Genomic DNA, 55,581 nt, shown 5'->3' on the forward strand with positions numbered 1-55,581 from the left:
CGGATATAAGACCGCAGCCGATACCTAACACGCCAAAACGCTTAAACCAAACCTTGGCATCCGGGGCGGTGTTCATATAAGGGGAGCAAACCGCCAGCGGGAGGACGTCTGCCGGCAAGCGCTAGCCGCGCCGCTCCGCCCCCACCCGCAGCCCGTTGAACACCACCAGCAGGCTCGCGCCCATATCGGCGAACACCGCCATCCACATCGTCCCCATCCCCAGCACCGTCAGTACCAGGAACACGGCCTTGATGCCGAGCGCCAGCGCGATGTTCTGCGTGAGGATGCTTGAGGTGCGGCGCGACAGGCGCACAAAGGCCGGGATCTTGCGCAGGTCATCGTCCATCAGCGCCACGTCGGCCGTCTCGATGGCGGTGTCGGTGCCGGCTGCGCCCATGGCGAAGCCGATATCGGCACGCGCCAGCGCCGGTGCGTCGTTGATGCCGTCGCCCACCATGCCGATGCGGCCGCCGCGCGCGTGGGTGGCGCCGGCAAGCGCCGCAATGCCATCGGCCTTGTCCTGCGGCAACTGGTTGCCGCGCGCCTCATCGATGCCGACCTGCGCGGCAATGGCTTGCGCCGTGTGCGGATTGTCGCCCGACAGCATCAGCGTCCTGACGCCCAGTTCATGCAGCTCTGCAATCGCCTGCCGGCTGGTGTCGCGCACGGTATCCGCCACCGCGAACAGCGCCAGGGCCGTGGCGGCGCCGTTGCCGTCGACGCGCGCCAGCAGCACCACGGTCTTGCCCTCGCGCTCCAGCGCTTCGAGCCGCGCCTCCAGCGCCGGCGAGCAGGCACCCATCTCATGCACCAGGCGGTGGTTGCCCAGGCAGTACGCCACGCCCTGTACCTTGCCGCGCGTGCCGCGCCCCGCCAGCGCCTCGAAGTCGTCCACCGGCAGCGTGCCGATCCCGTCGGCCGCGGCCGCCGTGGCCACCGCGCGCGAAACCGGATGGTCCGAGCGCGCCGCCAGGCTGGCAGCAATGGCGCGTGCCTGCGGCGCGTCCTCGGCCAGCAGCGCATGGTTGGTCTGCGCGGGCTTGCCGTGCGTGATCGTGCCGGTCTTGTCCAGCGCCACCCAGGCCAGGTGCCGGCCCTGCTCCAGGTACACCCCGCCCTTGACCAGGATGCCGCGGCGCGCGGCCGCGGCCAGCCCGCTGACGATGGTCACCGGCGTGGAAATCACCAGCGCGCAGGGGCAGGCGATCACCAGCAGCACCAGCGCCTTGTAGATCCAGTCGACCCAGGCGCCGCCGATGGCCAGCGGCGGCACCACCGCGACCGCCAGCGCAATCGCGAACACCGTGGGCGTGTAGATGCGCGCGAACTGGTCGACAAAGCGCTGCGTGGGCGCACGGCTGCCCTGCGCGGCCTCCACCGCGTGGATGATGCGGGCCAGCGTGGAATCGCTGGCGGGCGCCGTCACGCTGTACTCCAGCTCGCCGGACTGGTTGATCGAGCCGGCGAACAGCGCATCGCCCTCAGCCTTGTCGACCGGCACGCTTTCGCCGGTGATGGGCGCCTGGTCCAGCGCCGACTGGCCGCGCACGACCTTGCCGTCAAGCGCGACGCGCTCGCCCGGCCGCAGCCGCACCAGCGCGCCCACGGCAACGCCAGCGGCGGGCACGGTGTCCCAGCTGCCATCGGCGCGCCGCACCGTGGCCTGTTCCGGCGCCATCGCCATCAAGCCGCGGATCGCATTGCGCGCCCGGTCCAGCGAGGCCGCCTCGATGCGCTCGGCCAGCGCGAACAGCACCATCACCATGGCCGCTTCCGGCCACTGGCGCAGCAGCAGTGCGCCGGTGACGGCAATGCTCATCAGGGCATTGATGTTCAGGTTGCCATTGCGCAGCGCGATCCAGCCCTTGCGGTAGGTGGTCAGCCCGCCCAGCGCCACTGCCGCCAGTGCCAGCACGGCAGGCAGCCACGGCAACCCCAGGCCCAGCCACTCCGCCGCTTCGGCACCCAAAGCGGCCACGCCGGCCAGCGCCAGCGGCCACCAGGGCTTGCTTGCCGTGGATTGCGGCAAGACTTGCTGCGCGGCCTCGGTGCTCAGCGGCACCGGCTGCATGCCCAGGCTCTCGATCGCCCTGGCCACCGGCTCCGGCGACGGCAAGGTGTGATGCACCGTCAGCACCCGCTGGATCAGGTTGAACTCCAGCGCCGCCACGCCCGCCATGCCGCCCAGCTTGCTGCGGATCAGCGTTTCCTCGGTCGGGCAGTCCATCGCGTCGATGCGCCATGCAGCGGTCTGCGCGCCGGCGGGGACGTCGACCGATGCGGCGGGCGTCAGCGCAACCGTGGACGAGCAGCCGCCGCCACAGCAGGCGGAAGCCGCCGGTGCTTGCCGGGCCTCGGCATGGCCATGCCCATGATGATCATGGTCATGGTCGTGGTGGTGATGGTCGTGATCATGCCCGCCATGCCGGTGGGCGGCGCCATCGTGCGCGTGGGCAGCGTGATCTTGAGGAAGTGCGTCCTCAGGTGACGTGCGAGCCATATCTTGTTGTTCCCGCTGGTTTAACCTGATGACATTGAAGACCCTGTAGCGACTACAGAGTCAAGCGGCATGGCAGCGACCGCGGCGCCATGCCGCAGCGGCGGGTCAGTGCTCGCAGTTGACCATCCAGGACATGCCGAAGCGGTCCACCAGCATGCCGAAGCCTTCGGCCCAGAAGGTCTTCTGGTACGGCACCACGACCTGGCCGCCTTCGCTCAGGCCGTCGAAGATGCGCTGGCCCTCGTCCTTGCTGACCGCCCCCACCGACAGGCTGAAGCCGCTGAACGCCGGGCGCTCGCCGCGCCGGCCGTCGGACGCCATCACCTGGTTCTCGCCGAACTGGATATTGGCGTGCATCACCTTGTCCTTCCAGTCATCGGGAACCTCCATGCCGGGGCTCGGCGGGGCATCCTTGTAGCGCATCGCGAACGTGACCTGCGCGCCCAGCACCTTGCCGTAGAAGGCCACGGCCTCGTCGAAACGGCCGCCAAAATCCAGATAGGGTTGCACCTGCATGTCGCTCTCCTTGTGAATGGTCGATCGGGCTGCATGGCATTGGCTGTTCGCCCGCGCGCCATTATGCGCGCGTGCCGGCCAGGTGCAAGCGCCCGGCCGGATTCAGGAAACCGCGGCGGGGGCCGGGGCAGGTGGCGCGGCAGTGGCCAATGTCTCGGCGGGAAATTGCAGCGAGAACATCGTTTCGCCTGCAAGGCTGCGCACCGTCACGCCGCCGCCATGCAGCCGCATGATGGTGTCGACGATGGCCAGCCCCAGCCCGGTCGACGCCGCCGAGTTGCGGCGCGACGGATCGGCCCGGTAGAAGCGCCCGAAGATATGCGGCAGCGTCTCGGGCGGGATCGCCGGGCCGGCATTGGTCACGCGGATGCAGGTCGTGCCGCCGCCCGGCGCCGGGGCGCGCTCCACGTCGAGCTGCACCGTGCTGCCGGCCGGCGCATGGCGCAGCGCATTGTCGAGCAGGTTGGTGACCGCGCGGCGCAGCAGCGTCTGGTCGGCCTGCACCATTGCCGTACCGTTCACCGCCAGCGCGACATCGCGGTCGGCGGCCACGGCCTCGAAGTACTCGGCCATCTTGTCCAGTTCTTCGCGCGCGTCCAGCGTGCGGATGCCCAGCGCCACCTGCGCATGGTCGGCGCGCGCCAGGAACAGCATGTTCTCGATCATGCGCGCCAGGCGCTCGTACTCTTCCAGGTTGGATTCGAGCAGCGCCTCATACTCGGCCACGCCGCGGCTCTGCGCCAGCGTGACCTGGGTCTGGCCGATCAGGTTGCTGATCGGCGTGCGGAAATCATGCGCCAGGTCCGCCGAGAACTCGGACAGCCGCGAGAAGCTGTCCTGCAGCCGCGCCAGCATGTCGTTGAGGGCCGCCGCCAGCTCGCGCAGCTCGGCCGGTGCGCTGCCCACGTCAAGCCGCGTGGCAAGGCGGCTGGTGGTGACCGCGGCGGCATCGGCAGCCATGCGCCGCAGCGGCCGCAGCCCGCGCCGCGCCAGCACGAAGCCCAGCCCCGCCGCCACGGCAGCGCCGCACAGCGTGGCCCACAGCACCTGGTGGCGGTATTCGCGGATCAGCGCCACGCGGTAGCCGGCATCGCGCAGCACCACGATCTCCACGGCCTTGTCCGAATCCCCCAGCTGGCCCAACGCGGCAATGCCGCGCGAGGGCACCCCATTCTTGGGGTACCAGGTCTGCAACATGCTCTTCTCTGGCTGCGCGGTGGCAGGCAGCACGCGCAGCGGCGGCACGGATTCATTGCGCGGGTTGAGCGTGACCAGCGGCTCGCCCTGGCGTGAGCGCACCACCAAGATCAGCCCCTCATGGCCCATTGCAATATCGGCAAAGCGGTGGGTATCGGCGCGGATCTCGGCCTCGCTGCGCACCTCGCGCAGCAGGTGGCGCACCAGCAGCACCTCGCCGACCAGCTCGCTTTCGTCGCGCCCCTCCAGCTGCGCCGACAGTGCCCCGGACAGGTAGGCCGCCACGCTGGCAAGGATCACGGCCGTGGCCAGCCCGTACGCCAGCGCCAGCCGCGTGGTGAGCGAAGACGGCAGCCGCATCATGCGTCCTGGCCCCGGTCCTCACTGTCGTCCAGCACGTAGCCCATGCCGCGCCGCGTGTGGATCAGCTTGTGCGGGAAGGGATCGTCGACCTTGGCGCGCAGGCGCCGGATCGAGACATCGACCACATTGGTATTGCTGTCGAAATTGACGTCCCACACCTGCGAGGCGATCAGCGACCGCGACAGCACCTCGCCGCGCCGGCGCGCCAGCAGGTACAGCAGCGCAAACTCCTTGGAGGTCAGGTCGATCTTCTGGCCGGCGCGCACCACGCGGCGGCGGATGGCGTCGATCTGCAGGTCGGCCACTTCGATGAACTCGCTCTCGCGCAGCGGGCCGCGCCGCAGGATGGTGCGGATGCGCAGCACCAGCTCGGCAAAGGCAAAGGGCTTGACCATGTAGTCGTCGGCGCCGAGCTCCAGCCCCTTGAGGCGGTCCGACAGCTCGTCGCGCGCGGTCAGGAACAGCACCGGGGTATCGCGCTCGCGGCGCAGCTCGCGCAGCACCTGCCAGCCATCCAGGCCCGGCAGCATCACGTCCAGCACGATCAGGTCATAGGGATGCTCGCGCGCATGGGCCAGGCCGTCCGCGCCGTCGCGCGCCAGGTCCACCACGAAGCCGGATTCGGTCAGGCCCTTGTGCAGGTAGTCGCCCGCCTTGGGTTCGTCCTCGACAATCAGGATACGCATGATTCGATCACTTTCCGGGCGGCACCAGCGCCGCCATGGCGTAACGCTAGCCGAGGATGACCGCCAATGGGCAAAGATTTCAGAAATGTCATCGCCATGCCAGGGCAATGCAGGCGGAAACCCCGGTAAAATGCGCGCTCACCACCGGCGTCATGCCGGCTTACGCCGCCCTTGCCCCCATTCTGCCCGCCCCCCTGCCGATGAAACGCCTGCCGAATTGCCTGCTGCTGTCCCTCGCCATGCTTGCGCTGCCCGTATCCGGTGCCGCGGCGGCAGTGGCCACGGTGTGCAGCGCAGTACAGGCAGCTGGGCTGTCGCTGCCGGAACGGCACGCGGCTGCAAAAATGGAGGCGGAAGCGGCGCTGGACGGCACCGGCCCGGGCACCTGCCGCGGCAGCGCGGTCCAGGTGATGGCCGAGCCTTCCGGCAGCGGGCATCCGCTGCAACTGCACGATGCCGATGCGCCGCAGGCGACCGGCCAGGGCGCCACGCCGCTGGAGACGCAGCCATCGGCCGCGTCCGGCGTGCTGCGCGAACTGCCTGCGGAGGTGCTGGTGCATTGGGCGCACGCGGCGCCAATGGCCACGCCGGGTGCATTCACCGACATCCTGCCGCTGGAACGCCTGCTGCCCGCACGCTGCTGAGCGCGTCATAGCGGGCACAGCGCCCGCATCGCTTCTTTTCTGTTTTACGGAATACCGTTGGCACCGGCAAGGCGCGGCGAATTGTCGCGCCTGCGCTTTTTATCCGACGCGGAAGAATTCGATCGACTGCCCGGCGTTCACGGCCCGTTGCAGCCAGTCTGGATACTCGCCCTGCCCGTCCCAGCTCTGGCCGAGCGCATTGCGGTATAGCGGGCGTGCAGCGGCAGCCTTGGGGGCGGCCGGCGGGATAAGCTGGGCCACGGCTGGCGCGGCGTCAGACGCCGGCTCTTGCCCGGCGTCGATGGCAACATGATCAAAGCACCCGGCGGCGACGAGATCGTCGAACGTCAGGGCATGACGGTCCATTTGCTCGCGGATCCACGCCACCGCAGCGAGTTTGGCTGAATCAGACTCGGACATGACTCTAGTGAGAGGCCCGCTGCATTTCCGCGGGCAATGAAAAACCGGCGATGGAACCGCAAGCCGGTCGGATAGCCGTGATTCTACAGCCTTTGCCGGCGCTGCTGCTTTTCCCTCATGAGCGCGCGGCCAATTGCCGTGCGCTTGCCGCGCACGCCCGCTGCCGAGTGACAGCAATGTCATGTGCCGGTCATGCTCGTGTGGGCACGCGCTGCCTAGACTTGCTTCACCGCCGCCCACCCCGGGCCGGCACCCTTACGGAGAAGCGACTCATGCAAGCACTCAGGCAAGTCTTTGTGGCCACCGCCCTTATTGCTGCCGTGGTCGGCACTGCGCAGGCTGCACCGCGCAACGTCGATCCGTTCAGCGACGGGGCGCACAGCGCCACCGGCACCCGCAGCCCGTTCACCGACGGCGCCCGCAGCCTCATCGAAACCCGCAGCGCGTTCACGGACGGTGCGAACGCCGCAACGGGTCCGCGCAGCCCCTTCACCGACGGCGCGCATAACCCCAACGGCCCGCGCGACAGCTTCAGCGACGGCGCCCTGACGGGACCCGGCCGGGAAGCGCCTCAGCGCACCTCGCCGTAGATGCGGCGCGCATCGGCCGCGTCGGCAATCGGCCGGCCCAGCGTCAGGCCGCCCTGCACCGCCTGCGCCACCAGCGCATGGTTGCCGGGTGCGCGGCTGCCGTCGCGCAGCAGCAGGTTGTTCTCGAATCCCACCCGCACATGGCCGCCAAATGCCGCGGCCGCGGTCACGCAGGCATTCTCTTCGCGGCCGAAGGCGCAGATCGCCCATGGCAACGCGTCGCCGGACTCGCCCGCGGCCTGCAGGAACGGCAGCAGGTCGTGCGGCGACGACACCTGCCCGGCGGCATAGCGCCCCAGCACGTACAGCACCGACCATGCGCCCGGCGGCACCATGCCGCGCTCACGCATCGACTGCCAGCGCCGCACATCGGCCACGTCATACAGGATCACCTGCGTCATCACGCGCTCACGCGCCAGCCAGGCGAAGAACGCCGCCAGGTCGCTGTCCGGGATCTCCGGCACGGCCACTTCGCGCAGGCCCACCGAAACGGCTTCGGGCCGCAGCTCACGCACCATCGCCATCTGCTCCGCGGCCTGGTAGACGCCCGCGGCCTCGCTCGTCACCTGCACCAGCAGCGCTTCGCCCACGGCCTGCTTCACCGCGGCCAGCGCGTCGCGGTAGGCCTGCACGTCGAGGGAGTGGCGGCCCTCGGCATCGCGCACATGCATGTGCATCATGGCTGCGCCGGCATCCAGGCAGGCGCGCGCTTCAGCGGCCAGTGCCGCGGCCGTCAGCGGCACTGCCGGATGGTCGCTGGCGCGCTTGTAGGCGCCATTGGGCGCCACGGTGACGATCAGCGGCGCATCGGCCAGCGGCACGCGGGCCGCGGCTACAGGGGCTTGGGAAGGGGTCTGGGTCATGGCTCGATCTCGGGCAGTTCAGGCGCGATCAGCGCCAGGCCGGCGCGCAGCAGGCTGTCATAGCGTGCGCGTTCGGCGGCAATGGTTTCGGGGGTCCACTGGTAGAAGCCTTCGCCGCGCTTCATGCCGTGGCGGCCGTCGGCGGCGCGCTCGGACAGGCAGCGCGCCGGCTGGTCGTCGTTGCAGAAGGTCGGGTACATGGTGGCGCCGGCGGCCGCGTGCACGTCGATGCCTGCGTGGTCGCGCTGCAGCACCGGCCCGGCCGCCAGGAAGCGAAAGCCGAAGCCGAAGCGCACCGCCGCATCGACATCCTCCGGCGAGGCAATGCCGCGGTCGATCAGGCTGAAGGCCTCGCGCGACAGCGCATGCTGCAGCCGGTTGGCAAGAAAGCCCGGCAGGTCCTTGCGCACCTTGACCGGCACCATCGCACAGCGGCGCATGAAGGCGATCAGCGCGTCGGCACAGGCCTCGTCGCTGCCATCGCCCATCACCACTTCCACCAGCGGCACCAGGTGTGCCGGCATGAAGAAGTGCAGGCCCAGCATGCGCGCACGCGTGTCGAGCCCCGCGCCGATGGCGCTGATCGGAAAGCTGGAGCTGTTGCTGGCCAGCACCGTATCGGGCCGCGCGCGCCGCACCAGCTCGGCAAAGAGCGCCTGCTTCAGGTCTAGCCGTTCCGGGATGCACTCGATCACCAGGTCCACGGTGGACCAGTCCACCGCATCCAGCGTCGCGGCCACCGCCAGGCGCTCCGCGCCTTGTTCACGGCCGATCGCGGCCAGGTTGCCGCGCACGCGCCCCGGCAGGGCGCCGGCGCGGCCGGCGTCAGGCTCGACCACGGTGGTGCGGCACAGCGCGCGGGTCAGCACCACGGCAACATCGGCGCCCATGGTGCCGCCGCCCACCACCACCGCGTGCGCGGCGCCGGGGCGGCTCAGGATGACCGGAGCGGTCGGGTTCGACATTAGGTTCTCCCAGGAATCCCGGCAGTGTAGAGAACTTGCTTTGATTGAAGAAGTCGATTTTCTGGATAAAATGATCCATAAATCAGATCAATCGCATGACCCGGCCGGCATCAGACACCGCCGACCGGCTGCCGCCTATGAAAATCAACCTGTCGATGCGCGACATCGAAACCACGCTGGTGCTTGGCCGCACGCTGAACTTCCGCCAGGCCGCCAGCCAGCTGCACCTGTCGCAATCCGCCCTGTCCACGCAGATCCTGCGCATCGAGGAATCCCTCGGCGTGCGCCTGTTCGACCGCACCACCCGCACCGTGCGCCTGACCGCAGCCGGCCAGGTCTTCATGCAGCAGGCCGCGCTGCTGCAAGCGGCGTTCCGCGGCGCCATCGACGCCGTGACCGGCATTGCCAGCGCCGAGCGCGGCCAGGTTGCGGTGGCGGCGCTGCCCTCGCTGGCGGCGCGCATGCTGCCGCGCGTGCTGATGGCCTACCACCAGACGCGCCCGGAGGTGGCACTGAAGGTGTTCGATACCCTCTCCGGCCCGGCCTTCGACCTGGTGCGCGCCGGCGACGTGGATTTCGCGCTGACCGCCGCCGACCCGCAACAGGCGGACCTGCAGTATGAGCCGCTGCTGTCGGACCGCTTCGTGCTGCTGATCCCGTCGGCGCACCCGCTGGCGCGCAGCCCCGGGCCGCTGCGCTGGGCGGATACGGCCAGCGCGCCGCATGTGTCGATGACGCACCCGAGCAGCGTGCGCCAGTACGCGGAATGGGCCTTCCTGCAGAACCGCATCCGCTTCCAGCCGGTGTTCGAGGCCGAGCGCCTGGCCACCATCGCGGCCATGGTCGAATGCGGCTTCGGCGTGGCCGCGCTGCCCGAGATCGCGGCCGGCACGGTGCGCCAGCCCGGCATTGTCGAGCGCCTGCTGACCGCGCCGGTGACCGAGCGCTCGATCGGGCTGGTGACCTCGCGCAACCGCAGCCTGTCGCCGGCGGCTGCCGAACTGGCGGCGGCGGTGCGCGCGCAGCTGGCGATTCCGCCCGTCCATGACACTGCGGACACGGAGGCCGGCGCATGAGCATCATCGTCAATGTCCTGATCCTGGCCGGCGCGCTGCTGGCCATCGTCGCCGTGGTACAGGTGGCCGCCGCGCGGCTGGTGTTGCCTGAGTCCACCCTGCTGTCGGCCATCGGCATCGCCATCGGCGCGGGCTACGTCGCCATCGATGCGGCCCACCCTGACTTCGCCCGGCATTTCCTGCACCCGCTGATCGACCCCGCGCTGCCGCCCGAGGCCTACCTGTGGATCTTCCTGCCGCCGCTGCTGTTCCACGCGGCACTGACCGCCGACGTGCGCAGCATGCTGCCGGACGCGGCCCCGATCCTGCTGCTGGCGGTGGTTGCCGTAGTGGTGGCCACCGGCATGATCGGCGTGGCCACGGCGGCGGCCAGCGGCATGCCGCTGGCGGTCTGCCTGCTGCTGGGCGCGGTGGTGGCCACCACCGACCCGGCCGCGGTGATCGCGATCTTCCGCGACGTGGGCGCGCCGGCCAGGCTGATCCGGCTGGTGGAGGGCGAAAGCCTGCTCAATGACGCCGCTGCCATCGCCATCGTCGGCGTGCTGGTGGCGATGCTGACCGGCCATGGCGCGCAGGCAACGCTGGCCGCGGGCCTGCGTGAGCTGGCCTGGTCCTTCGTTGGCGGCGTGGTCTGCGGCGCGCTGGCCGGGCGGCTGGTGTCGGACCTGCTGCCGCGCCTGGCCGGCCTGGCCATGGCCGAGAGCGCGCTGACGCTGGCGCTGCCCTACCCGCTCTACCTGCTGGCCGAACAACTGCTGGGGGTCTCCGGCGTGGTGGCAGTGGTGTGCGCCGGCCTGATGGTCAGCGCACTCGGGCCCACGCGGCTGAACCCGCCGAACTGGCGCCACCTGCGCATGATCTGGGAGCAGTTCGCCGGCATCGCCGGGGCAGTGGTGTTCCTGCTGGCCGCGGTGCGCGTGCCCTCCATGCTGGCGGGCGTGACCACGCATCACGGATGGCTGCTGCTGGCACTGGTGGCCGCCGCACTGGCCGCGCGCCTGGTGACGCTGTTCGGGCTGCTGCCGCTGCTGTCCTGGCTGCGCCTGAGCGCGCCGATCAACGGCGCCTTCAAGCTGGCCATCGCCTGGGGCGGCCTGCGCGGCGCCGTCACGCTGGTGCTGGCGCTGGGCATCGCCGAGAACGACCACCTGCCCTACGAAACGCGCCATTTCGTCGCCATCCTGGCCACCGGCTTCGTGCTGGTAAGCCTGCTGCTCAACGGCACCACGCTGCGCAGCCTGATCCACCGGTTGGGCCTGGACCAGCTGTCGCCGCAGGAACGCGCGCTGCAGCAGCAGGCGATCCACCTTTCCACCGAGGAGGTCGAAGCCATGCTGACGCGCGTGGCCGACTCGTTCGACCTGCCTCCGGCCGCCGCGCGCGATGCCGCGCAAAAATACCGGCACGGCATTGAACTGGGCTCGGCCGAGTTCGACTTTGACACCGCCCTGTCCGAACGCGACCGCCTGACCATCGGCCTGGTCACGCTGGCCACGCGCGAGCGCGAGCTGATCCCCGAATACGGCGACGGCGTGATCTCGGTGGCCAACCTGGACGCGATGATGCGCAACACCTCGCAAATGATCGACGCGGCGCGCGAACAGGGCCGCATCGGCTACAACCGGGCCGCACGGCATATCCTGGACTATCACCTGGGCTTTCGCGTGGCGCTGTTCCTGCACCGCTGTCGCTCGACCGCCCCCTGGCGCGCGCACTGGCTGACCGGTTCGAGCTGCTGATCTGCCGCCAGACCGTGCTGGACCGCCTGCGCCGCTACAACCGCTCGATGCTCACGCCGGTGTTCGGCGCGCGCATGGCAACGGTGCTCGACGGCGTGCTGGAAGACCGCACCAAGGCGGCCGAAGAAGGCCTGGCCGAGATGCGCGCCAAGTTCAGCGACTACACCGTGGCGCTGGAACGGCGGCTGCTGATGCTGTTCGCGTTGCGCAAGGGCCGGCTGTCACTGGAAACCATGCGCGAGGAAGCCGTGATTTCCAAGGAAGCGTTCAACCAGATCGCCCAGGTGATCCAGCAGGCCTGGCAAGCCAACCTGGTGCGCCCGCCGCTGCGCGGCGTCACGGAAAACAAGGGCGGGCCCGGCACGGCGCCGGGCCCGCAACCCTCAGGAGGGGTCCCTGGTACGGGTACGCGAGACCGCCGCCATGATGCCGATGCCAAGCACGATCAGGCAGGCAATACCGATATAGACGGGCGCGAGGCCAGCCGTTTCCATACCCCAGGCAATGCCGGCAACCAGGATCAGCAGGCCGATAATGTATAGCGCGAATGACATGAGTCGGCTCCTTGCGGTGGTGCAACCTGGCTTCAATGTAGGCAGCACGCGATGCGCAAGGGATAGGACAAGGACGGAAGCTGGCGTAGGCGGGTTCTGACCTTGTGGTGATGTGCGCGGCGGACAGCTCCGGCGGCAAAGCCTCCCCTGGGGCTCACCCCTCCACCTGCGCCGGCATCTCCCCCAGCCGCTGCACCGATGTTCGCAAACCCTCCAGGATCGTGTCTGCCACCTTCTGCGGAAAACCCGCAGGCAGTGCTACGCCGACCTCGGCGATCACCGCCGGGGTCCGCGCGATAATGCGCCCGATCAGCGCCTCGGCATCGGCACCCAGAAAGCAGCGCGGTGCCATCGCATTGAAATGGCGGCGCTGGATATCGCGCAGACCGTAGTGCCGGCTGCGGCCGGCGACCGCCATGGCCAGCTTGGCCTTGTGCCAGGAGAACTGGTTGGCGCCCTGGCCCACCACCGGCCAGATCGACATCACGTCGTACAGCGGCGTCATGCGGTAGCGCCCGCCGGCCAGCAGGCGGATGCTGAAGTTCTTGGCGTGCCCGTCCGGCGCGGCAAGCAGCCAAAACAGCAGCTGCGCGGCCAGCAGCGTCTGCAGATCATCGGCCTGGGCCACTGAGTTGCGCAGCACCGTGGCGATCTCGATCATGCCGGGCCCGCCATCGGCCTCGTATTTCTGCAGCGGGCTGAGGCCGAACACCTGGCAGAAATCTTCCTGCAGCAGCCGCAGCAGCCAATTGCCTGACGGATGAGGCTGGCGGTCGAAACGCGTGACGCTCAGCACCTTGCGGCGGCCGAACGTCAGCATCTCGCAATCGGCCACCGGCAAGCCATAGGCGGCAAGGATCTTCAGGCACAGCCATTCGTTTTCCACCGAGGTGCTCAGGTCGGCCCTGCGGTTGCCCACCAGGCCCAGCGGCAGCTTGAAGATATGCGTGGTCGGCGTGGCGCCGTGCGGCCGCAGCCATTGGCCGTCATGGCGCAGCAGCGCAGTCTTCTCCTGCGCGCCGGCGATGGAGATGCGGAAGTCGTCGTCGTGCTCATGCCGCCCAAGCGCGGGGGTGGCGACGATATCCTCCAGCCAGCGCTCGATCTGCTCGTCCGATAGCGGTTCGCCTTCGATCCGGTCGATGCCCGCAGGCGCTTCGTCTTCGCCCAGGATCTGCACCGCGCCCACGCAATCGCGGCCGATGGCGGCGAGCAACTCGAAGGCTTCTACCGAGCCGGTCTGGAAGCGCAGCGCCAACCGGCGCCGGATGGCCTCGCTGTCCGGCAACAGGTTGTCGAAGTAGTTGCGCACGGCATCGCCACGTACCACGCGCCGGTTGCCCAGGCCATACCCGAGCGACAGCGACAGGGGCCGCCCGGCTTCAGAGCGGATCCAATCCTCGTCGTATTCCAGTTCCATCCCGGTACCGGACGGCTGGCGCCAGGTGCCCACGCGCTGCCCGTTGGCCCAGACCGACAGCGCCGACGTACGTGACCTGCGTGCCGCCATGATTACCACGCCACCTCGGACACCTCGGCGGCTCCCGTGGCCCGGTCCTGGACCACCAACTCCAGGCCGAGCGCGCCGACCAGCGCCAGCAGTTGGTCGACGCTGATGCTGTCGGGGTTCAGTTCCATGTGCGACATCCGGCTCTGGCTGATATTCAGCCGCGCGGCAGCCTCGGTCTGATTCAGACCGGCCGCCTTGCGCGCTGCCTGCAGGATCTGGCCAAGCTGCCATGGAGTAGAGACGATTTGCTTCATCGCGTCGAATGGAATACCAATATGATAGGTATTTCTATTTTAGCGATAGCATGGGTATTTTTCAAATACCCATGTCATAGGTATTTTGATTTTAACGATGCCATGGCTAACATCGTGCCAGGCTCTGTATCTGTCCCCCGCGCCAGCGCCCCCGTATACTCTGGGGCCGGAGGCGGCCCAGCCGCCCCGCCGGCGCAGCGCCCTGGCGTGGCATCACGCAAACGGGGCCGCGCCTCACCGATCCCAAACATACAAGCAACGGAGCAGCAGCATGCGTGTCGCATTTCTCGGACTGGGCGTCATGGGTTTCCACATGGCCGGCCACCTCGCCACCAAGGGGCACGAGGTCACCGTGTACAACCGCACCGCCGCCAAGGCGCAGGCCTGGGTCGAGAAGTTCGGCGGCAAAGCGGCGCCCACGCCGGCACAGGCCGTGCGCGATGCGCAGGTGGTCTGCTCCTGCGTGGGCAACGACGACGACCTGCGCGCGGTGCTGGCCGGGCATGACGGCGCCTTCTTCAGCGCGCCCAGCGGCTGCATCTTCGTGGACCACACCACCGCCAGCGCCAACGTGGCGCGCGAACTCTACGCCGCCGCGCACGAGCACGGCCTGCACTTTGTCGACGGCCCGGTCTCCGGCGGCGAAGTCGGCGCAGAGAAAGGCATCCTGACCATCATGTGCGGCGGCGATGCCGACGCCTATGCGCGCGCAGAGCCGGTCATTGCCGCCTACGCACGCGCCGTCACGCGCATTGGCGAATCCGGTGCCGGGCAACTGGCCAAGATGGTCAACCAGATCAGCATCGCCGGGCTGATCCAGGGCCTGTCCGAGGCCATCGCCTTTGGCGAGCGCGCCGGGCTGGACATGCGCCTGGTGCTGGACGTCATCAGCAAGGGCGCGGCCGGCTCATGGCAGCTCGAGAACCGCGGCCCCACCATGATCGACAACAAGTTCGACTTCGGCTTCGCGGTGGACTGGATGCGCAAGGACCTGGGCCTGTGCTTGGACGAGGCGCGCCGCAACGGCGCCGGCCTGCCGGTGACGGCACTGGTCGACCAGTTCTATGCCGACCTGCAGCAGATGGGCTGCGGCCGCGCCGACACCTCCTCGCTGGTCAAGCGCCTGCGCCAGCACGCCAGGGACGCCTGACGCCACCCCTGCGCCACCTGCCGTCGTCCGATTCCTACAGCGCAATCGGCGCGTCTCGGAGAGGCCCCTGCCCGGCACGGGCCTAAGCTGGACACATGGGGCCGGTTGCCTGCAACTGGCCCGGCAACGATGCAGGAGACCATCATGTGGAAACTCGCAAGCGCGCTCCTGGTAAGTGCAAGCATGGCGCTGGCCGGCTGTACGGCGGTAGGCGCGGTGGCCGGCGGCGTGGCCGGACACGAGCTGACTGACGGCAGCGCCGCCGGGACCATCGGCGGTGCCGTGGTGGGCGGCGTGATTGGTCACGAACTGGGCAAGTAAGCAAACCCTGGCCCCTGGCCCACCAAGCAGAAAGGCCGCTTCGCGCGGCCTTTCTGCTTGTTTTGCGGGATTGCCGTTCAGGCTTTCGGCCTGGACGACGCGCCGCCGGTCGCCCGCCGCAGCCGCTGCCACACCAGCACAGGCAGCCGCAGCACGAAGCCGGCCAGCAGCCGCAGGTGCATGCCGGTCAGCAACAGGTTGTCGCGCAGATAGCGGAAGTGCGATACCCCACCCTCGCGCTGGCCGAAGTAGCGCACCGGCGCATCGGCATTGATGGGGCGCACGCCGCGCCAGCACAGGCGCACCGCCACTTCCGGGTCGAAGTCGAAGCGCCGCATCCAGCGGCTCTCGCGCATGACGGCGCGCAGCGGCGCGATCGGGTAGACGCGAAAGCCGTACAAGGAATCCCCGATGCCTGCCCAGAGCGTCTCGACATCCGCCCAGAAGTTGGACATGCGCCGCCAGTAGACCCGCTCGCGCGGTGCGCTGGCGTCGAAGACGGGCCGGCCCAGCACCATGGCGCCAGGGTTGCGCTGCGATATCGCCATGAACTGCGGAATCAGGTGTGCAGGATGCTGCCCGTCCGAATCCATCACCAGCACATGGGTAAAGCCAGCCGCGGCGGCCGCGTCGATGCCATGCAGCACCGCGGTGCCCTTGCCCTGGTTGTGCGGCTGCACCAGTACGCGCAGCCCGGGATCGGTGGCCGCCTGCGCCAGCAGCCACTGGTCACTGCCATCGGTGCTGCCGTCCACGACCACCCAGACTGGCGTCCAGGCGGCGCGCGCCGCGTGCAGCACTTCATGCAGGCGCACGCCGGGGTTATAGCTGGGGATCAGCACCAGGTGCGTGGCGGACGGCTCGGCGCCACCCATGGGGCAGGCGCTGCCGCCGGCCACCAGCGCGGGCCCGGGCATGGCTTGCTGCGGCATGTCGTGCTCCGGTCCTGGCTTTGGGAAAGGGGGAAAGGGTGAGTGCGGCGTGCCGGGCTAGCGCGTGCGGTGTTCCGCCAGATAGATGGCCAGGCTGCCCAGCGAGGCAAAGATGGTCTTGTTGTCGGGGTTGTCCGAACGCAGTTCGACGCCGTACTTGCGCGACACCAGCAGTGCGATCTCGAGGATGTCGATGGAATCCAGCCCGAAGCCTTCGCCATAGAGCGGCGTGGCGGCATGGATGTCCTCCAGCCGCAACTCGGCAATGTCGAGTTCGTCGATGATCAGGCGGGCAAGTTCGGTTTCAAGTTCGGTCATGTCGCTAGGTGGCTGGAACGCCGCTGCGGCATGGGTCCGGGCAAGGTTGTCCAGTCCGCACGGCAGGGCAACCGATGCTATCAAAAGGGGCAAATCCCAGCCAGTTGAGAGAAGTTTAGTAACAACAAAGGTAGCCCTTTTGGGAATCATCACCACGTTGGGCGGGTCTTTTGGGGTATAAAGCGTTCGCTTCGCGCACCATGCGGCACCATTTCCGGCAACGCCGTGCGCCAAGCGACTTACGCTACACACAATATACCCTCGCAGATGCCATCGAGCCAGCAATTCGACCGCCCCTCCACGCCCGCCGCGCCGGCCATGCCTGTGCGGCAGGATGCCGTGCCGGCAGGCCGGCGCCATGGCTGGATTGCCGCGGTGGCCGCCTTTGTCGCCTATGAATCCGCCCTGCACCGTGCGGCACACCAACCGGGTGCCGAAGTCGCCGCCCTGTGGCTCGGGGCGGCGCCGTTCCTGCTGATCGGCTTCCTTGCCTGCCGCCGCGCCGGGGGGCGCCTGCCCGCACTGGCGGCCTTGCTGGCAGCCTGCGCCGCCCTGTGGATCTGGCGCATGCCGCTGGCCACGCATTTCGGCTGGACCTATTTCCTGCAGCACGCCGGCATCAACGCCGCGCTGGGCGTGATGTTCGCGCTGAGCCTGCGCCCCGGCCACACGCCACTGTGCACGCAGATCGCGACGGCAATCCATGGCCAGCTGCCCCCCGCGCACCTGCGCTACACACTGCGCGTGACCCAGGCCTGGACGCTGTTCTTTGCCGCGATGGTGGGTATATCGACGCTGCTGTTCGTGCTCGCGCCGGTGGCGACCTGGTCCAGCTTCGCCAACCTGGCCACACCGCTGCTGATCGCGCTGATGTTCGTGGGTGAAGCCGTGTGCCGCCGCATCGCTTTCCCGGGCATGGCCCACGGCGGCCTGCTGGACGCGGTGCATGGCTATCGCGCAGTCATGGCTGCCCGTGCGGGCCGGCCCGGTTTGCCGCGCTGATGCGCCGCACCCCGGCCCCTACACTGGCAACAGGCACAGGCTCCACCCCATGACCACGCTCCCGATCGTCGCGCATGCCTCGCCCGAAGACATCATCGCCTGGGCGCACGGACGGCCTGTCAGCGTGCGCCAGTTCCTGGCCGATGCGTCCAGCCTGGCCACTGCGCTGCCGGCAGGCGAGCACGTATTCAACGCCTGCACCGACCGCTACCGCTTCACCGTCGGCCTGTGCGCCGCGCTGCTGGCGGGCAAGGCCACCCTGCTGCCGCCGTCGCATACGCCGGAGATGGTTCGCCAGCTGGCCGACTTTGCCCCGGACGCCTTCTGCCTGCATGACCAGCCTGACGCGGCATTCGCCATGCCGGCGTTCCACTTTCACGACGGCCTGCGCGGCGCGGCCACGGACGGGCCAGTCGACATCCCGCAGATTGCCGCGTCCCAGGTCATGGCGTACGTGTTCACGTCAGGCTCGACCGGCACGCCGGTGCCGCACCGCAAGACCTGGGGCGCCATGGCCCGGTGCGCGCATGCCGCGGCACAGCGGCTCGGCCTGCTGGACGGGCGTGCCTGGACCCTGGTAGGCACGGTGCCGCCACAGCATATGTTCGGGCTGGAAGCCACGGTCATGCTGGTGCTGCAGGGCCGCGCGGCCCTGGTGGCGGCCCCGGCTTTCTATCCGGCCGACGTGCGCGATGCCCTCGCCTCGGTGCCGGCGCCGCGTGCGCTGGTCAGCTCGCCCGTGCACCTGCGCACGCTGGTGCAGTCGGGCATGGCGATGCCGCCGGCAGACCTGGTGCTGTGCGCGACCGCCCCGCTTGGCCGCCAGCTGGCGGGCGAGACCGAAACCCTGTTCGGCGCTCCCCTGTGCGAGATCTACGGCAGCACCGAGACCGGCCAGATCGCCACGCGCCGCACCGCGCAGGCCGATGCCTGGACACTGGTGCCGGGCGTGCGGCTGGAAGCACGCCAGGGCGCCGGCGGCGACACCGAGGCCTGGGCCGAAGGCGGCCATATCGAACAGCCGGTGTCGCTGGGCGACGCCATCGCGCCGCTGGATGCCGGCCACTTCCTGCTCCATGGCCGCAAGGCCGACATGCTGAATATCGCCGGCAAGCGCACCTCGCTGGGTTACCTGAACCACCAGCTCACGGCCATCGACGGCGTGCGCGACGGCGCATTCTTCATGCCCGATGACGCGCACGAAGGCGACACGCATGGCCACGTGGTGCGGCTGGTGGCAGTGGCGGTGGCGCCAGGCGTTGCCCCGGCGCAGCTCCAGCAGGCGCTGCGCGCGCGCATCGACCCGGCCTTCCTGCCGCGCCCGCTGCTCTTTGCCGACAGCCTGCCGCGCAATGCCGCCGGCAAGCTGCCGCGCGAAGCCCTGGCGGCGCTGGTCACACGGCTTGCCGGGGCGCACCACGGCGATAACGTGGCAAGGCCCGGCTTTGTCATCGACGCCGATCACCCCGCCATCGCCGGCCACTTTCCCGGCCATCCGATCGTGCCGGGGGTGGTGCTGCTGGACCACGCGGTGCTGGCACTCGGCGCGGCGCTGGGCCGCCGCCTTGCCGTCACCCAGGCCGGCGCCATCAAGTTCCTGAGCCCGGTGGCCCCGGGCGAGCGCGTGGAGATCCTCCACCAGACCGACGCAGCGGCCGATGGCGGCGAGAGTATCCGCTTCACGCTGCGCAGCGCCGGACGCGATGTCGCCAGCGGCTCGCTGCAGGTGCGCGGCGCCGCGCCGCAAGCGGGGGCATCGGCATGCTGAGCTGGCTGTGGAAGCGGCAGCCGCCGCTGCAATCCGAATGGTCCCGCCGCGAGGAGCGCGGCAGCATCACGCTGCTGCGCGTCATGACGTGGATCTCGCTGGCACTCGGCCGCCCCGTCGGGCGCGTGGTGCTGCGGGGGATTGCGGCGTACTTCATGCTGTTCGCGCCGGCGGCACGCCATGCCTCGCGCGCCTACATGGACCGCGCCCTCGGGCGCGAGGCCAACTGGATCGATGGCTACCGGCATGTGTTCACCTTCGCCTCGACCATCCATGACCGCATCTACCTGCTCAACGGACGCTTCGACCTGTTCGATATCCGCCTGCACGGAGAGGCGCAGCTGGAAGCCGCGATGGCGCGCGGCCGCGGCGCAATCCTGCTGGGTGCGCACCTGGGCAGCTTCGAGGTGGTGCGCGCGCTCGGGCGGCGGCACCCGGACATGAAAGTCGCGATCACCATGTATGAGGAAAACGCGCGCAAGCTCAACGATGTACTGCAGTCGATCAACCCGGCGATGCGCCAGGACGTGATCGCGCTGGGCCGCTTCGACACCATGCTGCGGGTGCGCGACTACCTGGACCGCGGCTACATGATCGGCATGCTGGCCGACCGCACGCTGTCGCAGCGCGCCACCGACCCGGTGCAGCAGTGCAGCTTCCTCGGCACGCCGACGGGCCTTCCGACCGGCCCGCTGCGCATGGCGGCGATGCTGCGCCGGCCGGTGTTCTTCATCACCGGCCTGTACCGCGGCGGCAACCGCTACGATGTGCACTTCGTGCCGCTGGCCGACTTCACCGAAACCGCACGCGGCCAGCGCGAGGCCGCCGTGCAGACCGCGCTGGCGGAATACGTGCGCCTGCTGGAGCAGTTCTGCCGCAGTGCCCCGTACAACTGGTTCAACTTCTACGATTTCTGGCACGCCGGCCCGCCGCTGTCTGAACAGCCGCCGCCGGGCAACGAGCCATGACCCGCGAGCCGTGAGCAGCCCCTGATGTTCCTTTCCAATCGTCCTTTCCGCTTCCTGCTGTCGATGCTGCTGGCCGGCGCCATGCTTGCGCTGGCCACACCGTCCGGTGCCGCCGCGCGCGACGGTGCCGCCACGTTTGGCGTCGACCAGCTGATGTCCACGCTGGCGCAACGCAAGTCGGGGCGCGTGCTGTTCACTGAGACCAAGTACCTGGCGATACTCGACAAGCCGGTGCAGTCGTCCGGCGAACTGCTGTTCACGGCGCCCGACCACCTGGAGAAGCGCACACTGTCGCCCAAGGCCGAGAACATGGTGCTCGACGGCGACATGCTGACGGTCGAGCGCGACGGCAAGCGCTACACCATGCCACTGCAGAACTACCCCGAGGTGGCCGCCTTTATCGAAAGCATCCGCGGCACGCTGGCAGGCAACCGCCAGACGCTGGAGCGCTACTACAAGCTCGGTCTGGAAGGCCGCGCCAGCCGCTGGACGCTGACGCTGACACCGGCGGACTCGCGCATGGCCGCGGTGGTCAGCCAGGTGCGCATCGACGGCAGCCAGGATGCGCTCGACCGCGTCGAGATCCGGCAGGCCGACGGCGACCGCTCGGTGATGAAGATCCGACCTGCCGGCCGCCCATGAGCGCAGCGCCGCCCGCAACGATGCGCCCAGCGACGCGCCGGCTCGCGCTGGCACTGTGGATCTTCGCCATGCTCGCCTGCGCGGCTGTCATCAGCCGCACCACCTTCACGGCCGACCTCTCGGCCTTCCTGCCGCGGCTGCCCAGCGCCGAGCAGCAATTGCTGGTGAACCAGCTGCGCGACGGGCTGGTATCGCGCCTGGTCCTGGTCGGGATCGAAGGCGGCGATGCCGATGGCCGGGCCGCGGTATCGCGTGCCATGGCGGCACAGCTGCGCGGCGACCCGCGCTTCACGGCGATCCAGAACGGCGAGCCGGTCAACCAGGCCGCAGACCGCCAATACGTGTTTGCGCACCGCTACCTGCTCAGCCCCGCGGTCACGCCGGAGCGCTTCAGTGAACGCGGCCTGGCGCAGGCGCTGAATGAATCGTTCGAGCTGCTGGCCTCGTCCGCCGGGCTCTTCACCAAGTCGCTGCTGCCGCGCGATCCCACCGGCGAAGTGGCCGCGATGCTGGCACAGCTGGATGCCGGGCAGCGCGTGCCCATGCACGCCGGCGCCTGGGCGTCGCGCGACGGCAAGCGCGCGGTGCTGCTGGCGCAGACGGCCGCCGCGGGGTCTGACACGGATGCGCAGGCACAAGCCATCGGGGCCGTGCGCGAGGCCTTTGCCAAGGCCGCGACGGCTGGCCAGTACCAGCTGGTGATGACCGGGCCGGGCGTGTTTTCCGTCAATGCACGCGACACCATCCGCCATGATGTGGAGCGCCTGTCGACCATCGGCGTGGCCATCATCGTCACGCTGCTGCTGCTGGTCTACCGCTCGGTGCCGCTGCTGGTGCTGGGGCTGGTGCCGGTACTGAGCGGCGCGCTGGCGGGCATTGCCGCGGTCAGCCTGGGCTTCGGCGGCTCGGTGCACGGACTGACGCTGGGCTTCGGCACCACGCTGATCGGCGAGGCGGTCGACTATTCGATCTACCTGTTCGTGCAGTCCGCGCAGTACACGCGCGACGGCCGGCGCGACGAGCGTGCCTGGCTGGGCGGCTTCTGGCCGACGGTGCGCCTTGGCGTGCTGACCTCGGTCTGCGGCTTTGCCTCGCTGCTGCTGTCGGGCTTTCCGGGGCTGGCGCAGCTGGGGCTGTATTCGATTGCCGGGCTGACGACCGCGGCGCTGGTGACGCGCTTCGTGCTGCCGCAGCTGGTGCCGGCCACGCTGCACCTGCGCGACGTGGCGCCGCTGGGCCGCCGGCTGCAGTGGCTGGCGGCGCGCGCGCACCGGCTGCGCTGGCTGGTGCTCGTGCTGGTGGTGGCAGCCGGCACGGTGCTGGCCATGCACCGTGGCACGCTGTGGGGCCGCGAGCTGCAGGCGCTGAGCCCGGTGTCGGCCAGCGACCAGGCCCTCGACACGCGCTTGCGCGAGGACCTTGGCGCGCCCGACGTGCGCTACCTGGTGGTGCTGTCCGGGCCGGACCAGGAATCCGTGCTACAGGGCGCGGAGCGCGTGGCACGTGAACTGGATCCGCTGGTGGCGCAGAATTTCATCGGCGGCTACGAGAGCCCGGCGCGCTACCTGCCCAGCGCGGCAACCCAGCGCGAGCGCCAGGCCAGCCTGCCGCCGCCCGACGTGCTGGCGCAGCGCCTGCGCGCCGCCATCGCCACGCAGCCGGTGCGCGCGTCATTGTTCGCGCCGTTCCTGGCGCAGGCCGAGGCGACGCGCACCGGTGCGCTGCTGCGGCGCGAGGACCTGCGCGGCACATCGATGGCGCTGGCTGTCGATGCGTTGCTGGCGCAGCGCGACGGGCGCTGGAGCGCCACGCTGCCGCTGCGCGCACCGGCCCACACCCCGCAAAGCACCGGCGCGGCCGACGGCGTCGACACCAGCGCGGTGCGGGCCGCGGTCGCGCGGGCCGGCGTTCCTGACACGCTGTTCGTCGACCTCAAGGGCGAATCCGACCGCCTCTACACCGGCTACCTGCGCGAGGCCTTGCTGCTGTCGCTGGCCGGCCTGCTGGCGATCATCGTGCTGCTGGCCGTGGCGCTGCGCTCGGCACGGCGCGTCGTGGCCACGGTGCTGCCACTGGCCGCGGCGGCGCTGGTGGTGCTGGGCGGGCTGGCAGCGCTCGGCCAGCCGCTGACGCTGCTGCACCTGGTGGGCCTGCTGCTGCTGATGGCCGTGGGTTCCAATTACGCGCTATTCTTCAACGGCCCCGCGGCGGGCAGCCAGGTGGCGGGCGCTTCACCGCATACACTGGTGTCGCTGCTGCTGGCCAACCTGACCACGGTGGCCGCCTTCGGCCTGCTGGCGTTGTCGAGCCTGCCGCTGCTCAAGGCCTTCGGCCTGACGGTAGGTCCCGGTGCCGTGCTGGCCCTGTGGTTTTCGGCGATCCTGGCGCGCCCCGCGGCGCCGGACACAGCCGGGAGTGCAACTTGCATCCTCCCCTCGCTAAAGAGAGGGGATTCCCTCTGCAGGCGATCGATGTCCCGATCGGGCAAGAATATTTAGCGCAGCGTTCACATCGCGATCATGTACAGCACCGCATCGACTGCATACCCACTGCCTTACTCCAAGGTCTGCGATACCTTTCGGCCTCTCCGGCGGCATCGCGTCGCACGAAGAACAAACCTGGGTGGTGAAACGTTCGTCGACTTCCTCGTACCACGCGCCATGCGCAATCGCCTTGTACGCGAGCATTGTGCGGAAGGACGACCAGCCCGCATCGAGGACGGACTTCGCCATGCTGGTTCTGGCAAGGCCGGCGGCATTCACATTCCCCACCGCAATGTAGTCGAAGTCCCGCACGATGCGATGCGAGAGCTTGTGCAGGAAGTCGCGCCTCGCATTGGCGATGCGCGCGTGGAGGTTCGTGGCCCGTCGTTTCTTGCGCGCCCGCTGCGCCTTGGCAAGGGCTTGCTCGAGTTGGCCAAGGTGACGCGGATTCTCGACTTTCTCGCCAGTGGAGAGTGTGGCGAGGTCCTTCAGGCCCAGATCGATGCCGACGCCGCGTGCCGGGGAGCGGGCCTGGGCGTCGGCAACTTCAATCACGATGTTCAGGAACCAGTTGCCTCGCGCATCGCGGGAGAAATTCGTTCCGTCTTTGATCTTGCCCTCGGGAAGGGGCCTGGAGTTGAACACGCGAAACGTGGCGCCGGCAAAGCGGAATGCGTCGCCCGAGCGCTTGAGATCCCGGCCCTTGAGCGGCACCCAGCCGAGGGACTTGCGGCCGCGATAGCGCAGGTACGGCCGGCGGTGCTGGCTACGCGACTTGGCGTACTGCTCGCAAACGGCGTTGACGGTGCCGGAATGGATCCGGAGTTCCTTGCTGCTGCCGGTGGTCAGCACGTTCAGATCGAAACCCGTGGGCCACTTCTTGCCCCATTTGAGCGCGTGCTTCTGCGTGTCATTGCAGAAGTTCCAGACGTAGTTCACCGCGCGGCTCTGCTGATTGAGCAGGCCGTTCAGCGACTTCACCCGCTAGCGATAGACGAGAAGCACGACGGTCATTCTAATTTGGGACTGCTTGCTGCCGGCAGCACTCCTTTCACTCCCCGCCCTGAAGGTCGGGGTTTCGCGGAGCAAGTCCGATGAATTCGTATCCCGCACCGCGCGTTGCCTTGCGCGGCACCTCCAACAGCCGCCCCTGGCGCCCCACCCCGCTGCTTTACGGCACCGCCGCCGTGCACCTGGGTGCCGCCGGCGCGATCCTGGCGCACCCTGAGGCCATGGGCATGGCGCTGGCCGGCGTTGGCGCCACCCACGCGGCAATGTGCGCCGCCGGCCTGTGGCCGCGCAGCCACTGGCTTGGCCCCAACCTGCTGCGCCTGCCACCCTCTGCCAGTGACTGCGTGGCACTGACGTTCGACGACGGCCCCAACCCGGCGTTGACGCCGCGCGTGCTCGACATGCTGGATCAGCATGGCGCGCGCGCGACCTTCTTCTGCGTCGGCGCGCGCGCCGCGGCGCATCCGGAACTGGTGCGCGAGATCGTCCGCCGCGGCCACGCCGTGGAAAACCACAGCATGTACCATCGGCTGCACTTCTCGGTGTTCGGTCCCGGGCGCATGCTGCGCGACATCGGTGCCGCGCAGCAGGTGCTGACCGACCTCACCGGCCAGGCGCCGCGCTTCTTCCGCGCGCCCGCGGGGCTGCGCAATCCCTTCCTTGAGCCGGTGCTGTGCCGGCTCGGGCTTCAGCTTGCCGCCTGGACCCGGCGCGGCTTCGATACCCGTTGCGGCGACCACGCGGCGCGCGTGGCGCAGCGCCTAACCGGCAAGCTCGCCGGGCGCGACATCCTGCTGCTGCACGACGGCAATCCCGGCACCGATGTCGCCGGCAATGCGCACTGCACCACGGTGCTGCCGGGCCTGCTCGCCGCCATCGAACAAGCCGGCCTGCGCTGCGTCACGCTGCGCGCGGCCGTGCCGCCAGCCTGAGTGAGCGGCGGCTTGTTACAATTGGCACAGCCTTCCGAGATTCCTTCCATTCGTTCCCCCGAAGCCGTGTCCCCGCTCCTGTTCTCGCATTTCACGGCCACCAGCTGCCTTGGCGCCGGTGTAGACGCCACCCTGTCGGCACTGCGTGCGCAGCGCGGCGGCCTGGCGCCCTGCCGCTTCGGCGGCGTCGAACTCGATACCTTCGTCGGCGAGGTACCCGGCCTGGACGCCGTGGCACTGCCGCCCGCGCTGGCCGAATTCGACTGCCGCAACAACCGGCTGGCGCAACTGGCGCTGGAGCAGGACGGCTTTGCCGTGCGCGTGCGCGAAGCGGCGGCGCGCTACGGCGCCCACCGGGTCGGCGTCTTCCTGGGCACCAGCACCGCGGGCGTGCTGCAGACGGAACTGGCCTATCGCCAGCGGGATCCTGCCAGCGGCGCGCTGCCGCCGGGCTTCCACTACGCCACCACCCACAACCCCTACTCGCTGCCCGCCTTCCTGCGCCAATACCTGGGGCTCGCCGGCCCGGCGGCTGCGGTGTCCTCGGCCTGTTCGTCCGGCGCCAAAGTGTTCAGTTCGGCACGGCGCATGCTGGAGGCAGGGCTGATCGATGTGGCCGTGGTCGGCGGTGTCGATTCGCTGTGCCACACCACCCTGTACGGCTTCAATTCGCTGGAGCTGTTGTCCGACCAGCCGTGCCGGCCCTATGACGTGGCGCGCAACGGCATCTCGATCGGCGAGGGGGCGGCATTCGGCCTGCTCGAGCGCGTGGCCGGCACCGCGCCAGGCGATGCCATCCTGCTGGCCGGCATCGGCGAATCGAGCGATGCGCACCATATGTCGACCCCGCACCCCGACGGGCTGGGCGCGCGCCTGGCGCTGGAGCAGGCACTCGCCAGCGCGGGCATCGCGCCGGCACAGGTCGGCTACGTCAACCTGCATGGCACCGCCACGCGCAGCAACGACGCGGCCGAGGCAATGGCCATGGCCGCAGTGCTGCCCGGCACGCCGTGCAGCTCCACCAAGGGCGCCACCGGGCATGCGCTGGGTGCCGCCGGCGCGCTCGAAGCCGTCATTTGCGCGCTGGCGCTGCGCCACGGCCTGGTGCCCGGTGGCATCAACACCACGCAGGTGGATCCGGCGCTGGACGTGAACTACCAGCTCGCCAACCGCGAGGCACCGCTGCGCTATGCGATGACCAATGCCTTCGGCTTCGGCGGATCCAACTGCAGCCTGCTGTTCGCCCGCGCGGACGCAGCTTCCCATTGAGCATCGCCATGCCGCAGCACGTGTATATCGAAAGCATCGGCCTGCTCGGCCCCGGCCTGACCGGCTGGCAGCAGGCCACCGAAGTCCTTGCCGGCCGCGTGCCGTACGCGCACGCGCCCACCGAACTGCCGCCACCCGCGGGCCTGCCGCCGGCCGAGCGCCGCCGCACCGGCCCGACCGTACGGCTGGCGCTCGGTGTCGGCCAGCAGGCCGTCGCCGCCAGCGACTGCGAAGCCGCGCAACTGCCGACGATCTTTGCCTCATCCAGCAGCGACGGCTTCAACTTCCATGCGATCTGCGAAGCGCTGGCCGAGCCCGAACCGCTGATGTCGCCCACGCGCTTCCACAACTCCGTGCATAACGCAACCGCCGGCTACTGGTCGATCGCCGCGGGCGCGATGCGCACCTCCAATGTGCTGTGCGCCATGGATGGCAGTGGCAGCGCGGGCTTGCTCGAATGCGTGCTGCAGGCCGCCGCCGATGCCGAGCCCTGCCTGCTGATCGCCTATGACACCGGCTATCCCGAGCCGCTGCACAGCCACCGCCCGATCCCCGATCCCTTCGGCGTGGCCCTGCTGGTCACGCCGCGGCAGACGGCGCGTTCGCTCGCGCGCATCGGCGTGGACTTGAAGCAGGCACCGGCCACGGTGATGCCGGACGCCGCGCTGGAAGCGCTGCGCACGTCGGCGCCGGCCGCACGCATGCTGCCGCTGCTGGCGGCCATCGCCTGCGGCGAGACCACCACCGTGGTGCTCGACTATCTGGATACGCTGCAGCTTGAAGCCAAGGTGGAAAGCCTCGGCGGCCAGGCTGATGGCTGAGCTGTTGAAAGACCGCGACTGGATCGCGGCACGCATTCCGCACCAGGGCACGATGTGCCTGCTCGACGGCGTGCTGGCCTGGGATGCGGCATCGGTTCGCTGCACTTCCGCCACGCATACGCGCACGGACAACCCGCTGCGCGCGCAGGGCCGGCTGGCCGCGGTCAGCGGGATTGAATATGCGGCACAGGCAATGGCCGTGCACGGCGCATTGCTGGCGGAAGCGGAACCGGGCAAGGACGCGCAGCGCCCGCGCTCGGGCTACCTGGCCAGCGTGCGCAAGCTGGTGCTGCATGTGGAGCGGCTCGACGATATCGACGCGCCGCTGCAGGTTGAGGTGCAGCGCATCAGCGGTGAAGGCAGCAGCGTGCTGTACGCCTTCACCGTCAGCGCCGCGGGCCGGGCACTGCTGTCAGGCCGCGCGGCGGTCATCCTGGATGCCGCCGCAGTCGGCCAAAGCACCGACCGCAGCGCCGGCTGAAACGCTTCAGCGCGCCGGCAGGATCTTGCCCGAGACCGCCCCGAAGCCGACGCGATAGCCTTCGCCCTGGCAGTAGCCGGTCATGGTCACGTCGTCGCCATCCTCCAGGAAGCCGCGGCGGCTGCCGTCGGCCAGCGTCACCGGCTCGGCGCCGTTGCGGGTCATTTCCAGCAGGCTGCCGTAGGAATCCGGCGTGGTGCCGCTGATCGTGCCCGAGCCCATCAGGTCGCCCACGCGCACATTGCAGCCCGACACCGTGTGGTGGGCCAGCTGCTGGGCCATGGTCCAGTACATCGCCTTGAAGTTGGTGCGGCAGATGGTGCTGGGGGCCGCGGCGCCCTGCGGCTGCAGCGCGACTTCGAGCGCGATGTCATAGGAGTTCTTGCCCTGCTGCTGCAGGTACTCCAGCGGCTCCGGCGACTGCTCGGGGTTGTCGCGGCGGAACGGCTCGAGCGCTTCCATCGTCACCACCCACGGCGAGATCGAGGTGCCGAAGCCCTTGCTGTTGAACGGCCCCAGCGGCACGTATTCCCACTGCTGGATATCGCGCGCGCTCCAGTCGTTGAGCAGCACCATGCCGAACATATGCGCCGGCGCATCGGCCGTGCTGATGGGCTCGCCCAGCGCCGATTCCTTGCCGACGATAAAGCCCATCTCCAGTTCGAAATCCAGCTTGCGGCAGGCGCTGAACACCGGGCGCGCCTCGTTCGGCAGCTTGATCTGGCCGTTGGGGCGATGCAACGGCGTGCCGCTCACCACCACCGAGCTGGCACGGCCGTTGTAGCCGATGGGGATTTCCAGCCAGTTCGGCAGCAGCGCATTGTCCGGGTCGCGGAACATGCGGCCGACGTTGGTGGCGTGCTCCTTGGACGAATAGAAGTCCGTGTAGCCCGGGATCTCCACCGGCAGGTGCAGCGTTGCGGCCGACATCGGCACCAGTGCCTGGTCGCGCAGGGCGGCGTTGTCGCGCAGCGCGGCGTCATCACCGGACAGCAGCGCGCCCAGGCGCTTGCGGGTTTCGCTCCACACCGGCTTGCCCAGCGCAATAAAGCGGTTCAGGCTGCTTGCGCCAAAGGTGCCTTTGGCAGCGGCCGGCAGCAGGCCGGCCTCATCCAGCGCGGCGAGGTCCAGCACCTGGTCGCCGATGGCCACGCCGACGCGCGGGGCCTGGCCCGTGGTCGAAAACACGCCATACGGCAGGTTCTGCAGCGGGAAGTGGGACTGGCCGTCGTTGGCGGAAGCGATCCAGCTGGTCTTGGGGGCGGTCATTGGGATACTCCGGGAAGTTGGGGAGGCACGGCGGGTGGCGCGTGCCGTGACTTGTCGTTCTTGGTGGCGCCTGCCCTCTGCCCCGGCCCCTCTCCCGCGTGTGCGGGCGAGGGGAGCAAACCGGGAGGGGGGCAGGCATCCGGGGTTCAGCGAACGTCCGGGTTGAAATGCTTCTTCAGGCCTTGCCAGCAGGTGTAGTAGTCCTGCTGCAGCGAGGCCGACTGCGCGGCATACGGCGTCGGGCGGATCACGCCCGGCGTCTCGAACATGAAGGCCATGGTGTCCTCGATGCGATGCGGCTTCGAGGTATCGGCGGCGCTGGCCTTCTCGAAGGTTTCCGCATCCGGGCCGTGGCCGCTCATGCAGTTGTGCAGGCTGGCGCCGCCCGGGGCAAAGCCTTCGGCCTTGGCGTCGTAGACGCCGGTGATCAGGCCCATGAATTCGCTGGCGATATTGCGGTGGAACCAGGGCGGGCGGAACGAGTCCTGCATCGCCAGCCAGCGCGGCCCGAAGATGACGAAGTCGATGGTGTCCACGCCCGGCGTGGCCGACGGCGACTGCAGCACCAGGAAGATCGACGGATCCGGGTGGTCGAAGCTGATCGAGCCGACGGTATTGAAGCGGCGCAGGTTGTACTTGTACGGGGTGTAGTTGCCATGCCAGGCCACCACGTCCAGCGGCGAGTGGCCGATCCCGGCGCGCCACAGGTTGCCCTGGAACTTGGCCACCAGCTCGAAATCACCCTCGCGGTCTTCATAGCTGGCCACCGGCGACAGGAAGTCGCGCGGGTTGGCCAGGCCGTTGGAGCCGATCACGCCCAGGTCGGGCAGCTGGAACAACGCGCCGTAGTTCTCGCAGATATAGCCACGCGCCTCGCCGTCGGGCAGCTCCACGCGGAAGCGCACGCCGCGCGGGATCACCACGATCTCCTGCGGCTCCACTTCCAGCCGGCCCAGCTCGGTCACCATCAGCAGGCGGCCCTGCTGCGGCAAGATCAGCATCTCGCCATCGGCGTTGTAGAAGAAGCGGTCCTGCATCGACTGGTTGGCCAGGTACAGGTGGAGGCCGCAGCCGGTCATCGCCTCGGGGCCGCCGTTGCCGGCCATGGTGACGATGCCGTCGACAAAGTCGGTCGGCACCAACGGCATTGCCGGCGGGCTCCAGCGCATCTGGTTAGGCGACGGCGGCACCTGGTCGAAACGGCTCAGGAAACGCGACTGCTCGATCTGCGTGAACGGCGTATGCATCGCGGCCGGGCGGATGCGGTACAGCCACGAGCGCCGGTTGTGCGCGCGCGGCGCGGTAAAGGCCGTGCCGGACAGCTGCTCGGCATACAGGCCGTAGGGCGCGCGCTGGGGCGAGTTCTGGCCCACGGGCAGCGCACCGGGCAGTGCCTCGGTGGCGAATTCATTGGCGAAGCCGGACATATAGCCGTGCTCGGCAAGCTGGGTGTGCGTGAGTGTCATGGTGTCGTCAGCGTTCCTGGGTCTCAGTCCATCTGGCGCTGCGCTGGCGCCTGGCGGCCTCTTGCTGGGAGTGCCTGCCGGTCCGTAGTCAGCCTGTGCGTGGTGCACGGGGCAAGAATTACGTAATGCGTAATGAATTTACCATATCGTAATGGCCAGCACCGGACGTGTCAAACGGCATCGCTTGCGCATGCGCCGGACGCCGCTTGCACTGCAGTTGTAGGCGGGAAACGGGAAAAGCGGGAAGAAACCAGCCAGGCGCTGGGACGCGCGCGATGACGCCTGCGCAGGCAATCGCTCACGCAGCGGAAGGGAAAAACCAGGAAAGGCGGGAAAGCGCCGAAGCAGGCAGCCAGGCCTGCGGCGTCATCCACGCCAGGCGCCGCGAACGGCGCTCAGGACAATTGCAACCGGCGCGGTGCGGAACGCCCCGCGCCGGTTGTCATGGGGTGGCCTGGAGGCCAGCTGCCGGTGCCGGCGCGTTGCGAACGCGGCCGACCAGGCAGCGGCTGGTCAGACCGGCTTGTGGCCCTCTCCGGTCCCGGAGCCGAAAGCGCCTCCGGAAGCCGGCGCCGCAGCCGGCGCGGCCGTGCTTCCGGCGGCCGGCTGGCCTGCCATGGAAGCTGCCGTCACGCCGCCATTGCGGCTGGCAATAAATGCGTTGACGTCTGCAGCAAGATGCTGCGGGGCCAGCACGACTTCCAGGCCCAGCGCCTCGCAGGCGGCCAGGAACGTCGACATGCGGGGATCGGCCTGACCCGACTCCGCCCGCAGGTAGGCTTCCCGGGAAATCCCCGCTTTACGGGCGACGTCCTCCTGCTTGAGCTTGCGCGCGCGACGCAACGCCCGCAGTTGCCGGAACGGTTCGCTAGCGCCTCTTGGCACGGCTGTACTGTTCATGTCGGTCTCCAGTCACCAGTGAAAAAAAGTGCGCGGACGTGCATTCGAGTATAGAGCACGCAAAGCGTTCCGTATGTAACCGCCGAAACACTTTGTGCAGATTTCTTAGAAGCCCGCAATCCCGCCCTGACATCGGCCGGCTGGCAGGCGTCAAAGAGCCGGATCGTGCACTACATCGCTGAGCCGCCCAGTCTCTAACGGGCCTTGGCGGTTTGCGTTGACGTCACATGCATATCCATATGACGTTATGGCCTCCCGGACACAAGTGCGCAAGTCGGGACAAATACCATGCATCTGGTTTCGTTGACAAACCGACCGGTCGTGCTATTCTACACACCATGCAGAAAGGACAACTCACCCGCAACGCCATCGTCGAACAGGCACTGGACACCGCTGCCAAGGTCGGCTTCGAACAGTTGTCGCTGGCCACGCTGGCCGCGGACACCAATATGTCGAAGAGCGGCCTGTATGCGCACTTCAAATCCAAGGAGGTGTTGCAGCAGGCAGTGCTAGACCTGGCCGTGGAGCGCTTCGGCGAGATCGTGATCCGGCCGGCGATGCGCCAGCCGCGCGGGATGCCCCGGCTGCAGGGGCTGTTCGAAGGTTACCTGGAATGGCTGGGCGGCACGGTGACGCAGGGACGTTGCCTGTTCACGGCGCTGGGCCAGGAATACCGCGACCGGCCGGGCTCGATCCGCGACCTGGTGGTGCAGTCGCTGAAGGACTGGCACAGCACGGTTGCGCGCGTGGTGGGCGACGCCATCGATGAGGGCCATTTCGGGCCTGACACCGATCCGCGGCAATTTGCTTTCGAACTCTCGGGCATCGGCATGGCCTTCCAGCAATCCTTCAAGCTACTTGGCCGCGAGGATGCCGAGGCCATGGCGCGGCGCGCATTTGCGGCACTGGTGGCCCGTGCCGCCGAGGGCGCCCGCAGCCACTGAGCCACACATTGGCGCCGGCGCTACCCCGCCGGCAGGCAGCATCCGCTCCGGCGGGCTTTTTTTGTATCAAAAAAAGCACGACTGGTCGGTCGTAACAACAGCACGGAAAGCCGCCGGCGGGGCCGGTGCCGATGATGCCGTGCAATCCAGAATCCATTGGAGGTGCAGGTCGTGACGCAAGCAGTCTCTTCTCCTTCCCCGGTTTCCTCATCTCCCGCCGCCGCGCCCTTGCCCGCGCGCGCTGGCAATGCGCCGCTGCGCACCGGCAAGTCCGGCGCGGTGGAGCGGGCCTTGCAGGGCTGGCAGCGGTTGCGCTGGCAGGCGGGCAGCATGGTCAGGCCCGGCGCGACAGCGCGCGCGCTGGAGCACATCTGGTTCAACCCGCCGCGCGCCGCCGCCACATCGGCAGCACGGCACTTGCTGGACAGTGCGCGCGCCGACTGGGCGCTGGTGACGGGCCAGGGCCCGAGCCGGCGCGTGCGCGTCTATCGCTGGGGCACGTCCGGTCCCGTGGTGCTGCTCGCGCACGGCTGGGGCGGCCATGCCGGCCAGTGGCATGCGGTTGTCGAAGGCCTGCTGGCCGCCGGCATACGGGTGGTGGCCTTCGATGCGCTCTCGCACGGCGCCTCCGATGCCGGCGCGCGCGGCGCGGCGCAGACCTCGGTGCTGGAAATGTCGCGCTCGCTGCTCGCCGCGGCCTGGCACGCGGGGCCGGTACACGCCGTGGTGGCGCACTCGCTCGGCGGCGCAGCCACCGCGCTGGCGCTGCGCGAGGGCTTGCCCGCCCGCGCCGCCGTGCTGGTCGGATCGCCGGCCGACATGCACGCCGCGTGCGCGTCGCTGGCCTGGCAAATGGGCTTCACCCCCGGCGTGCTGGCGCGCATGCAGCGCCAGAGCGAGCGCTGGCTGGGACTGCCATGGTCGGCTTTCAACGTGCCCGACGTCGGCCGCACCCGGCCGGTCCCGCCAACGCTGGTGATCCATGACCGCGACGACAAGGAAGTGCGCTGGGAAGACGGCGCCGCCATCGCCGGCGCCTGGCCCGGCGCGCAACTGGCCACGACCAGCGGCTTGGGGCATCGCCGCATCCTGCAGGATCCCGCCGTAATCCGGCGCATCGCCGACTTCATCCGGCCCGGCACAGCCCCCGCACGCGCGGTGATCCCGCCCGCATTGCACGGCCTGGCCGTCGACTGAACCTGGAGACCATCATGTTCCTGGTGAGCAATGACATGACCGCCACCCTGCCCGCACGCAGTTCGCTGCGCCTGGTGGCGGGCCCCGGCGAACACGTCGCCGTGCGCTGCACCGAAGGCCAACTCTGGCTGATCCGCGACGGCGACCCGAAAGACACGGCGCTGACGGCCAGCGAATGCTTTACGTTGACTGACAGCGGCCATATCGAGCTGTATGCCGTCACCACGGCATCGCTGCACGTGACGCGCTGCCGGCAAGGCGCCGGGCCGGCAGCGGGCGCCTGGCGGCAATGGCTGCGGCGCATGCTGGCGCCGCATGGGCGGGGCTATACCGGCGCAGGCCGGTGACAGGTGGGGCTGGACACCCCTCGCCCTGCCAGCCCTGGCGCGGATGCGCGGACGTGGTCGGGTGCAACGGCTGGCGGTTAATTGCGCTTTTTGGATTGCGCGGTGGCCGGCGCCCCAGCCACCGCCGCGGCAGGTTCAGGACGGGTCGCCGCGCAGCATCTCGCGCAGCCGGAATTTCTGGATTTTCCCGGCAGGTGTGACCGGCAGGGCGTCCCGCACCACGAGCTTCTCGGGGATGTACTGCAGCGCCATCTTCTGCGCCTTGAGCCAGTCCACCATCGCCGCCTGGTCGAACGCCTGGCCGGCACGCGGCACGACAAAGGCGCAGGCGCGCTCACCCAGGCGCTCATCCGGGTAGGCGACGATGGCCACCTGCGACACCGCGGGATGGCGGTACAGCAGGGTCTCGACCTCGAGCACGGGGATGTTCTCGCCGCCGCGGATGATCACGTCCTTGCTGCGCCCGGCGATGCGCAGGTAGCCGTGCGCATCGAGCCGCGCCAGGTCGCCGGTGTCGAACCAGCCATCGGCATCGGTGCTGTTCAGATGCGGCCGCTTCAGGTAACCGCCGAAGTTGGAACACGCCCGCACCAGCAGGCGGCCGGTCTCCCCGGTGGGCACGTCGGCATCGGCGCCGTCCACCACCCTCACCTCCACACCCGGCAGCGGGCGACCGTCGGTGGTCGATGCGCGCGCTTCGGGATCGTCCGGCAGCGTGGTGGTGACCGCGCCGTTCTCCGACATGCCCCACGCCGACACGATCGTGGCGCCCAGCGCCAGGCGCGCGCGCTCCACCAGCGCGCCCGGGATCGGCGCGCCGGCGCACAGGAAGGTGCGCAGGCTTGGCACGGGCGTGCCGGACTCCGACACCACGCGGGCAAGATCCGTCAGGAACGGTGTCGATCCCATGGTGAAGGTCACGCCCTCCTCGCGGATCAGCGCGGCCGCGCGCGCCGGGTCCCAGATGTCCTGCAGCACTGCATGCGCGCCCAGCATCACCGGCATCATCAGTCCGTACATGAAGCCAGTCTGGTGCGCCATCGGCGAGGCCATCAGCACCACGTCGTCGACCGTCAGGCGCAGCCGCCCGGCATAGGCAACGATATTGGAGAACAGCGTGTTGGCGCTATGCATCACGCCCTTGGGCTCGCCGGTGGTGCCGGAGGTGTAGATCAGTTGCGTGACGTCGTCAGGGCCCGGGCGGCTGCGCAGCAGGATGTTCTCCGCATCGGGCTCATCCTCCCAGCGCGGACCGCTGAGCAATGCGTCGAAGCTGTCCGCTCCAACGCCGCCCGTGACAACGACGTGGCGCAGCGCCGGCAATACGTCGCGCAAGCCCTGCACCATCTGCGCATGCCCGAAGCCCCGGAAACCCTGCGGCACCACCATCACCTTGCTTTGTGCATGCGCCAGCATGAACGACAACTCGCGCTCGCGGAAGATCGGCATCAGCGGGTTGAGCGCCGCTCCCAGCCGTGCGCACGCCAGGTACAGCACCGTCAGGTGCCAGCCGTTGGGCAACTGGCAGGACACGACATCCTGTGCGCCGACGCCGAGGCGGCTCAGCCCCACCGCCACCCGGTCGGCCATCCGGTCCAGCTCGGACCAGGTAAAGCGGGCCACGGTGCCGCTGTCGAGGCTTACCGCAGTCAGGGCCGGCGCGTCGGGCCGGCCGCTCACGCAGGCGGCAAAGTAGTCGTTGACGGTGCGGTCGTGCCAGTGGCCTGCCGCCACGCTGGCGGCACGGCGGGGCGCAATCAGTACGGCGTCGAAATCCATGGCTTGTCTCCTCGTTATGCGATGTCGCGTGCGACTGCTGCTTCAGGCCGGCACGGCTTCGCGCCCGGCGCGCCCGCGGGCAATGATGGTCTTCATGATCTGCGCGGTGCCGTCGCCGATCTGGAAGCCGAGCACATCGCGCAGGCGCTGCTCCATCACGCCGCGGTCATAGCCGCCGTGGCCGAAGGACAGCAGGCACTGGTGCACCACGTCGTAGGCCAGCTTGGGCGCCCACCACTTGCACATCGCGGCTTCGGTGGTGTGTGGCTGGCCATGATCCTTCAGCCACAGCGTCTGCAGGCACAGCAGCCGGGCCGCGGTCACCTGGGTCTGGAAATCGGCCAGCGGGTGCGATACCCCCTGGAAGGCCGACAGCGGCTTGCCGAAGGCCTGCCGTTCCGCCACGTAGGCCCAGGTCTCGTCCAGCGCGGCCTGCGCCACCGCCAGCACCTGCAGGCCGATCAGCGCGCGTGAGAAGTCGAAGCCCTGCATCACCTGCACGAAGCCCTGGCCTTCCTGGCCCAGCAGGTGGCTGGCCGGCACGCGCACGTTCTCGAAGAAGATCGAGCCGCGGCCGATGGCGCGCTGGCCGTGGCAGTCAAAGCGGTTGCGGGTGATGCCAGGCAGGTCCATCGGCACCAGCATGGCCGAGACGCCGCGCGCGCCGGCATCGACCGGGCCGGTGCGGGCAAAGACCACCGCGGCATCGGCCTGGTCCGCGGCGGAGATCGAGGTCTTCTCGCCGTTGAGCACATAGGCGTCGCCGTCGCGCTCCATGCGCAGGCGCAGGTTGGCCGCGTCGGAGCCGCCGCGCGGCTCGGTCAGCGCGATCGCCAGCAGCGCTTCGCCGCGCGTGAGCCGCTGCAGCCACGGCCCGCCGATTTCAGGGCGCGCGTGCTGTGCCAGGATCTGGCCGTTGAGCGAAGCCAGCAGGTTGATATACGACAGGCTCAGGTCGGCGCGCGCCACCGCTTCATGAATCACGCCGGCCGCGAGCGAGCCCATGCCCTGCCCGCCGCAGGCCTCGGGCAGTTCGGGCGCGATAAAGCCCATCTCGCCCATCTCGCGCATCAGCGCGCGGTCCAGCACGCGGGTCTGGTCCCGCTCCAGGTAGCCGGGCGCCACGCGCGCATCGGCAAATCGGCGCGCATGCTCCGCCAGCGCCATCAGGTCTTCGTCAAGGTAGGGGTTCATGGTTGTCTCCGCTTGGTCGGATGCCAGCGCTTATCTGGCGTACTTGCGGAAGTCGGGCTTGCGCTTTTCCTGGAAGGCCTTCACGCCCTCGCGCGATTCCTCGGTGTCGTAGTAGAGCTTGAGCGCGTACATGCCCATGCCGGCGATGCCGCCCTGGTGCGCGGTGTCCATGTTGAACGAGCGCTTGGCGATGGCGATGGCGGTCGGGCTCTTGTCCAGGATCTCGTCGCACCACTTCTGCACTTCGGCGTCGAGCTGGTCGTGCGGCACCACCGCGTTCACCAGCCCCATCGCCAGCGCCTCGGCGGCCGGGTAGCGGCGGCACAGGTACCAGATCTCGCGCGCCTTTTTTTCACCGACCACGCGCGCCAGGAAGGCAGTGCCATAGCCCGGGTCGACCGAGCCCACCTTTGGCCCTACCTGCCCGAACACGGCCTTTTCAGAGGCGATGGTGAAATCGCAGATCGTGCACAGCACGTTGCCGCCGCCGATGGCATAGCCCTGCACGCGCGCGATCACCGGCTTGGGCACGTCGCGGATGGCGTTGTGCAGTTCTTCCATCGGCAGGCCGATGGTGCCGCGCCCGTCGTACTGCCCTTCATGCGCGGACTGGTCGCCGCCGGTGCAGAACGCCTTGTCGCCGGCGCCTGCCAGCACGATGGCGCCGATCTCGCGGCCGTAGCCGGCGCGATTGATGGCGTGGATCAGCTCGTCGCACGTGCGGCCGCGGAAGGCGTTCATCTTCTCCGGGCGGTTGATGGTGATCCAGGCGGCGCCGTTGCGCACTTCGTACAGGATGTCTTCGTATTGCATGGTGGTCTCCATTTTCTGGTGTTTGCTTGCTCAGCCGTTCATGGTCAGGCCGCCCGACACGCTCAGCACCTGGCCGGTGACAAAGCCGGCGTCGTCGCTGGCAAAGAACAGCACCGCGCCGGGCAGGTCGTCCGGCTGGCCGATACGGCCCAGCGGGATCGAGCGGGTAAAGGCCTCGACCAGCTTCTCGGGGTTGCCCGCGCCCTGCTTGTAGTCTTCGAACAGCGCGGTCTCGGTCGGCCCCGGGCACACCACGTTGACGGTGATGCCGTGGCGAGCGTGTTCGCGGGCAATCGTCTTGGAGAACGACACCAGCCCGCCCTTGCACGCGGCATAGACCGCCTCGCCGGACGAACCCACGCGCGCCGCGTCCGAGGCAATGTTGACGATGCGCCCGCGCCGGCGCTCGACCATGCCCGGCAGCACCGCGTGGTGCATGTGCAGCGCGCCTGTCAGGTTGATGGCAATCAGCCGCTCCCATTGCGCCGGCTCGGTCTTGATGAACGGCTTGAATACATCCCAGCCGGCGTTGTTGACCAGCACGTCCACCGGTCCCAGGCCCTGCTCCACTGCCGCCACCGCGGCATCCACGCTGGCGCGCTCGGTGATGTCGCAGCGAAGCGCCAGCGCGCGCCCGCCAGCCTCGCGGATCTGGCCGGCGATGCGCTCGGCCGCTTCCGGGTTCAGGTCGAGCACGCCCACCGCCGCCCCGGCGCGCGCAAAGCGCAAACAGGTTGCGCCGCCGATACCTCCGCCACCACCGGTCACGATGACGGTCTTGTCTTCAAGTCCTTGCACAGCGTTCTCCTTTCAGGATTCCGGTGCTATCGTGCCGGCCAGGACGCCGTCACATCGCACCGCCAATTAGGTAAATATGTTTACCTATAATAGGGGGCCGTCGTTGCCTGCGCAAGACGTCAACACTGTGGAAAAGACTATGGTTAACCCGGAAGCAGGAGCAGAATTCCCGACAAACGCGCGCATGGAACTGGCCAACCGGCTTTTCTTCCGCTTGTATCAATGCGCAAATATGTTGCATAAAACGGGATCACGAGCCGTCGAGGCAGAAGGCCTGACGACGCAGCAGTGGGCCGTGCTCGGCGCGTTGTCGCGCCCGGAAGCCGCCGATGGCATGAGCGTGGGCGACCTGGCCCGCTACCTGATGGTGAGCCGGCAGAACCTGTCAGGACTGGTCAGCCGGATGGAACGCGACGGCCACGTCACGCTGGCCCCGGACGGCCGCGACCGCCGCTCACGGCTGATACGGATGAGCGAGCCGGGACGGGAGGTCTGGCTGCACCAGGCGCAGCCGAAGATCCGGGCTTATTACGAGCAGGCGCTGACGGGTTTTTCTACCAATGACCTGACGCACACGTTGCATTACCTGCTCAAGTTGCTGGACAACATGCGCGCACTCGACACGCCCGACAGCGCGGACGGTGGCAGTCCACAGGACTGAGCCGCACGAAGTATCGCAACTGAAACAAACCGGCCGGCCGGAACAGCCGAGCGCGCGCCCGCGGTCCGCATCCTGGCCTGCCGCGCCGACTGGCGCGCAATATGCGTTGGCATGAAGTTGCTCAGACATCGCGAGCATCAACGGCGAGGCGCCATGCCATTCGCGCCTCGCCACGCCCCGAAGCCCTGAACCACTGCCCCGGCCACTTGCCGCCGTGCACACCGCCGGGACGGCGACCGATCCAACCATAACCGGAGGTCCCGCCATGACCCGCTACATCGTGCTAGCCAGCTTCACCGACCAGGGCATCCGCACCGTCAAGGACACCACCAAGCGCGCCGCCGCCGTGCGCGAGATGGGGGCGCGCCTGGGCGTGCAGATGAAAGACATCTACTGGACGCTGGGCGAATACGACATCGTGCTCACCGTCGAAGCGCCCGACGACGAGACCATGACCAGCTTCGGGCTGACCATCGGCGCGGCCGGCAACGTGCGCACCCAAACCCTGCGCGCCTTCAATAGCGACGAGATGCAGGGCATTCTCGGCAAGATGGGCTGACCTCTGCCCCAGAAACGCACAACGCCCGCCGGGGCCATCCCGGCGGGCGTTGTTGTTTGCCGGGCGCAGCGCGCAGGCTCAGAACCCTTCCAGCACCAGCTTGCCGATGGTCCGCCCGCCTTCCAGCATGGCGTGCGCGCGCCGCAGGTTCTCCGCGTTGATGCGCCCCAGGTTCTCGCCCAGCGTGGTCTGCAGGCGGCCGGCATCGACCAGCCGCGCGACCTCGTTAAGCAGACGATGCTGCGCGACCATGTCGGGCGTGCTGAACATGGCGCGCGTGAACATGAATTCCCAGACGAAGGTGGCGCTCTTGTTCTTGAGCAACTCCACCGGCAGCGGCCGCGCATTCGAGACAATGGTGCAGATCTTGCCCTGCGGGGCGACCAGTTCGGTCATCGCCGGGAAATGGCCGTCGATATCGTTGAAGCAGAGGATGTAGTCGACCTCGGCAAATCCAAGCGCCTTCAGCTGCGCCGGCAGGTCGCCACGATGGTCAACCGTATGGTCGGCGCCAAGGCGGCGGCACCATTCCTGCGACTCGGGCCGCGACGCAGTGGCGATCACGGTCAGCCCGGCCAGCACCTTGGCCAACTGGATGCCGATCGAGCCCACGCCGCCCGCGCCGCCGATGATCAGCACCGAGCGGCCGGCGTGATCCCCCTTGGGCGAAATGCCCAGCCGGTCGAACAGAGCCTCCCAGGCGGTGATCGCCGTCAGCGGCAGCGCCGCCGCGTTGGCGAAGTCGAGCGAAGCAGGCTTGTGGCCGACGATGCGCTCATCGGCCAGATGGAATTCGGCGTTGGAACCGGACCGCGTGATGCTGCCCGCGTAGTAGACCGGGTCGCCGACCTTGAACAGGGTCACCTCCGGCCCCACCGCGGCCACCGTGCCGGCCGCGTCCCAGCCCAGCACGCGCGGCGTGGGCTCTACCTGCGCCTTGGGCGCGCGGACCTTGGTGTCGACCGGGTTGACCGAGACGGCCTCAACCTTCACCAGCAGGTCGCGGCCGCCGGGGCCGGGCATGTCAATCTCCACGTCCTGCAGCGAACGCGGGTCGGAGATGGGCAGGTACTGGGTCAGGCCGATGGCTTTCATGGCGGGCTCCGGGTTGTGTAGGGAATGAACTGAAGCGTAGCCCGTCACGATTGATTTGATTAGCTGGAAACTACAACAATCAATTTCCCGAAACTCCGGATAATCACCCAACAAAAAGGGCCGTCTGCGCTACCCGCGCAGACGGCCCCGTCAGGGCTTGCCGTTGGCCCTACACCGCCAGGATCTGCCCGCCGCCGTAGCTCGACTGCTCCGGCGCCTCGCCGCCCAGCGCCATCTTCACCGCGCAGTACTTGAACTCCGGGATCTTGCCGAAGGGGTCCAGCGCCGCGTTGGTCAGCTTGTTGATCGCCGCCTCGTAATAGCAGAACGGCACGAACACAGCCCCGCGCGGCGTGCCGGCGTCGGCCCGCGCGTACAGCGTGACTTCGCCGCGGCGCGATGCCAGCGTGACCACGTCGCCCGGCTTGCCGCCCAGCGCGTCCAGGTCCAGTGGGTGCACCAGCGCCACCGGGTCCGGCTCGATCGCATCCAGCACGCCGGCGCGCCGCGTCATGCTGCCGGTGTGCCAGTGCTCGAGCTGGCGGCCGGTGATCAGCACCATCGGGTAGTCGGCATCGGGCCGCTCGGCTGCCGGGATGATATCTGCCGGCACGAAGCGCCCACGGCCGGTGGCGGTCGGGAAGCTGTCGATAAAGATCACCGGTTCGCCCGGGTCGCCCTCTTCCTTGCACGGATAAGTCACGGCGTGTTCGCGCTCCAGCCGCTCCCAGGTCACGCCGCCGATGCTGGGCATGGCCTGGCGCATCTCGTCGAAGACCTCGGCCACGCCGTCGTAGTGCCAGTCCAGCCCCAGCTGCGCCGCCATCTGCTGGATGATCCACAGGTCCTGGCGCGCCTGCCCCGGCGGGTTCAGCGCCTGGCGGCCGAGCTGAACGGTGCGGTCGGTGTTGGTGAAGGTGCCGGTCTTCTCCGGGAAGGCCGAGGCCGGCAGCACCACGTCGGCCAGGTAGGCGGTCTCGGTCAGGAAGATGTCCTGCACCACCAGGTGGTCGAGCGAGGCCAGCGCCTCGCGCGCGTGCTCGGCGTCGGGATCGGACATCGCGGGGTTCTCGCCCATGATGTACATGCCGCGCACCTCGCCGCGCTCGATCGCCTGCATCACCTCGACCACGGTCAGGCCGGGCTGGCGGTCCAGCGGCATGCCCCACAGCGCCTCGAAGCTGGCAATCGCTAACGGATCGTCCACGCGGCGGTAGTCCGGATACATCATCGGGATCAGGCCGGCGTCGGACGCGCCCTGCACGTTGTTCTGGCCGCGCAGCGGATGCAGGCCGGTGCCGGGGCGGCCGATCTGGCCGGTCATCAGCGCCAGCGCGATCAGGCAGCGCGCGTTGTCGGTGCCGTGCACGTGCTGCGACACGCCCATGCCCCACAGGATCATCGAGGCCTTGGACGTGGCATAGAGCCGCGCCACCTCGCGGATGACCTCGGCCTCGATACCGCACACCGGCGCCATCAGTTCCGGGCTGTACGCCGCGACATTGCGCTGCAGCTCGTCAAAGCCGATGGTGCGGCTGTCGATGAAGTCCTGGTCCACCAGGCCCTCGGCGACGATGACATGCATCATCGCGTTGAGCAGCGCCACGTCGGCATCGGGCTTGAACTGCATGAAGCGATGGGCAAAGCGCGCCAGGTCCGAGCGGCGCGGATCGGCGACGATCAGCTTGGTGCCGTTCTTCACCGCATTCTTGATCCAGCTGGCCGCGACCGGGTGGTTCACGGTCGGGTTGGCGCCGATCACGATCACCACCTCGGCCTTGTCGACATCCATCACCGGGTTCGATACCGCACCCGAGCCGATGCCTTCCAGCAGCGCCGCCACCGACGAGGCATGGCACAGCCGCGTGCAGTGGTCGACGTTGTTGCTGCCAAAGCCGGTGCGCACCAGCTTCTGGAACAGGTAGGCCTCTTCATTGCTGCCCTTGGCCGAGCCAAACCCTGCCAGCGCGCGCTTGCCGTGGGTGTCGCGGATCTGCGCGAGCTTGCCGCCGGCCAGCGCCAGCGCCTCTTCCCAGGTGGCCTCGCGGAACACGTCCATCACGTGGTCCGGATCCATGACGAAATCGCCCTGCTTGGGCACGCCTTCGCGGCGCACCAGCGGCACCGTCAGGCGCTGCGGATGCTGCACGTAGTCAAAGCCGTAGCGGCCTTTCACGCACAGCCGCTCGTGGTTGGCCGGGCCATCGCGCCCTTCCACGAACAGGATGCGGTTGTCCTTGATGTTGTAGGTCAGCTGGCAGCCCACGCCGCAGTACGGGCAGACCGAGTCCACCTGCTTGTCCGGCACCGCCAGCGCGGCGTCGCGCGCGGGCATCAGCGCGCCGGTCGGGCAGGCCTGCACGCACTCACCGCAGGCCACGCAGGTCGACGCGCCCATCGGGTCGTCCATGTCGAATACGATGCGGGCTTCGTCGCCGCGCAGCGCCAGGCCGATCACGTCGTTGACCTGCTCGTCGCGGCAGGCGCGCAGGCAGCGCGTGCACTGGATGCAGGCATCCAGGTTGACGGCGATGGCCGGGTGCGACAAATCCGCCGCCACGCGTTCGCGCGGGGCAAAGCGGGGCTTGCCGACCTCCAGCTTCGCGGCCCATTGGTCAAGCTCGTTGTTGCGGGTGTAGTCGGTTTCCGGCATGTCCGACTGCAGGAGCTCCAGCACGGTGCGCTGCGCACGCAGGGCGCGCTCGGACTCGGTCAGTACCTGCATCCCTTCCGCGGGAAAACGGCAGCACGACGGGGCCAGCACGCGCTCGCCCTTGATTTCGACCATGCAGGCGCGGCAGTTGCCAGCCGGCTCAAGGCCGTCCTTGTAGCACAGGTGCGGGACGTCAAAGCCTTCGCGCTGGGCTACCTTCAGCAGGCTCTCGCCGGGCTGCGCGCTCACTTCGCGGCCGTTGAGCGTGAAGGTGACGGCTGGCTCGGCGGATTCGACAAGCGCGCGTTCGGCGCGGGTCAGTGCGTTCATGTCAGTCTCTCAGGCCAGTTCGTGCGGGAAGTACTTGATGACGCAGTCGACCGGATTGGGCGCGGCTTGCCCCAGCCCGCAGATCGATGCATCGCGCATCACCGCGGACAGGTCATCCAGCGCCGGCAGGTCCCACTTCGGCTGGCGGATCAGGTCGAGCGCCTTGGCGGTGCCGGTGCGGCACGGTGTGCATTGCCCGCAGGACTCGTGCTTGAAAAAGTGCATCAGGTTGCGCGCTGCCTGCGTGGCGCTGTCCTGGTCGGACAGGATAACCACCGCGGCCGAGCCGATAAAGCAGCCGTAGGGCTGCAGCGTGTCGAAATCCAGCGGGATATTGCCCATCGATGCTGGCAGGATGCCGCCCGAGGCGCCTCCCGGCAGGTAACCGTAGAACTCGTGGCCATCGAGCATGCCTCCGCAGTATTCGTCGATCAGTTCGCGCACGGTAATGCCGGCCGGCGCCAAATGTACGCCGGGCCGTTTCACCCGGCCGGAGACCGAGAACGAACGCAGTCCCTTGCGGCCATTGCGCCCCTGCGAGGCAAACCACTCGGCGCCCTTCTCGATGATGTCGCGCACCCAGTACAGGGTTTCGAAGTTGTGCTCCAGCGTCGGGCGGCCGAACAGGCCCACCTGCGCCACGTACGGCGGGCGCAGCCGCGGCATGCCGCGCTTGCCTTCGATCGACTCGATCATGGCCGACTCTTCGCCGCAGATATAGGCGCCCGCGCCGCGGCGCAGTTCGATCGTCGGCAAGCCGGGGATTGGCGGGTCTTGCTGCAGCCGCCGCAGTTCTTCCGCCAGCAGCGCGCGGCAACCGGCATATTCGTCGCGCAGGTAGATATAGATCGCTGACACGTTGACCACCGTCGCCGCGATCAGCATGCCTTCCAGGAAACGGTGCGGATCGCGTTCCAGGTAGACGCGGTCCTTGAAGGTGCCGGGCTCGCCCTCGTCGATGTTGATGGCCATCAGCCGGGGCGCGGGCTCGTTCTGCACGATGCGCCACTTGCGCCCGGTCGGGAAGCCTGCGCCGCCCAGGCCGCGCAGGCCGGAGTCCTCCATCGTGCACAGCACGGCGGCCGGGTCCAGGTCGCCGCTGGCGAGGGACTTCAGCAAGCCATAGCCGCCGTCCTTCTGGTAAGCGTCGTAGCCGATATAGGGCTCGGGCGCATGGCGCACGGCCTTTGCCTGCACGGCGGCGTCGATGGCCTCGGCCGTGGCAGCGTCGACCGGATTCTGCCCGACCAGCGCCGCGGGCGCCTTCTCGCAGCGGCCGATGCAGGGCGCGGCCACCACGCGCACTTCAGTGCCGAGCAGCGCAGGCAGCTTGTCGATCAGCGCCTGCGCGCCCGCCAGCTCGCAGGCAATGCCTTCGCATACGCGCACGGTCAGCGCCGGCGGCGGCGCGATCTGGCCGTCGGCGTCCTCGCGCACCACGTCGAAGTGGTGGTAGAAGGTGGCAACTTCATAGACCTCGGTCATCGACAGCCGCAGCTCGCTGGCCAGCGCCACCAGGTGCGGCATCGCCAGCTGGCCGTAGCGGTCGTTGATGCAGTGCAGGTGTTCGATAAGCAGGTCGCGCCGGCGGGGCATGTCGCCCAGCGCCACGCGCACTTCAGCCAGCGCGGCCGCGTCTACCTGCCTGCCCTTGGGCTGGCGGCGCTTGCGCTGCCGGCCGAGCCCCGTCGCCTCGAGTGGAATGACAACCTGGTTCATGGCGTGCCTGGATTCTGTTTGTGGGGATCCGATGTGCAATCAGGAAGGCGCCCGGCGGGACGCCCTCCTGTCGCGCTTTGTAGTTGTCGTATTGTGCTACCGGGCGCGGCGCCTGTGCAGGCATCGCAGCCGCCACACCCGGATCCTGCCGGCGCCGGGGCGCCGTACTGCTTTCTTCATCAGGTCAGGTCTTCCGGCACGGCACGGTAGCCCATCGGTGCCGAGGTATTGGCATGCACATACTTGCGGGCATGGGCTTCGCGCATCGGCTTGAGCACGAACAGCGCCAGGATCGCCGACAGCGCCGCCATGCCGGAGGCCAGCATGAACACCGCGTGCCAGTCGCCGGTGGCGGCCGTGATCACGCTGGAGAACGGTACCAGCAACGCCGCCGTACCCTTGGCGGTGTACAGCAGGCCCGCGTTGGTGGCAGCAAACTTCGGCCCGAAGGTGTCGCCGCAGGTGGCCGGGAACAGGCTGTAGATCTCACCCCAGGCAAAGAACACCACGCCCGTCAGCACCACGAAGGCAATCGGGTTGTGGCCGTACCTGGACAGCAGCAGGATGCCCACGGCCTCCACCGCAAAGGCAAAGAACATGGTGCGCTCACGGCCGATGTGATCGGAAATCCAGCCGAAGAACGGTCGCGTCAGGCCGTTGAGCACGCGGTCGATGGTCAGCGCGAAGGTCAGCGCCGGCAACGTCAGGCCCAGGATCGAGACCGGCGAGTCATGCAGGCCGAAGTCCTTGGCGATCGGGCCGAGCTGCGCGGTGGCCATCAGGCCGCCAGCCGCCATCATCACGAACATCGCGTACATGATCCAGAAGATCGGCGACTTCAGCACCTGGCGCGGCGTGGCGTTGTAGGTCGCGGCAGCCTTCAGGGTCGACTTGACCTCGCTCAGGATCTTGGCCGACGGCGGGTACAGAGCCATGCCCAGCAGGAACACGATCAGGCCCTGGCCGAGACCGAACCACAGGAACGTGGCTTCATAGCCCGAGGACTTGATCATGTTGGCGATGGGCACCACCGTCATCGCAGAGCCAGCGCCGAAGCCCGCCGCGGTAATCCCCGCCGCCAGCCCCCGGCGATTCGGGAACCACTTGAGCGCGTTGCCCACGCAGGTGCCATACACGGCGCCGGCACCGATACCGCCAATGGCCGCGGCGAAGTACAGCATCGGCAGCGAGGACGCGACCGAGTTCAGGGCCCACGCAATCGCGCACAGCAGGCCGCCGCCCACCACTACCGGGCGCGGGCCGTACTTGTCGACCAGGTAGCCTTCAATCGGGACCAGCCAGGTTTCCGTCACGACGAAGATGGTGAAGGCCACCTGGATCGCGGTGCGGCCCCAGTGGTACTTGTCGTCGATCGGATTGACGAACAGCGTCCAGCCGTATTGCATGTTGGCGATCATCGCCATGCAGATCACGCCGAATGCCAGTTGCACCCACGGCGACGCAAAGCGCGACGTGGACTCCCTCTGCTGCAATTCCATGATGTCTCCTTATAGCGGCTTGCCGCCAAGGTGGAAGATGGGCGCCTGTAGACGCCTCTGCGTAACTCTCAGTCAAAGAACAGCTGAGCCGTTCTAGCGCTATACAGTATGTGATATATCAGGTAAGTCAAGCGTATTCGTCGCGGCCCTGCAGCATGGGACCGCGATGGGCGACGCCTGGCTGGCCGTTGCTGCAGTGCGACTGGTGCGCACACTGCATCAATGGCCGGTCCGATAGCAGCCGGAGTCATTGGAAATCAAGCAGTTGCCATGCGCCGGCGCATCAATCGGCCGACTGTTGGCACCCGCAAGAATGCCGGGGATCGCGCTTGGGAAAAACCGGGAAAACGATGAGTTGGGGAAAGTCCCTAGATGCATACATTAATGTCTGGCGACGTTTGTATGGCCTTGGGAACGACGCAGGAGGAGGCGTTGCAGGCACAACAGGGAGCTGCCGGATCGGGACAGGCTGCGCAAGCAAGGGTTGCGCGAGGCGATCGCTGGCAGCGATCGGGAGGAAGATGGTGGCGGCCGCAGGTTCGTGCAGAACCCTGCCCTGGCTCGCGGCGAATGCCGCAGATCAGGAACCAACCGAGGTACTGCCACAAGGGATGCCGGCCGCTACAACCCTTGCCAGATGCGCTGTTCAGCGCGAAAGGCACATGGCGCCTGCGCGCATTACGCGTAGGCCAGTTCACCGGCAGCGGGCACGATGCGCGACGGGCTGGCACGGCCCACGCCATCGCTTTCCTGGTTCGAGCCCAGGCCGGCGAAGCGACCGTGCTCCTGCGCGGTCACCAGCACGTCCATCGGCAGGCGCGTGGCCAGCAGCGTGGTCACGCCGACACCGACAGCAATCAGGCCCAGGCCAAGAGCGAAGAGAAGAGCGACTTCCATTTGAAAACTCCAATAGCGTTGTGATCAGGAGTTTTCATTATATGCTGCGCTGCACTATGTGTAAATATCCTGTATGTAATATATCAGTAGAAGTTTTGCACTAGTACAACGGATGCCGCCCCAATGTCCCCAGATGAGCCGACGGCCTCACACCGTGGCCGTTTCGCGACGCGCCACCGGCGGCTCCTGATACTCCTGGCCACGCAAGGCATCCCAGATTGCCGCGGCATTGGGCTTGAGCGAACGGCTCTTGCGCCGAACCAGCATCACCGTGGAAGTCACCTGCGGACGCAGCGGCCGCATCACCGCCGCCGGATTCATGCCGCCAACCTGGGCACGCGACGGCACCACGCCGATCCCAAGGCCCAGCGCCACCATGCCGAACACCGCCGCAAAGTGGCCGAGCAACTGCAGCGAGCCCGCGCGCACGTGATAGCTGCTGAGCGCCTTCTCCACCGCGGGCTGCATGCCGCACTGCTGGTCCAGAGCCAGCACGCGGGCATCGCTCAGGTCGCCCCACCCTACCGCGTCGCGCATGGCCAGCGGATGCTGGGCGGGCAGGACGGCGTGATAGGCATCGACGCACAGCGGTTCACAATAGAGGTCATCGCTTGGCTGCGGATCGGTGGCAATGCCGAAGTCCACCTCGCCGCTGCGCACGCTCTGCAGCACCGACTCCTGCGAGCGGTCCTTCAGGTGGATGGCAATCGCCGGCCACGCTTGCCGGCAGCCGGCCAGCCACGTCGGCACCGACATCGAGCTGAGCACTGGATCCGAAGCGATCTGCACCAGGCCCTGGCACGGACGGCTGGCGCTCTGGCTGTCGCGCAGGGTCTGCTCCACCTCTTCGATCAGGTGGCAGATGCGCTGCGACAGGTGCTGGCCGGCATCGGTCAGTTCCACCTGGCGCGTGGTACGGTCGAACAGGCGCTGGTCGATCTCATCTTCCAGCTCACGCACGCTGCGGCTGACCGCGGATTGCGTCAGGCCCAGCTCAACAGAGGCACGCGTAAAGCTCTTGTGCCGCGCCACTGCGGCGAAGGCCTTCAGTTGGGGGAGCGAGATATTCATGACCTGCCCCCCTGCCCGGCACCGGCGTGGCTGAGACGGAGCCTGTCTTCAGGCATGGCGGGGTGTCGCGTTGCACGCACCGTTGCGTTCAGTCCGGTCACGGTAGTCTCCTTGTGTTTTTTTGTCGTGGCTGTAGGCAGCCATCGTTGTTATCGGCCATGCTTGTGGCCATTGGCGGGCTCCTGGCGCAAGCCGGAGAGCCGGATTCGGGGCGGGGCATGCAAATCCGACGATTGATGCTACTTGAATCTAAGATCAGCACTGCATAAAGTTTTTTATCGTTTATATAGCCAATCGTTTATATATTGCACGGGACGAGGATGAGGAACGCCACACTGCGGCAACTGAAGGTCTTTGAGACCGTTGCCCGCCATATGAGCTTTTCACGCGCTGCCGAGGAACTGCACCTGACGCAGCCCGCGGTATCGACCCAGGTACGGCAGCTGGAGCACCACGTGGGGCTGCCCCTGTTCGAGCAGTTGGGCAAGAAGATCTACCTGACCCCGGCGGGCCATGAGATGCTGCATTACAGCCGCAGCATCATCCAGCAATTCCGCGAGGCCGAAGACGCCATGTCCCAGCTCAAGGGCATCTCCGGCGGCCGGCTCAACGTGGCAGTCATCAGCGCCGGCGACTATTTCTTTCCGCGCCTGCTGGCCGAGTTCATGAACCGCCATGAAGGCGTGACGCTGAACCTTGCCGTGCATAACCGCGAGGAATTGCTGCACCAGCTGGCCGGCAACCTGACCGACCTGGCGGTGATGGTGCGCCCGCCCGAAGGCATGGACACCATCAACGAGGCCTTCGCCCCGCACCCCTATGTCATCGTGGCTGCGCCCACCCACCCACTGGTCGGCCAGCGCAATATCCCGTTGGCGGCGCTGACGGATGAAGCCTTCGTTTCACGCGAGAAAGGCTCGGATACCTGGAATTCGATGCAGGAAGGCTTTGCTGGAAAGCTGTCCAATATGCGCATCGCGATGGAGATCAAAAGCACGGAGACCATCAAGCAGGCCGTGATCGCCAACATGGGCATCGCCTTCCTGTCAGCGCACACGGTCGGCCTGGAACTGCAGGCCGGCAAGCTCGCGGTGCTGGACATCGAGGGCTTCCCGGTCATGCTCAACTGGTACGTGGTGCACCGCAAGAACAAGCGGCTGCCGCCGGTGGCGCTGGCGTTCAAGCAGTTCCTGATGGAGGACGGCGCGGGGCTGATCCAGCGCATCACCGGCGTGGAAGGTTTGATCAGCCAGAATGCATAAACGATTGATTATGGTTTTACTATGAAACTTTAATTATCGTAAATCATCGAGGGTCCCTATGCTTGTCTCAACCCAACCGCTACAGCGCATCTCAGGAGACGAGCATGAACCAAGTCCAGCAGGAAAGCCGCCAAGCTGCCGTCACGGTCGGCACCGATAACCAACCTATTCCGCGCGACACCCAGCTCGCCGCCTACAACGCCGCATTCATCGAGCTGGGCCTGCGCTTCCGCTGGGACGCCGAGATGTATGAATGGCTGTGCGGCATCGAATGCGAGAAGGCGCGCGTGGCCCGCTATATCGAAGAACACCACGCGCACCTGCTGGCCGCCTATGACGCCGCCTTTCTGAGCGCGCTGATCTTCGAGAAGAAGAACGAATATCTGCGCGCGGTCGGTCATCTCAACTGAGGGGCCGGTCGGCTCACGGCGAGGCGCGCGAGCGGCCTCGCCTTTTTTGCCTGGCCCGCATGTCCCTCAGGCGAGGTCCGCCTCCTCTGCCTTGACTGCCGGGCGGGGCAGCCGCTTGATGCGCTTGCGTGGCCTTTGCGCCGCGACCCAGAGGTCGTATGCCATCTGCATGCCGCTCCACATCTCGCGGCTCGCGCCCAGGGCTTCTTCCAGGCGAATGGCGATGTCCGGCGTGATCGACGAATGACCATTCAGGATGCGCGAGAGCGTTGCGCGCGTCACGCCGATGTGCGCGGCGAACGCCGTGATGGTCATATCGTCCATGCCATCGAGCCAATCGGCCAGCACCGCGCCGGGGTGCGGCGGGTTGTGCATGCGCGTCATGATGAGGTCCTTCAGTGGTAGTCCTGGTAATCGACGACGATGACGTCGATGCCGTCGAACATGAATGTCAGCCGCCAGTTGCCATTGACGCTGACGGACCAGTGGCCGGACATGTCGCCGCCCAGTTGATGCAGCTTCCAACCTGGCACCCCCATGTCCTGGGGTCTCGTGGCGTGATCCAGCGCACCGAGCTGGTTACGCAATCTCTGCGCGTGATGCGGCTGGATTCCCGCCTTGGAGCCAGTCTCGAAGAAGCGTCTGAGGCCCGCATGGGCGAAACTCTTGATCATCGATGTCCAGGTAGCAGAGTGTATAGCGTATAGATACGCTATACAAGCGTTAGAAGCTTGCTTGCGTTGCCGGGGACGGACTCTATCACCTGAAGCACATTGGGATCCCTGTCGGCGGCTGCTTTTGAGCCATTACTCATTCCGCGCCTGGAGGAGATGGCGATGTGCCGGCCGGCATGGATCCATTGCCATGCCGGTGCGGGCGCAGTCGTCGTAAGATTCGGCATCAACACTCATGTGCCCGGCACTTGCCCGGCTTGCCACCCGTTTCATGCCAACCCGACGCACCGACGAAGAATTTGCCCACGAACTGATCCGGCTGCTGAGCACCGAAGGCGTGTCGTCGCTGACCATCGGTGAGATTGCCCGACGCATGCGCTGCTCGCGGCGGCGCCTGTACGAAATCGCGCCGACCAAGGAAGCGCTGTTCGTCGGCATCTGCCGCGACGTGCTCGCTGACAACCTGGAAAGAGGCTTTGCCGCGGCGCGCCGAGAAAGCGATGCGGCGCGGGCAGTGTCCGCCTACCTGCATGCCGCGCTCCACACATCGGGACTGAGCAAGGCCGCGCTGGCGGACCTGGATGCGATCGACAGCGGCCGGGCGGTATTCGACGACTACCAGCTGGCGCGTGTGCGCGGGCTGGAAAGCCTGCTGGACGCAGGCATGCGGCAAGGGCTGATGGCGCCACACAATCCGCGGCTGGTTTCCGAAGCGATCCTGGGCGCCGCGCACCGGCTGCGCAACCAGCAGTTCCTGAAGGAAACTGGCCTGAAGATGGGCGATGCCTTCAGCGAGTTCTACGAGATCATCCTGAACGGCCTGCTGTGCCGGCCCGAAGCCGGCGCCCGCACCTCCTAGCCGCGCGCCGGATCGCGGCGCCTGCCCTGCTATTGCGGCGGGATGTTGGCGGCGCGGATCACGCGGCCCCACTTGACGTATTCATCCTGCACGAAGCGGCTGGCCTGGTCGGGCGCTGCCACCACCGGGATCAGCGCCGCGGCATCCAGCGTGGTGCGCAGGTCCGGGTTCTTCTGGGCCTGGTTGATGACCTCGTTCAGCCGCGTCACCACCGCCGCCGGCGTGCCCTTGGGCACGCCGGCCGCCATCCATCCCACGACCTCGAAACCGGGGACGCCCGATTCCGCATGCGGTGGGCGCGCTCAGGCCACCTGCCGCTCCTGGCCGCCCCAGTAGCGGCCGCGGATGGCCTTGCGGTCGATCTTGCCCAGCGCGGTCAGCGGCAGCTCATCCACGAACACCACCTGCTTGGGCGCATTGACCACGCCCTTGTGCTGCGTTACGTGGCCGATCACGTCGGCCTCGGTAAGCGCGGCACCGGGCCGGGCCACGACCACGGCGGTGACCGCTTCGCCCCACTTGGCGTCGGGGATGCCGATCACTGCGGACATGGCGATGGCCGGGTGCAGCGCCAGGCAATGCTCCACCTCGCTCGGGTACACGTTGAAGCCGCCGCTGATGATCATGTCCTTGGCGCGGTCGACGATGTACAGGAAGCCCTCGCTGTCGCAACGGGCCATGTCGCCGGTATGCAGCCAGTCGCCGGCAAAGACCTTGGCGTCTTCCTCGGGCCGGTTCAGGTAGCCCTCCATCACCAGCGGGCCGCGCACGCACAGCTCGCCCACCTGGCCCGGCGCGACTTCACGCAGGTCGGGGTCCAACAGCTTGACCTGGTTGCCCGGGATCACCTTGCCGCACGAGCGCAGGCGCTCGGGGTTGTCCGGCTCGTGGTCGCGCTGGCTCAGGTAGCTGATGCACATCGGCACTTCAGCCTGGCCGTAGACCTGTCCGAACACCGGACCGATGCGGCGCAGCGCGTCAGCGAGGCGCACCGGTGCGATCGGCGCCGCGCCGTAGAGCACCAGCTCCAGGCTGGACAGGTCGGCCGCGTCCAGCCCGTCGCAATCGAGCAGACCATAGATCTGCGTGGGCACCAGGAAGGTCAGGTTGATGCGTTGTTCGGTCACGCGGCGCAGGAAATCGGCGGGGCTGAACTTGTCGCACAGGTAAATGGTGCCGCCACGCAGCAGCGTCGGCAGGAACAGGCTGCCGGACGCGTGCGAGATCGGCGTGGTCACCAGGTAGCGGATCTGCGCCGGCCATTCGTAGCTGGCCAGCATGTACTGCAGCACCGTTACCGTGGTCCGGTGTGTATGCAGGATGCCTTTGGAACGGCCGGTGGTGCCGCCGGTATAGGCCAGCCGGCTGATTTCCGTGGGGTCGTCGCCCGGGACCACGGGCGCGTCATCGAACGCAGCAGCCGCACTGGCCAGGCCAGGCCCGAACTCGCCATCGTCCAGCGGCAAGACCTGCAGGCCGGCGCCAGCCGCCAGCACGCGCGCCCGCTCGGTGAAGCGGGCGTTGTCCACCACCAGCGCCCGCACCCCGGCATCCTGCAGCACGAAGGCGTGATCCGCTTCCGATGCCATCGGATGCAGCGACACGTTCTTCAGCCCGGCCAGCTGCGCGGCGATGATGGCGGCGACCGCTTCGGCGCGGTTGCCCACCAGGAAGGCCACGGCATCCTGGCGCGCCAGCCCGCGGGCGGCAAACAGCCGCGCGATACGCGCGCACTGCTGCGCGAGCGCCTCATAGCTCAGCGTGGTGTCGTCGCCGACGATGGCGGGCACGCCGGGCCGGGCGCGCAGCGCGGCTGCATAGAGCTGGCCCACCGTTGCGCCGCCGTGGACCACCGCAGTGGCCGAAACTTGACGGGTCATGTTGTCTCCTCGGATCGGTCTTTGTCAGGGCTCCCAATGTAGGAGGCATTCGGTACTCAGTCAACGCATTTGGTACCGAAAAAACCAGGATCGGCTACGCCAAGGCGGCGCTGGAAGCGCACGCCGGCCACCTGCTCGGGAAAACTCGGGGGACAAACGAGACCTGCGCAGCCGCCCCGGCTGGGGCCGCCGCGTAAACAGGAAACGGCCAGGACCAGGGCCTGGCCACCGGGCCGCCGCGCTGAGCGGCTGGCCCGGGATCACGAAGAAGGCACGCGCCTCAGGCCTGTTCCTTGACCTGGTTTTCCAGCTCCACCAGCCGCTTCTTCAGCGCCCGCTCCTCCTGGAAGCGCACGGTCTCGTCGCGGACCACCGCGACGATGCCGGTCACCGCGCCGCCGGCGTCCTTGAGCAGCGCGACGGTGAAGGCGATCGACATGGACTTGCCGTCCTTGTCGACCGCGGGCACCTTGAGCAGGTCGTGGCCGTAGCGCGTGATGCCGGTCGCCATGGTCTTGTCGTAGCCGTCCCAGTGCCGCCCGCGCAGGCGCTCAGGGATGATCAGGTCGAGCGACTGGCCCATGGCCTCGGCCTGGGTAAAGCCGAACATGCGCTCGGCGGCGGGGTTCCATAGCGTGATGGCGCCCTTGGCGTCGGAGATGATGATGGCGTCGCCGATGGCGGACACCAGTTGCGCGTAATCGATCTGGTCTGTCATGGGGATTCCCTCGTTATTACCAGGGCCGGTCGGCGCCGGCCTGTCATGGCCATCAAGGTAGCGTGCCGCATGGCCACGCTGCAAGCAAAAACGCCGGAGCCCGCTATGCGCGAGACCCCGGCGTACGCTCCGGCACAAGTGCCGGCGGGCAGCGTCAGATCACCTGGGACTCGCGCAGGCGCTTGATGTCGTCCGCACCGTAGCCCAGGCCGGCCAGCACTTCATCGCTATGCTCGCCCAGCAGCGGCGACCCGGTGATCTCCGGCTTCAGGTCGGAGAACTTGATCGGGCTGCCCACCGTCAGGTAGGTGCCGCGCTCCTTGTGCGGCACCTCGGTGATGCTGCCGCTGGCGCGCAGCGACGGATCATCGGCGATTTCCTTCATCGACAGCACCGGCGAGCACGGGATGTCGAACTTGCGCAGGATGTCCACGGCCTCGTACTTGGTCTTGTCGGCCAGCCATTCTTCGATGGTGTTGAAGATATCGAAGATATGCGGCTGGCGCGCCTTGGCGGTGGCGTAGTTGGGATCGGAAATCCATTCCGGCTTGCCCAGCGCCTTGCAGATCGGCTCCCAGGCATGGCCCTGGATGGTGAAGTAGATATAGGCGT

54 protein-coding genes and 1 pseudogene (1 of these 55 only partly in view) are annotated in these 55,581 nt (G+C 68.1%); 24 read left to right on the top strand and 31 right to left on the bottom strand.

From position 1 onward, the window contains the following. Nucleotides 1–121: 121 nt before the first annotated feature. Complete coding sequence (locus tag ACW4E8_RS29545) at nt 122–2,227, bottom strand: heavy metal translocating P-type ATPase (RefSeq protein ID WP_456807752.1); 2,106 nt, start codon at nt 2,225–2,227, stop codon at nt 122–124. A gap of 138 nt (nt 2,228–2,365) precedes the next feature. Between ACW4E8_RS29545 and ACW4E8_RS29550 the strand changes: the two genes are divergently transcribed. After that, a complete protein-coding gene (locus tag ACW4E8_RS29550; RefSeq protein WP_456807753.1) occupies nt 2,366–2,488 on the top strand; it encodes a hypothetical protein in 123 nt (40 codons plus the stop codon). A gap of 117 nt (nt 2,489–2,605) precedes the next feature. Here the strand turns inward: ACW4E8_RS29550 and ACW4E8_RS29555 are convergent, their stop codons facing one another. From ACW4E8_RS29555 to ACW4E8_RS29565, 3 genes are all read right to left on the bottom strand, one after another. After that, nucleotides 2,606–3,016, bottom strand: coding sequence for a VOC family protein (locus ACW4E8_RS29555; protein WP_013953282.1), 411 nt, complete (start codon nt 3,014–3,016; stop codon nt 2,606–2,608). Nucleotides 3,017–3,118: 102 nt separating this feature from the next. Beyond that, nucleotides 3,119–4,576 (bottom strand): heavy metal sensor histidine kinase, encoded by a 1,458-nt coding sequence (locus ACW4E8_RS29560; protein WP_456807754.1) that lies wholly within the window; start codon nt 4,574–4,576, stop codon nt 3,119–3,121. Then, nucleotides 4,573–5,262, bottom strand: a complete 690-nt coding sequence (locus ACW4E8_RS29565) for a heavy metal response regulator transcription factor (RefSeq protein WP_013953285.1) — start codon at nt 5,260–5,262, stop codon at nt 4,573–4,575. Before ACW4E8_RS29565 ends, ACW4E8_RS29560 begins: the two co-directional genes overlap by 4 nt. Nucleotides 5,263–5,462: 200 nt before the next feature. Between ACW4E8_RS29565 and ACW4E8_RS29570 the strand changes: the two genes are divergently transcribed. Then, a complete protein-coding gene (locus ACW4E8_RS29570; protein WP_456807755.1) occupies nt 5,463–5,906 on the top strand; it encodes a hypothetical protein in 444 nt (147 codons plus the stop codon). 99 nt (nt 5,907–6,005) lie between these two features. Here ACW4E8_RS29570 and ACW4E8_RS29575 read toward each other — a convergent pair whose 3' ends face one another. Further along, the gene (locus ACW4E8_RS29575; RefSeq protein WP_456807756.1) at nt 6,006–6,326 is read right to left on the bottom strand and encodes an H-NS family nucleoid-associated regulatory protein; all 321 of its coding nucleotides are present in this window, start codon (nt 6,324–6,326) and stop codon (nt 6,006–6,008) included. Nucleotides 6,327–6,598: 272 nt separating this feature from the next. On the opposite strand from ACW4E8_RS29575, the gene ACW4E8_RS29580 reads away from it, so the two are divergent. Continuing rightward, nucleotides 6,599–6,916: a hydroxyquinol 1,2-dioxygenase gene (locus ACW4E8_RS29580; RefSeq protein WP_456807757.1), complete on the top strand. Its 318-nt coding sequence runs from the start codon at nt 6,599–6,601 to the stop codon at nt 6,914–6,916. On the opposite strand, the gene ACW4E8_RS29585 is transcribed toward ACW4E8_RS29580, so the two are convergent. Further along, nucleotides 6,898–7,779, bottom strand: a complete 882-nt coding sequence (locus ACW4E8_RS29585) for a 3-keto-5-aminohexanoate cleavage protein (protein ID WP_456807758.1) — start codon at nt 7,777–7,779, stop codon at nt 6,898–6,900. The two genes, ACW4E8_RS29580 and ACW4E8_RS29585, sit on opposite strands and share 19 nt — an antisense overlap. Beyond that, nucleotides 7,776–8,744, bottom strand: a complete 969-nt coding sequence (locus ACW4E8_RS29590; RefSeq protein WP_456807759.1) for a 3-hydroxyacyl-CoA dehydrogenase family protein — start codon at nt 8,742–8,744, stop codon at nt 7,776–7,778. The genes ACW4E8_RS29585 and ACW4E8_RS29590 overlap by 4 nt, the downstream gene beginning before the upstream one ends. 137 nt (nt 8,745–8,881) lie before the next feature. Between ACW4E8_RS29590 and ACW4E8_RS29595 the strand changes: the two genes are divergently transcribed. Together ACW4E8_RS29595 and ACW4E8_RS29600 are read left to right on the top strand one after the other, a co-directional pair. Then, nucleotides 8,882–9,820, top strand: coding sequence for a LysR family transcriptional regulator (locus tag ACW4E8_RS29595; protein ID WP_456807760.1), 939 nt, complete (start codon nt 8,882–8,884; stop codon nt 9,818–9,820). Then, nucleotides 9,817–12,101 (top strand): annotated as a pseudogene (locus ACW4E8_RS29600) (cation:proton antiporter). Before ACW4E8_RS29595 ends, ACW4E8_RS29600 begins: the two are co-directional and overlap by 4 nt. A 166-nt stretch (nt 12,102–12,267) precedes the next feature. On the opposite strand, the gene ACW4E8_RS29605 reads toward ACW4E8_RS29600, so the two are convergent. Together ACW4E8_RS29605 and ACW4E8_RS29610 are read right to left on the bottom strand one after the other, a co-directional pair. After that, complete coding sequence (locus ACW4E8_RS29605) at nt 12,268–13,623, bottom strand: type II toxin-antitoxin system HipA family toxin (protein ID WP_456807761.1); 1,356 nt, start codon at nt 13,621–13,623, stop codon at nt 12,268–12,270. A 2-nt stretch (nt 13,624–13,625) separates the two neighbouring features. Next, complete coding sequence (locus tag ACW4E8_RS29610) at nt 13,626–13,877, bottom strand: helix-turn-helix domain-containing protein (protein ID WP_013953293.1); 252 nt, start codon at nt 13,875–13,877, stop codon at nt 13,626–13,628. Nucleotides 13,878–14,079: 202 nt separating this feature from the next. Here ACW4E8_RS29610 and ACW4E8_RS29615 point away from each other — a divergent pair, with 202 nt between their 5' ends. Then, entirely contained in the window at nt 14,080–15,027 is a 948-nt protein-coding gene (locus tag ACW4E8_RS29615; RefSeq protein ID WP_456807848.1) for an NAD(P)-dependent oxidoreductase, read from the top strand. Between the two features lie 144 nt (nt 15,028–15,171). Then, nucleotides 15,172–15,348 (top strand): glycine zipper 2TM domain-containing protein, encoded by a 177-nt coding sequence (locus ACW4E8_RS29620; protein ID WP_456807762.1) that lies wholly within the window; start codon nt 15,172–15,174, stop codon nt 15,346–15,348. 77 nt (nt 15,349–15,425) lie between these two features. Here ACW4E8_RS29620 and ACW4E8_RS29625 read toward each other — a convergent pair whose 3' ends face one another. Continuing rightward, nucleotides 15,426–16,280 carry a glycosyltransferase family 2 protein gene (locus ACW4E8_RS29625; protein ID WP_456807763.1) on the bottom strand — a complete coding sequence of 285 codons (855 nt, stop codon included), beginning with the start codon at nt 16,278–16,280 and terminating at the stop codon, nt 15,426–15,428. Between the two features lie 57 nt (nt 16,281–16,337). Beyond that, a complete protein-coding gene (locus ACW4E8_RS29630) occupies nt 16,338–16,598 on the bottom strand; it encodes a phosphopantetheine-binding protein (protein WP_456807764.1) in 261 nt (86 codons plus the stop codon). Between the two features lie 318 nt (nt 16,599–16,916). On the opposite strand from ACW4E8_RS29630, the gene ACW4E8_RS29635 reads away from it, so the two are divergent. From ACW4E8_RS29635 to ACW4E8_RS29655, 5 genes are read left to right on the top strand one after another with little or no spacing between them, the layout of a single operon-like run. Beyond that, nucleotides 16,917–17,600, top strand: coding sequence for an acyl carrier protein (locus tag ACW4E8_RS29635; protein WP_456807765.1), 684 nt, complete (start codon nt 16,917–16,919; stop codon nt 17,598–17,600). Between the two features lie 49 nt (nt 17,601–17,649). Further along, the gene (locus tag ACW4E8_RS29640; protein ID WP_456807766.1) at nt 17,650–19,368 is read left to right on the top strand and encodes an AMP-binding protein; all 1,719 of its coding nucleotides are present in this window, start codon (nt 17,650–17,652) and stop codon (nt 19,366–19,368) included. Beyond that, on the top strand, nt 19,362–20,336 hold the full coding sequence (locus tag ACW4E8_RS29645; RefSeq protein ID WP_456807767.1) for an LpxL/LpxP family acyltransferase: 975 nt from the start codon (nt 19,362–19,364) through the stop codon (nt 20,334–20,336). Before ACW4E8_RS29640 ends, ACW4E8_RS29645 begins: the two co-directional genes overlap by 7 nt. A gap of 24 nt (nt 20,337–20,360) precedes the next feature. Next, entirely contained in the window at nt 20,361–20,978 is a 618-nt protein-coding gene (locus ACW4E8_RS29650; RefSeq protein ID WP_456807768.1) for a LolA-related protein, read from the top strand. A 20-nt stretch (nt 20,979–20,998) separates the two neighbouring features. Further along, a complete protein-coding gene (locus ACW4E8_RS29655; RefSeq protein ID WP_456807849.1) occupies nt 20,999–23,476 on the top strand; it encodes an MMPL family transporter in 2,478 nt (825 codons plus the stop codon). On the opposite strand, the gene ACW4E8_RS29660 is transcribed toward ACW4E8_RS29655, so the two are convergent. Continuing rightward, nucleotides 23,417–24,442, bottom strand: a complete 1,026-nt coding sequence (locus ACW4E8_RS29660; protein ID WP_456807769.1) for an RNA-guided endonuclease InsQ/TnpB family protein — start codon at nt 24,440–24,442, stop codon at nt 23,417–23,419. The two genes, ACW4E8_RS29655 and ACW4E8_RS29660, sit on opposite strands and share 60 nt — an antisense overlap. A gap of 113 nt (nt 24,443–24,555) precedes the next feature. Here ACW4E8_RS29660 and ACW4E8_RS29665 point away from each other — a divergent pair, with 113 nt between their 5' ends. From ACW4E8_RS29665 to ACW4E8_RS29680, 4 genes are all read left to right on the top strand, one after another. Next, nucleotides 24,556–25,404, top strand: coding sequence for a polysaccharide deacetylase family protein (locus ACW4E8_RS29665; protein WP_456807770.1), 849 nt, complete (start codon nt 24,556–24,558; stop codon nt 25,402–25,404). Between the two features lie 66 nt (nt 25,405–25,470). Continuing rightward, a complete protein-coding gene (locus ACW4E8_RS29670) occupies nt 25,471–26,673 on the top strand; it encodes a beta-ketoacyl-[acyl-carrier-protein] synthase family protein (protein WP_456807771.1) in 1,203 nt (400 codons plus the stop codon). An 8-nt stretch (nt 26,674–26,681) separates the two neighbouring features. Beyond that, on the top strand, nt 26,682–27,494 hold the full coding sequence (locus ACW4E8_RS29675) for a beta-ketoacyl synthase chain length factor (RefSeq protein ID WP_456807772.1): 813 nt from the start codon (nt 26,682–26,684) through the stop codon (nt 27,492–27,494). After that, the gene (locus tag ACW4E8_RS29680) at nt 27,487–27,975 is read left to right on the top strand and encodes a hydroxymyristoyl-ACP dehydratase (RefSeq protein WP_456807773.1); all 489 of its coding nucleotides are present in this window, start codon (nt 27,487–27,489) and stop codon (nt 27,973–27,975) included. Before ACW4E8_RS29675 ends, ACW4E8_RS29680 begins: the two co-directional genes overlap by 8 nt. Nucleotides 27,976–27,981: 6 nt before the next feature. Here the strand turns inward: ACW4E8_RS29680 and fahA are convergent, their stop codons facing one another. The 3 genes from fahA to ACW4E8_RS29695 form a co-directional block, all read right to left on the bottom strand. After that, on the bottom strand, nt 27,982–29,244 hold the full coding sequence (fahA, locus tag ACW4E8_RS29685; RefSeq protein ID WP_456807774.1) for a fumarylacetoacetase: 1,263 nt from the start codon (nt 29,242–29,244) through the stop codon (nt 27,982–27,984). Between the two features lie 146 nt (nt 29,245–29,390). Then, a complete protein-coding gene (hmgA, locus tag ACW4E8_RS29690) occupies nt 29,391–30,710 on the bottom strand; it encodes a homogentisate 1,2-dioxygenase (RefSeq protein WP_456807775.1) in 1,320 nt (439 codons plus the stop codon). Nucleotides 30,711–31,223: 513 nt separating this feature from the next. Next, a complete protein-coding gene (locus ACW4E8_RS29695; protein WP_013953309.1) occupies nt 31,224–31,610 on the bottom strand; it encodes a helix-turn-helix domain-containing protein in 387 nt (128 codons plus the stop codon). Nucleotides 31,611–31,948: 338 nt separating this feature from the next. Between ACW4E8_RS29695 and ACW4E8_RS29700 the strand changes: the two genes are divergently transcribed. The 3 genes from ACW4E8_RS29700 to ACW4E8_RS29710 all read left to right on the top strand — a co-directional run bounded on the left by ACW4E8_RS29700 (nt 31,949) and on the right by ACW4E8_RS29710 (nt 34,098). Beyond that, nucleotides 31,949–32,554, top strand: coding sequence for a TetR/AcrR family transcriptional regulator (locus ACW4E8_RS29700; protein ID WP_456807776.1), 606 nt, complete (start codon nt 31,949–31,951; stop codon nt 32,552–32,554). Nucleotides 32,555–32,725: 171 nt separating this feature from the next. Beyond that, on the top strand, nt 32,726–33,751 hold the full coding sequence (locus ACW4E8_RS29705) for an alpha/beta fold hydrolase (RefSeq protein ID WP_456807777.1): 1,026 nt from the start codon (nt 32,726–32,728) through the stop codon (nt 33,749–33,751). Nucleotides 33,752–33,765: 14 nt separating this feature from the next. After that, nucleotides 33,766–34,098, top strand: a complete 333-nt coding sequence (locus ACW4E8_RS29710) for a DUF2917 domain-containing protein (RefSeq protein WP_456807778.1) — start codon at nt 33,766–33,768, stop codon at nt 34,096–34,098. A gap of 135 nt (nt 34,099–34,233) precedes the next feature. On the opposite strand, the gene aliA is transcribed toward ACW4E8_RS29710, so the two are convergent. Genes aliA through badH form a run of 4 tightly spaced genes read right to left on the bottom strand, consistent with a single transcriptional unit; the run spans nt 34,234 to nt 38,682 of the window. Beyond that, the gene (gene aliA, locus ACW4E8_RS29715; protein WP_456807779.1) at nt 34,234–35,877 is read right to left on the bottom strand and encodes a cyclohexanecarboxylate-CoA ligase; all 1,644 of its coding nucleotides are present in this window, start codon (nt 35,875–35,877) and stop codon (nt 34,234–34,236) included. Nucleotides 35,878–35,919: 42 nt separating this feature from the next. Next, complete coding sequence (gene aliB / locus ACW4E8_RS29720; RefSeq protein ID WP_456807780.1) at nt 35,920–37,071, bottom strand: cyclohexanecarboxyl-CoA dehydrogenase; 1,152 nt, start codon at nt 37,069–37,071, stop codon at nt 35,920–35,922. A 30-nt stretch (nt 37,072–37,101) separates the two neighbouring features. After that, nucleotides 37,102–37,884, bottom strand: a complete 783-nt coding sequence (gene badI / locus ACW4E8_RS29725) for a 2-ketocyclohexanecarboxyl-CoA hydrolase (protein WP_456807781.1) — start codon at nt 37,882–37,884, stop codon at nt 37,102–37,104. 30 nt (nt 37,885–37,914) lie between these two features. Further along, nucleotides 37,915–38,682, bottom strand: a complete 768-nt coding sequence (gene badH, locus ACW4E8_RS29730; RefSeq protein WP_456807782.1) for a 2-hydroxycyclohexanecarboxyl-CoA dehydrogenase — start codon at nt 38,680–38,682, stop codon at nt 37,915–37,917. Between the two features lie 139 nt (nt 38,683–38,821). Between badH and ACW4E8_RS29735 the strand changes: the two genes are divergently transcribed. Then, nucleotides 38,822–39,343, top strand: a complete 522-nt coding sequence (locus ACW4E8_RS29735; protein ID WP_456807783.1) for a MarR family winged helix-turn-helix transcriptional regulator — start codon at nt 38,822–38,824, stop codon at nt 39,341–39,343. A gap of 265 nt (nt 39,344–39,608) precedes the next feature. Then, complete coding sequence (locus ACW4E8_RS29740) at nt 39,609–39,902, top strand: GYD domain-containing protein (RefSeq protein ID WP_013953318.1); 294 nt, start codon at nt 39,609–39,611, stop codon at nt 39,900–39,902. A 78-nt stretch (nt 39,903–39,980) separates the two neighbouring features. Here the strand turns inward: ACW4E8_RS29740 and ACW4E8_RS29745 are convergent, their stop codons facing one another. From ACW4E8_RS29745 to ACW4E8_RS29770, 6 genes are all read right to left on the bottom strand, one after another. Next, nucleotides 39,981–40,997, bottom strand: coding sequence for a zinc-binding alcohol dehydrogenase family protein (locus ACW4E8_RS29745; RefSeq protein ID WP_456807784.1), 1,017 nt, complete (start codon nt 40,995–40,997; stop codon nt 39,981–39,983). Between the two features lie 169 nt (nt 40,998–41,166). Next, complete coding sequence (gene fdhF / locus ACW4E8_RS29750) at nt 41,167–43,980, bottom strand: formate dehydrogenase subunit alpha (protein ID WP_456807785.1); 2,814 nt, start codon at nt 43,978–43,980, stop codon at nt 41,167–41,169. 9 nt (nt 43,981–43,989) lie between these two features. Continuing rightward, nucleotides 43,990–45,699: an NADH-ubiquinone oxidoreductase-F iron-sulfur binding region domain-containing protein gene (locus ACW4E8_RS29755; protein ID WP_456807786.1), complete on the bottom strand. Its 1,710-nt coding sequence runs from the start codon at nt 45,697–45,699 to the stop codon at nt 43,990–43,992. A gap of 179 nt (nt 45,700–45,878) precedes the next feature. Next, nucleotides 45,879–47,198, bottom strand: coding sequence for an oxalate/formate MFS antiporter (gene oxlT, locus ACW4E8_RS29760; RefSeq protein WP_456807787.1), 1,320 nt, complete (start codon nt 47,196–47,198; stop codon nt 45,879–45,881). Between the two features lie 678 nt (nt 47,199–47,876). After that, nucleotides 47,877–48,095 carry a hypothetical protein gene (locus tag ACW4E8_RS29765; RefSeq protein ID WP_456807788.1) on the bottom strand — a complete coding sequence of 73 codons (219 nt, stop codon included), beginning with the start codon at nt 48,093–48,095 and terminating at the stop codon, nt 47,877–47,879. 147 nt (nt 48,096–48,242) lie between these two features. Then, the gene (locus ACW4E8_RS29770) at nt 48,243–49,166 is read right to left on the bottom strand and encodes a LysR family transcriptional regulator (protein ID WP_456807789.1); all 924 of its coding nucleotides are present in this window, start codon (nt 49,164–49,166) and stop codon (nt 48,243–48,245) included. A 320-nt stretch (nt 49,167–49,486) separates the two neighbouring features. On the opposite strand from ACW4E8_RS29770, the gene ACW4E8_RS29775 reads away from it, so the two are divergent. After that, entirely contained in the window at nt 49,487–50,428 is a 942-nt protein-coding gene (locus ACW4E8_RS29775; protein ID WP_456807790.1) for a LysR substrate-binding domain-containing protein, read from the top strand. 104 nt (nt 50,429–50,532) lie between these two features. Then, nucleotides 50,533–50,838, top strand: a complete 306-nt coding sequence (locus tag ACW4E8_RS29780) for an HAD family hydrolase (protein WP_013953326.1) — start codon at nt 50,533–50,535, stop codon at nt 50,836–50,838. 66 nt (nt 50,839–50,904) lie between these two features. Here ACW4E8_RS29780 and ACW4E8_RS29785 read toward each other — a convergent pair whose 3' ends face one another. Together ACW4E8_RS29785 and ACW4E8_RS29790 are read right to left on the bottom strand one after the other, a co-directional pair. Beyond that, nucleotides 50,905–51,222: a HigA family addiction module antitoxin gene (locus tag ACW4E8_RS29785; RefSeq protein ID WP_456807791.1), complete on the bottom strand. Its 318-nt coding sequence runs from the start codon at nt 51,220–51,222 to the stop codon at nt 50,905–50,907. Nucleotides 51,223–51,233: 11 nt separating this feature from the next. Further along, complete coding sequence (locus tag ACW4E8_RS29790; RefSeq protein WP_456807792.1) at nt 51,234–51,512, bottom strand: type II toxin-antitoxin system RelE/ParE family toxin; 279 nt, start codon at nt 51,510–51,512, stop codon at nt 51,234–51,236. Between the two features lie 271 nt (nt 51,513–51,783). Between ACW4E8_RS29790 and ACW4E8_RS29795 the strand changes: the two genes are divergently transcribed. Further along, nucleotides 51,784–52,371: a TetR/AcrR family transcriptional regulator gene (locus ACW4E8_RS29795; RefSeq protein WP_456807793.1), complete on the top strand. Its 588-nt coding sequence runs from the start codon at nt 51,784–51,786 to the stop codon at nt 52,369–52,371. A gap of 29 nt (nt 52,372–52,400) precedes the next feature. Here the strand turns inward: ACW4E8_RS29795 and ACW4E8_RS29800 are convergent, their stop codons facing one another. From ACW4E8_RS29800 to frc, 4 genes are all read right to left on the bottom strand, one after another. Continuing rightward, on the bottom strand, nt 52,401–52,619 hold the full coding sequence (locus tag ACW4E8_RS29800) for a tripartite tricarboxylate transporter substrate-binding protein (protein WP_456807850.1): 219 nt from the start codon (nt 52,617–52,619) through the stop codon (nt 52,401–52,403). A 54-nt stretch (nt 52,620–52,673) separates the two neighbouring features. Then, on the bottom strand, nt 52,674–54,251 hold the full coding sequence (locus ACW4E8_RS29805) for an AMP-binding protein (RefSeq protein WP_456807794.1): 1,578 nt from the start codon (nt 54,249–54,251) through the stop codon (nt 52,674–52,676). A 280-nt stretch (nt 54,252–54,531) separates the two neighbouring features. Further along, on the bottom strand, nt 54,532–54,969 hold the full coding sequence (locus ACW4E8_RS29810) for a PAS domain-containing protein (protein ID WP_456807795.1): 438 nt from the start codon (nt 54,967–54,969) through the stop codon (nt 54,532–54,534). 154 nt (nt 54,970–55,123) lie between these two features. Then, nucleotides 55,124–55,581, bottom strand: partial view of a formyl-CoA transferase gene (frc, locus tag ACW4E8_RS29815; protein WP_456807796.1) — the end only. Its footprint extends 793 nt past the window's final position; the window shows 458 of its 1,251 coding nt (coding positions 794–1,251); the start codon falls outside the window, past its right edge; it ends in the stop codon at nt 55,124–55,126.

This window comes from Cupriavidus sp. CP313 (genome assembly GCF_054072015.1).

Coding starts and splice junctions, on each gene's coding strand:
- ACW4E8_RS29545 (WP_456807752.1), bottom strand. CDS start 2,227: ATGGACTGCCCGACCGAGGAAACGCTGATCCGCAGCAAGCTGGGCGGC.
- ACW4E8_RS29550 (WP_456807753.1), top strand. CDS start 2,366: ATGCCCATGATGATCATGGTCATGGTCGTGGTGGTGATGGTCGTGATC.
- ACW4E8_RS29555 (WP_013953282.1), bottom strand. CDS start 3,016: ATGCAGGTGCAACCCTATCTGGATTTTGGCGGCCGTTTCGACGAGGCC.
- ACW4E8_RS29560 (WP_456807754.1), bottom strand. CDS start 4,576: ATGATGCGGCTGCCGTCTTCGCTCACCACGCGGCTGGCGCTGGCGTAC.
- ACW4E8_RS29565 (WP_013953285.1), bottom strand. CDS start 5,262: ATGCGTATCCTGATTGTCGAGGACGAACCCAAGGCGGGCGACTACCTG.
- ACW4E8_RS29570 (WP_456807755.1), top strand. CDS start 5,463: ATGAAACGCCTGCCGAATTGCCTGCTGCTGTCCCTCGCCATGCTTGCG.
- ACW4E8_RS29575 (WP_456807756.1), bottom strand. CDS start 6,326: ATGTCCGAGTCTGATTCAGCCAAACTCGCTGCGGTGGCGTGGATCCGC.
- ACW4E8_RS29580 (WP_456807757.1), top strand. CDS start 6,599: ATGCAAGCACTCAGGCAAGTCTTTGTGGCCACCGCCCTTATTGCTGCC.
- ACW4E8_RS29585 (WP_456807758.1), bottom strand. CDS start 7,779: ATGACCCAGACCCCTTCCCAAGCCCCTGTAGCCGCGGCCCGCGTGCCG.
- ACW4E8_RS29590 (WP_456807759.1), bottom strand. CDS start 8,744: ATGTCGAACCCGACCGCTCCGGTCATCCTGAGCCGCCCCGGCGCCGCG.
- ACW4E8_RS29595 (WP_456807760.1), top strand. CDS start 8,882: ATGAAAATCAACCTGTCGATGCGCGACATCGAAACCACGCTGGTGCTT.
- ACW4E8_RS29605 (WP_456807761.1), bottom strand. CDS start 13,623: ATGGCGGCACGCAGGTCACGTACGTCGGCGCTGTCGGTCTGGGCCAAC.
- ACW4E8_RS29610 (WP_013953293.1), bottom strand. CDS start 13,877: ATGAAGCAAATCGTCTCTACTCCATGGCAGCTTGGCCAGATCCTGCAG.
- ACW4E8_RS29620 (WP_456807762.1), top strand. CDS start 15,172: ATGTGGAAACTCGCAAGCGCGCTCCTGGTAAGTGCAAGCATGGCGCTG.
- ACW4E8_RS29625 (WP_456807763.1), bottom strand. CDS start 16,280: ATGCCGCAGCAAGCCATGCCCGGGCCCGCGCTGGTGGCCGGCGGCAGC.
- ACW4E8_RS29630 (WP_456807764.1), bottom strand. CDS start 16,598: ATGACCGAACTTGAAACCGAACTTGCCCGCCTGATCATCGACGAACTC.
- ACW4E8_RS29635 (WP_456807765.1), top strand. CDS start 16,917: ATGCCTGTGCGGCAGGATGCCGTGCCGGCAGGCCGGCGCCATGGCTGG.
- ACW4E8_RS29640 (WP_456807766.1), top strand. CDS start 17,650: ATGACCACGCTCCCGATCGTCGCGCATGCCTCGCCCGAAGACATCATC.
- ACW4E8_RS29645 (WP_456807767.1), top strand. CDS start 19,362: ATGCTGAGCTGGCTGTGGAAGCGGCAGCCGCCGCTGCAATCCGAATGG.
- ACW4E8_RS29650 (WP_456807768.1), top strand. CDS start 20,361: ATGTTCCTTTCCAATCGTCCTTTCCGCTTCCTGCTGTCGATGCTGCTG.
- ACW4E8_RS29655 (WP_456807849.1), top strand. CDS start 20,999: ATGCGCCCAGCGACGCGCCGGCTCGCGCTGGCACTGTGGATCTTCGCC.
- ACW4E8_RS29665 (WP_456807770.1), top strand. CDS start 24,556: ATGAATTCGTATCCCGCACCGCGCGTTGCCTTGCGCGGCACCTCCAAC.
- ACW4E8_RS29675 (WP_456807772.1), top strand. CDS start 26,682: ATGCCGCAGCACGTGTATATCGAAAGCATCGGCCTGCTCGGCCCCGGC.
- ACW4E8_RS29680 (WP_456807773.1), top strand. CDS start 27,487: ATGGCTGAGCTGTTGAAAGACCGCGACTGGATCGCGGCACGCATTCCG.
- fahA (WP_456807774.1), bottom strand. CDS start 29,244: ATGACCGCCCCCAAGACCAGCTGGATCGCTTCCGCCAACGACGGCCAG.
- hmgA (WP_456807775.1), bottom strand. CDS start 30,710: ATGACACTCACGCACACCCAGCTTGCCGAGCACGGCTATATGTCCGGC.
- ACW4E8_RS29695 (WP_013953309.1), bottom strand. CDS start 31,610: ATGAACAGTACAGCCGTGCCAAGAGGCGCTAGCGAACCGTTCCGGCAA.
- ACW4E8_RS29700 (WP_456807776.1), top strand. CDS start 31,949: ATGCAGAAAGGACAACTCACCCGCAACGCCATCGTCGAACAGGCACTG.
- ACW4E8_RS29710 (WP_456807778.1), top strand. CDS start 33,766: ATGTTCCTGGTGAGCAATGACATGACCGCCACCCTGCCCGCACGCAGT.
- aliA (WP_456807779.1), bottom strand. CDS start 35,877: ATGGATTTCGACGCCGTACTGATTGCGCCCCGCCGTGCCGCCAGCGTG.
- aliB (WP_456807780.1), bottom strand. CDS start 37,071: ATGAACCCCTACCTTGACGAAGACCTGATGGCGCTGGCGGAGCATGCG.
- badI (WP_456807781.1), bottom strand. CDS start 37,884: ATGCAATACGAAGACATCCTGTACGAAGTGCGCAACGGCGCCGCCTGG.
- ACW4E8_RS29735 (WP_456807783.1), top strand. CDS start 38,822: ATGGTTAACCCGGAAGCAGGAGCAGAATTCCCGACAAACGCGCGCATG.
- ACW4E8_RS29740 (WP_013953318.1), top strand. CDS start 39,609: ATGACCCGCTACATCGTGCTAGCCAGCTTCACCGACCAGGGCATCCGC.
- ACW4E8_RS29745 (WP_456807784.1), bottom strand. CDS start 40,997: ATGAAAGCCATCGGCCTGACCCAGTACCTGCCCATCTCCGACCCGCGT.
- fdhF (WP_456807785.1), bottom strand. CDS start 43,980: ATGAACGCACTGACCCGCGCCGAACGCGCGCTTGTCGAATCCGCCGAG.
- ACW4E8_RS29755 (WP_456807786.1), bottom strand. CDS start 45,699: ATGAACCAGGTTGTCATTCCACTCGAGGCGACGGGGCTCGGCCGGCAG.
- oxlT (WP_456807787.1), bottom strand. CDS start 47,198: ATGGAATTGCAGCAGAGGGAGTCCACGTCGCGCTTTGCGTCGCCGTGG.
- ACW4E8_RS29765 (WP_456807788.1), bottom strand. CDS start 48,095: ATGGAAGTCGCTCTTCTCTTCGCTCTTGGCCTGGGCCTGATTGCTGTC.
- ACW4E8_RS29770 (WP_456807789.1), bottom strand. CDS start 49,166: ATGAATATCTCGCTCCCCCAACTGAAGGCCTTCGCCGCAGTGGCGCGG.
- ACW4E8_RS29775 (WP_456807790.1), top strand. CDS start 49,487: ATGAGGAACGCCACACTGCGGCAACTGAAGGTCTTTGAGACCGTTGCC.
- ACW4E8_RS29780 (WP_013953326.1), top strand. CDS start 50,533: ATGAACCAAGTCCAGCAGGAAAGCCGCCAAGCTGCCGTCACGGTCGGC.
- ACW4E8_RS29785 (WP_456807791.1), bottom strand. CDS start 51,222: ATGACGCGCATGCACAACCCGCCGCACCCCGGCGCGGTGCTGGCCGAT.
- ACW4E8_RS29790 (WP_456807792.1), bottom strand. CDS start 51,512: ATGATCAAGAGTTTCGCCCATGCGGGCCTCAGACGCTTCTTCGAGACT.
- ACW4E8_RS29795 (WP_456807793.1), top strand. CDS start 51,784: ATGCCAACCCGACGCACCGACGAAGAATTTGCCCACGAACTGATCCGG.
- ACW4E8_RS29800 (WP_456807850.1), bottom strand. CDS start 52,619: ATGGCGGCCGGCGTGCCCAAGGGCACGCCGGCGGCGGTGGTGACGCGG.
- ACW4E8_RS29805 (WP_456807794.1), bottom strand. CDS start 54,251: ATGACCCGTCAAGTTTCGGCCACTGCGGTGGTCCACGGCGGCGCAACG.
- ACW4E8_RS29810 (WP_456807795.1), bottom strand. CDS start 54,969: ATGACAGACCAGATCGATTACGCGCAACTGGTGTCCGCCATCGGCGAC.